The 57,671-nt window shown below is 49.6% G+C and carries 54 protein-coding genes and 1 pseudogene (1 of these 55 running past the window's edge); 22 read left to right on the top strand and 33 right to left on the bottom strand.

The features are described 5' to 3' along the window. On the top strand, positions 1-279 hold the 3' portion of the coding sequence (gene mutS / locus ACO0LN_RS14745; protein ID WP_422974997.1) for a DNA mismatch repair protein MutS. Its footprint begins 2,352 nt before the window's first position; only the last 279 of its 2,631 coding nucleotides appear in the window; its start codon lies off the left edge, out of view; the stop codon is at positions 277-279. Between the two features lie 82 nt (positions 280-361). Here the strand turns inward: mutS and ACO0LN_RS14740 are convergent, their stop codons facing one another. Then, the gene (locus ACO0LN_RS14740; protein WP_422974995.1) at positions 362-919 is read right to left on the bottom strand and encodes an FKBP-type peptidyl-prolyl cis-trans isomerase; all 558 of its coding nucleotides are present in this window, start codon (positions 917-919) and stop codon (positions 362-364) included. Positions 920-997: 78 nt separating this feature from the next. Here ACO0LN_RS14740 and ACO0LN_RS14735 point away from each other — a divergent pair, with 78 nt between their 5' ends. Further along, a complete protein-coding gene (locus ACO0LN_RS14735; protein WP_422974993.1) occupies positions 998-2,134 on the top strand; it encodes a JmjC domain-containing protein in 1,137 nt (378 codons plus the stop codon). Positions 2,135-2,578: 444 nt separating this feature from the next. On the opposite strand, the gene ACO0LN_RS14730 is transcribed toward ACO0LN_RS14735, so the two are convergent. The 3 genes from ACO0LN_RS14730 to ACO0LN_RS14720 all read right to left on the bottom strand — a co-directional run bounded on the left by ACO0LN_RS14730 (position 2,579) and on the right by ACO0LN_RS14720 (position 3,569). Continuing rightward, the gene (locus tag ACO0LN_RS14730) at positions 2,579-2,701 is read right to left on the bottom strand and encodes a hypothetical protein (RefSeq protein WP_422974991.1); all 123 of its coding nucleotides are present in this window, start codon (positions 2,699-2,701) and stop codon (positions 2,579-2,581) included. 181 nt (positions 2,702-2,882) lie between these two features. Further along, the gene (locus ACO0LN_RS14725; RefSeq protein WP_422949747.1) at positions 2,883-3,230 is read right to left on the bottom strand and encodes a c-type cytochrome; all 348 of its coding nucleotides are present in this window, start codon (positions 3,228-3,230) and stop codon (positions 2,883-2,885) included. Between the two features lie 15 nt (positions 3,231-3,245). Then, the gene (locus ACO0LN_RS14720; protein ID WP_162041229.1) at positions 3,246-3,569 is read right to left on the bottom strand and encodes a c-type cytochrome; all 324 of its coding nucleotides are present in this window, start codon (positions 3,567-3,569) and stop codon (positions 3,246-3,248) included. A 271-nt stretch (positions 3,570-3,840) separates the two neighbouring features. Between ACO0LN_RS14720 and ACO0LN_RS14715 the strand changes: the two genes are divergently transcribed. Continuing rightward, entirely contained in the window at positions 3,841-4,704 is an 864-nt protein-coding gene (locus ACO0LN_RS14715) for an AAA family ATPase (RefSeq protein WP_162058843.1), read from the top strand. Between the two features lie 70 nt (positions 4,705-4,774). Here the strand turns inward: ACO0LN_RS14715 and acs are convergent, their stop codons facing one another. Continuing rightward, the gene (acs, locus tag ACO0LN_RS14710) at positions 4,775-6,769 is read right to left on the bottom strand and encodes an acetate--CoA ligase (RefSeq protein ID WP_422974989.1); all 1,995 of its coding nucleotides are present in this window, start codon (positions 6,767-6,769) and stop codon (positions 4,775-4,777) included. 301 nt (positions 6,770-7,070) lie between these two features. Here acs and ACO0LN_RS14705 point away from each other — a divergent pair, with 301 nt between their 5' ends. The 7 genes from ACO0LN_RS14705 to ACO0LN_RS14675 all read left to right on the top strand — a co-directional run bounded on the left by ACO0LN_RS14705 (position 7,071) and on the right by ACO0LN_RS14675 (position 13,260). Next, positions 7,071-7,670: a YqhA family protein gene (locus ACO0LN_RS14705; protein ID WP_422974987.1), complete on the top strand. Its 600-nt coding sequence runs from the start codon at positions 7,071-7,073 to the stop codon at positions 7,668-7,670. A gap of 182 nt (positions 7,671-7,852) precedes the next feature. Further along, positions 7,853-9,376 (top strand): fumarate hydratase, encoded by a 1,524-nt coding sequence (locus ACO0LN_RS14700; protein WP_162041225.1) that lies wholly within the window; start codon positions 7,853-7,855, stop codon positions 9,374-9,376. A gap of 54 nt (positions 9,377-9,430) precedes the next feature. Beyond that, entirely contained in the window at positions 9,431-10,276 is an 846-nt protein-coding gene (murI, locus tag ACO0LN_RS14695; RefSeq protein ID WP_422974986.1) for a glutamate racemase, read from the top strand. A gap of 140 nt (positions 10,277-10,416) precedes the next feature. Next, positions 10,417-11,076 carry a MarR family winged helix-turn-helix transcriptional regulator gene (locus ACO0LN_RS14690; protein WP_422974984.1) on the top strand — a complete coding sequence of 220 codons (660 nt, stop codon included), beginning with the start codon at positions 10,417-10,419 and terminating at the stop codon, positions 11,074-11,076. A gap of 203 nt (positions 11,077-11,279) precedes the next feature. After that, positions 11,280-12,050 carry a hypothetical protein gene (locus ACO0LN_RS14685; protein WP_422974982.1) on the top strand — a complete coding sequence of 257 codons (771 nt, stop codon included), beginning with the start codon at positions 11,280-11,282 and terminating at the stop codon, positions 12,048-12,050. Positions 12,051-12,080: 30 nt separating this feature from the next. Next, positions 12,081-12,632 carry a carboxymuconolactone decarboxylase family protein gene (locus ACO0LN_RS14680; RefSeq protein ID WP_422974980.1) on the top strand — a complete coding sequence of 184 codons (552 nt, stop codon included), beginning with the start codon at positions 12,081-12,083 and terminating at the stop codon, positions 12,630-12,632. 136 nt (positions 12,633-12,768) lie between these two features. Beyond that, the gene (locus ACO0LN_RS14675) at positions 12,769-13,260 is read left to right on the top strand and encodes a peroxiredoxin family protein (RefSeq protein ID WP_422974978.1); all 492 of its coding nucleotides are present in this window, start codon (positions 12,769-12,771) and stop codon (positions 13,258-13,260) included. Positions 13,261-13,291: 31 nt separating this feature from the next. On the opposite strand, the gene ACO0LN_RS14670 is transcribed toward ACO0LN_RS14675, so the two are convergent. The 5 genes from ACO0LN_RS14670 to ACO0LN_RS14650 all read right to left on the bottom strand — a co-directional run bounded on the left by ACO0LN_RS14670 (position 13,292) and on the right by ACO0LN_RS14650 (position 19,554). Continuing rightward, positions 13,292-13,639, bottom strand: coding sequence for a hypothetical protein (locus ACO0LN_RS14670; protein WP_422974976.1), 348 nt, complete (start codon positions 13,637-13,639; stop codon positions 13,292-13,294). Positions 13,640-13,654: 15 nt separating this feature from the next. Beyond that, positions 13,655-14,170, bottom strand: coding sequence for a hypothetical protein (locus ACO0LN_RS14665; RefSeq protein ID WP_422974974.1), 516 nt, complete (start codon positions 14,168-14,170; stop codon positions 13,655-13,657). Positions 14,171-14,295: 125 nt separating this feature from the next. Further along, positions 14,296-14,772 carry a hypothetical protein gene (locus ACO0LN_RS14660; RefSeq protein ID WP_422974972.1) on the bottom strand — a complete coding sequence of 159 codons (477 nt, stop codon included), beginning with the start codon at positions 14,770-14,772 and terminating at the stop codon, positions 14,296-14,298. 59 nt (positions 14,773-14,831) lie between these two features. Beyond that, positions 14,832-16,025: an aromatic amino acid transaminase gene (locus tag ACO0LN_RS14655; protein WP_422974970.1), complete on the bottom strand. Its 1,194-nt coding sequence runs from the start codon at positions 16,023-16,025 to the stop codon at positions 14,832-14,834. 256 nt (positions 16,026-16,281) lie between these two features. Next, on the bottom strand, positions 16,282-19,554 hold the full coding sequence (locus ACO0LN_RS14650) for an amidohydrolase family protein (RefSeq protein ID WP_422974968.1): 3,273 nt from the start codon (positions 19,552-19,554) through the stop codon (positions 16,282-16,284). Positions 19,555-19,839: 285 nt separating this feature from the next. Between ACO0LN_RS14650 and ACO0LN_RS14645 the strand changes: the two genes are divergently transcribed. Beyond that, positions 19,840-23,736 carry an ATP-binding protein gene (locus tag ACO0LN_RS14645; RefSeq protein WP_422974966.1) on the top strand — a complete coding sequence of 1,299 codons (3,897 nt, stop codon included), beginning with the start codon at positions 19,840-19,842 and terminating at the stop codon, positions 23,734-23,736. 5 nt (positions 23,737-23,741) lie between these two features. On the opposite strand, the gene ACO0LN_RS14640 is transcribed toward ACO0LN_RS14645, so the two are convergent. Together ACO0LN_RS14640 and ACO0LN_RS14635 are read right to left on the bottom strand one after the other, a co-directional pair. Further along, a complete protein-coding gene (locus ACO0LN_RS14640) occupies positions 23,742-24,893 on the bottom strand; it encodes a CaiB/BaiF CoA transferase family protein (protein WP_422974964.1) in 1,152 nt (383 codons plus the stop codon). Positions 24,894-24,918: 25 nt separating this feature from the next. Beyond that, a complete protein-coding gene (locus ACO0LN_RS14635) occupies positions 24,919-26,061 on the bottom strand; it encodes an acyl-CoA dehydrogenase family protein (protein WP_422974962.1) in 1,143 nt (380 codons plus the stop codon). 142 nt (positions 26,062-26,203) lie between these two features. Here ACO0LN_RS14635 and ACO0LN_RS14630 point away from each other — a divergent pair, with 142 nt between their 5' ends. Further along, positions 26,204-26,866 carry a TetR/AcrR family transcriptional regulator gene (locus tag ACO0LN_RS14630; protein ID WP_422974960.1) on the top strand — a complete coding sequence of 221 codons (663 nt, stop codon included), beginning with the start codon at positions 26,204-26,206 and terminating at the stop codon, positions 26,864-26,866. Positions 26,867-26,873: 7 nt separating this feature from the next. Here the strand turns inward: ACO0LN_RS14630 and ACO0LN_RS14625 are convergent, their stop codons facing one another. The 14 genes from ACO0LN_RS14625 to ACO0LN_RS14560 all read right to left on the bottom strand — a co-directional run bounded on the left by ACO0LN_RS14625 (position 26,874) and on the right by ACO0LN_RS14560 (position 38,725). Continuing rightward, the gene (locus tag ACO0LN_RS14625; protein WP_422974958.1) at positions 26,874-27,860 is read right to left on the bottom strand and encodes a hypothetical protein; all 987 of its coding nucleotides are present in this window, start codon (positions 27,858-27,860) and stop codon (positions 26,874-26,876) included. Positions 27,861-27,865: 5 nt separating this feature from the next. Further along, positions 27,866-28,252 carry a hypothetical protein gene (locus ACO0LN_RS14620; RefSeq protein ID WP_422974956.1) on the bottom strand — a complete coding sequence of 129 codons (387 nt, stop codon included), beginning with the start codon at positions 28,250-28,252 and terminating at the stop codon, positions 27,866-27,868. 234 nt (positions 28,253-28,486) lie between these two features. Further along, a complete protein-coding gene (locus tag ACO0LN_RS14615) occupies positions 28,487-29,917 on the bottom strand; it encodes an aldehyde dehydrogenase family protein (protein ID WP_422974954.1) in 1,431 nt (476 codons plus the stop codon). A 25-nt stretch (positions 29,918-29,942) separates the two neighbouring features. After that, a complete protein-coding gene (locus ACO0LN_RS14610; protein WP_422974952.1) occupies positions 29,943-31,241 on the bottom strand; it encodes an FAD-dependent oxidoreductase in 1,299 nt (432 codons plus the stop codon). A 2-nt stretch (positions 31,242-31,243) separates the two neighbouring features. Continuing rightward, positions 31,244-31,528, bottom strand: a complete 285-nt coding sequence (locus ACO0LN_RS14605; RefSeq protein ID WP_186951245.1) for a 2Fe-2S iron-sulfur cluster-binding protein — start codon at positions 31,526-31,528, stop codon at positions 31,244-31,246. Beyond that, on the bottom strand, positions 31,521-32,648 hold the full coding sequence (locus ACO0LN_RS14600; RefSeq protein ID WP_422974949.1) for an NAD(P)/FAD-dependent oxidoreductase: 1,128 nt from the start codon (positions 32,646-32,648) through the stop codon (positions 31,521-31,523). The genes ACO0LN_RS14605 and ACO0LN_RS14600 overlap by 8 nt, the downstream gene beginning before the upstream one ends. 41 nt (positions 32,649-32,689) lie before the next feature. Beyond that, entirely contained in the window at positions 32,690-33,586 is an 897-nt protein-coding gene (locus tag ACO0LN_RS14595; RefSeq protein ID WP_422974947.1) for a dihydrodipicolinate synthase family protein, read from the bottom strand. A 311-nt stretch (positions 33,587-33,897) separates the two neighbouring features. After that, a complete protein-coding gene (locus tag ACO0LN_RS14590; protein WP_422974945.1) occupies positions 33,898-34,500 on the bottom strand; it encodes a HupE/UreJ family protein in 603 nt (200 codons plus the stop codon). Positions 34,501-34,543: 43 nt separating this feature from the next. Then, positions 34,544-35,185 (bottom strand): urease accessory protein UreG, encoded by a 642-nt coding sequence (gene ureG, locus ACO0LN_RS14585; protein WP_422974943.1) that lies wholly within the window; start codon positions 35,183-35,185, stop codon positions 34,544-34,546. Positions 35,186-35,208: 23 nt separating this feature from the next. After that, positions 35,209-35,889: an urease accessory protein UreF gene (locus ACO0LN_RS14580; protein WP_422974941.1), complete on the bottom strand. Its 681-nt coding sequence runs from the start codon at positions 35,887-35,889 to the stop codon at positions 35,209-35,211. 2 nt (positions 35,890-35,891) lie between these two features. Then, positions 35,892-36,410 (bottom strand): urease accessory protein UreE, encoded by a 519-nt coding sequence (gene ureE / locus ACO0LN_RS14575; RefSeq protein ID WP_422974939.1) that lies wholly within the window; start codon positions 36,408-36,410, stop codon positions 35,892-35,894. A 3-nt stretch (positions 36,411-36,413) separates the two neighbouring features. Next, complete coding sequence (gene ureC, locus ACO0LN_RS14570) at positions 36,414-38,111, bottom strand: urease subunit alpha (protein ID WP_422974937.1); 1,698 nt, start codon at positions 38,109-38,111, stop codon at positions 36,414-36,416. Further along, positions 38,108-38,413, bottom strand: coding sequence for an urease subunit beta (locus ACO0LN_RS14565; RefSeq protein ID WP_422974935.1), 306 nt, complete (start codon positions 38,411-38,413; stop codon positions 38,108-38,110). Before ACO0LN_RS14565 ends, ureC begins: the two co-directional genes overlap by 4 nt. A gap of 9 nt (positions 38,414-38,422) precedes the next feature. Continuing rightward, on the bottom strand, positions 38,423-38,725 hold the full coding sequence (locus tag ACO0LN_RS14560; protein WP_110253278.1) for an urease subunit gamma: 303 nt from the start codon (positions 38,723-38,725) through the stop codon (positions 38,423-38,425). 289 nt (positions 38,726-39,014) lie between these two features. Here ACO0LN_RS14560 and ACO0LN_RS14555 point away from each other — a divergent pair, with 289 nt between their 5' ends. The 6 genes from ACO0LN_RS14555 to ACO0LN_RS14530 all read left to right on the top strand — a co-directional run bounded on the left by ACO0LN_RS14555 (position 39,015) and on the right by ACO0LN_RS14530 (position 44,384). After that, positions 39,015-39,617, top strand: a complete 603-nt coding sequence (locus ACO0LN_RS14555; RefSeq protein ID WP_422974933.1) for an RNA polymerase sigma factor — start codon at positions 39,015-39,017, stop codon at positions 39,615-39,617. Beyond that, positions 39,614-40,120: a hypothetical protein gene (locus ACO0LN_RS14550; RefSeq protein ID WP_422975295.1), complete on the top strand. Its 507-nt coding sequence runs from the start codon at positions 39,614-39,616 to the stop codon at positions 40,118-40,120. Before ACO0LN_RS14555 ends, ACO0LN_RS14550 begins: the two co-directional genes overlap by 4 nt. 44 nt (positions 40,121-40,164) lie before the next feature. Then, positions 40,165-41,364, top strand: coding sequence for a hypothetical protein (locus ACO0LN_RS14545; RefSeq protein WP_422974931.1), 1,200 nt, complete (start codon positions 40,165-40,167; stop codon positions 41,362-41,364). A 106-nt stretch (positions 41,365-41,470) separates the two neighbouring features. After that, positions 41,471-41,839 (top strand): hypothetical protein, encoded by a 369-nt coding sequence (locus ACO0LN_RS14540; RefSeq protein WP_422974929.1) that lies wholly within the window; start codon positions 41,471-41,473, stop codon positions 41,837-41,839. Between the two features lie 338 nt (positions 41,840-42,177). Continuing rightward, a complete protein-coding gene (locus ACO0LN_RS14535) occupies positions 42,178-43,251 on the top strand; it encodes a threonine ammonia-lyase (protein WP_422974927.1) in 1,074 nt (357 codons plus the stop codon). 188 nt (positions 43,252-43,439) lie between these two features. After that, positions 43,440-44,384: a VTT domain-containing protein gene (locus tag ACO0LN_RS14530; protein ID WP_422974925.1), complete on the top strand. Its 945-nt coding sequence runs from the start codon at positions 43,440-43,442 to the stop codon at positions 44,382-44,384. A gap of 5 nt (positions 44,385-44,389) precedes the next feature. Here the strand turns inward: ACO0LN_RS14530 and ACO0LN_RS14525 are convergent, their stop codons facing one another. Beyond that, a complete protein-coding gene (locus tag ACO0LN_RS14525) occupies positions 44,390-45,286 on the bottom strand; it encodes a LysR family transcriptional regulator (RefSeq protein ID WP_422974923.1) in 897 nt (298 codons plus the stop codon). A gap of 97 nt (positions 45,287-45,383) precedes the next feature. Here ACO0LN_RS14525 and ACO0LN_RS14520 point away from each other — a divergent pair, with 97 nt between their 5' ends. Continuing rightward, complete coding sequence (locus tag ACO0LN_RS14520) at positions 45,384-46,448, top strand: NAD(P)H-binding protein (RefSeq protein ID WP_422974921.1); 1,065 nt, start codon at positions 45,384-45,386, stop codon at positions 46,446-46,448. Here ACO0LN_RS14520 and ACO0LN_RS14515 read toward each other — a convergent pair. From ACO0LN_RS14515 to urtA, 6 genes are all read right to left on the bottom strand, one after another. Next, on the bottom strand, positions 46,392-47,270 hold the full coding sequence (locus tag ACO0LN_RS14515; protein WP_422974919.1) for an urease accessory protein UreD: 879 nt from the start codon (positions 47,268-47,270) through the stop codon (positions 46,392-46,394). The genes ACO0LN_RS14520 and ACO0LN_RS14515 overlap by 57 nt on opposite strands. A gap of 28 nt (positions 47,271-47,298) precedes the next feature. Continuing rightward, positions 47,299-47,997, bottom strand: a complete 699-nt coding sequence (gene urtE / locus ACO0LN_RS14510; RefSeq protein ID WP_162058805.1) for an urea ABC transporter ATP-binding subunit UrtE — start codon at positions 47,995-47,997, stop codon at positions 47,299-47,301. Between the two features lie 22 nt (positions 47,998-48,019). Beyond that, the gene (urtD, locus tag ACO0LN_RS14505; RefSeq protein ID WP_422975283.1) at positions 48,020-48,862 is read right to left on the bottom strand and encodes an urea ABC transporter ATP-binding protein UrtD; all 843 of its coding nucleotides are present in this window, start codon (positions 48,860-48,862) and stop codon (positions 48,020-48,022) included. Positions 48,863-48,873: 11 nt separating this feature from the next. After that, positions 48,874-49,983, bottom strand: a complete 1,110-nt coding sequence (gene urtC / locus ACO0LN_RS14500) for an urea ABC transporter permease subunit UrtC (protein WP_422974917.1) — start codon at positions 49,981-49,983, stop codon at positions 48,874-48,876. A gap of 8 nt (positions 49,984-49,991) precedes the next feature. Further along, positions 49,992-51,590, bottom strand: coding sequence for an urea ABC transporter permease subunit UrtB (gene urtB / locus ACO0LN_RS14495; protein WP_422974915.1), 1,599 nt, complete (start codon positions 51,588-51,590; stop codon positions 49,992-49,994). 241 nt (positions 51,591-51,831) lie between these two features. Continuing rightward, entirely contained in the window at positions 51,832-53,085 is a 1,254-nt protein-coding gene (urtA, locus tag ACO0LN_RS14490) for an urea ABC transporter substrate-binding protein (protein ID WP_422974913.1), read from the bottom strand. Between the two features lie 858 nt (positions 53,086-53,943). Here urtA and ACO0LN_RS14485 point away from each other — a divergent pair. The 3 genes and pseudogenes from ACO0LN_RS14485 to ACO0LN_RS14475 all read left to right on the top strand — a co-directional run. Then, entirely contained in the window at positions 53,944-55,269 is a 1,326-nt protein-coding gene (locus ACO0LN_RS14485) for an ATP-binding protein (RefSeq protein ID WP_422974911.1), read from the top strand. A gap of 61 nt (positions 55,270-55,330) precedes the next feature. Next, on the top strand, positions 55,331-56,956 hold the full coding sequence (locus tag ACO0LN_RS14480; RefSeq protein ID WP_422974909.1) for an EAL domain-containing protein: 1,626 nt from the start codon (positions 55,331-55,333) through the stop codon (positions 56,954-56,956). A gap of 439 nt (positions 56,957-57,395) precedes the next feature. Continuing rightward, positions 57,396-57,545, top strand: a pseudogene (locus tag ACO0LN_RS14475) (two-component system response regulator); the annotation flags it as partial. Positions 57,546-57,671 lie beyond the last annotated feature (126 nt).

Here is a 57,671-nt window from a genome sequence, read left to right as displayed (position 1 = left end):
TATGGTTTGCAGGTGGCGCAACTGGCTGGCATACCTCAGCCAGTTATTCGCTCTGCGCGCAAGCATCTGGCTGATCTGGAAGCGCAATCACTGCAATCGACGCCACAGTTTGATTTATTCTCTTCAGCAGCCTCTGCGCCAGAAGCTGAAGTCGTGGAACAGGCTCCAATCAATACTGAATTGCTGGATACGCTTGACACCATGGACCCGGATAGAATGACGCCAAGGGAAGCATTGGCAGCCTTGTATGAATTAAAAAACCTGGCAAAGCAGGCCTGATTTAAACAAGTCTCCTCATTAAACAAGTCCCTTCAAATGAAAAATGCCGCTGAGATCAATCAGCGGCATTTTTTATTCCTGCTTAGTGCAAAGGGTGGCTGCGATATTCATCGCCAGTACCTTCGTCATCCTCATCATCTTCGTCGTGATGATGACCGTGGGCACCATGCACATGGCCGTGGGCGACTTCTTCATCAGAAGCGGCACGCACATCTTCTACCGTCAGACTAAAGCGCAAGGCGATGCCTGCCAGCGGGTGATTGCCATCAAGCACGACTTTATCGTCAGCAATATCCGTGACGGTAAAAATATGGGCATTGTCTTCATCGGCATCGTCATCCGATTCTTCTGGCATGCCTTCAAACTGCATGCCGACTTCCAGTGGCGATGGGAAGCGGTCACGCGATTCCACTTTCACCAGGGCAGCATCGTAATCACCAAACGCGTCTTCAGGGTTGAGCTGGATAATCGTGCTGAAGCCCTTTTCCTTGCCTTCCAGAGCTTCTTCTATCTTGGGAAACACATTATCGTACCCGCCATGCAGGTAAACCATAGGCTCCTGACCTTCTTCTATCAGATTGTCTTGTGCGTCTTTCAAGGTATAGACTGCAGTAACAACTGAATTTTTGCCTATCTTCATAGCAATTCCTTAAAAATTTATTTGCCTTGCGATTATACCTGTCTAGTCGAGTCCTTTGCCTCGGCCTATAATGCGGGCATGAAAAAAAATACCATTCCCCTGCCCCTGCTGGGCGGCATTACAGCAGAAGAATTTCTCAGCGAATACTGGCACAAGAAGCCCTTGCTTATACGCCAGGCTATCCCTGACTTCCAGCCACTGATCCCAAAAGATGATTTGTTTGACATGGCTGGCCGTGACGATATTGAATCCAGGCTTATCAGCTTTTTCAACAAACACTGGGAAATGAAGTCTGGCCCGCAAACCAGCATACCAGTCAAGGAAAAGAAAGACTGGACCCTACTTGTCCAAGGCGTTAATTTGCATGATGACAAGGCTGATGCGCTGCTCAGGCAATTCCGCTTCATCCCTGACAGCAGACTTGATGACCTGATGATCAGCTTTGCCGCTGACGGTGGTGGCGTTGGCCCGCATTTTGATTCTTATGATGTATTCCTGCTGCAGGCACATGGTCAGCGCAAATGGCGCATAGGTGCACAAAAAGACCTGACGCTGATTGATGGCATGCCCCTCAAGATTTTGCGCAATTTCAAGGCTGAGCAGGAATTCGTGCTGGAGCCGGGCGACATGTTGTATTTGCCGCCCAAATATGCACATGACGGCGTCGCCATCGGTGAGTGCATGACTTACTCCATAGGTTTCCGTGCGCCGTCTTACCAGGAACTGGGGGAGTCCTTCCTGCACTTCATGTCTGACTCGATAGACTTGCCAGGACGATATGCAGACCCTGACCTGAAAGTCAGCGCCAAACCGGCAGAAATCAGCAATGAAATGCTGGAACAGGTTGCTGAAGAAATTGCCAAGATTCAATTTACTGACGATGACGTACTCATTTTCCTGGGTGAACACCTGACCGAACCCAAACCCAGTGTTTTCTTCACCGGACCGGAAAAACCACTTGCACCTAAACGTTTCCATCAGTCTGCCCTGAAAAATGGTCTGAAGCTATCGCGCAAGTCGCTGATGTTATATAAAGGCAAACATGTGTTTATCAACGGAGAGTCGTTCGCCGTTGGCAAAGAAGACAAAATTTGTCTGAACAAATTAGCAAATCAAAGAGAGTTGGACGGCGCTGATCTGGCGAATATTTCCGCAGATGCGATAGAAACTTTTTGCCTTTGGTATGAAGACGGCTGGCTGGATCTACGTCAATGATTGCTGCAACGCGTCATTATTTTGAAATATGAAAGAAAATTTTCTTCCTAAAAGTAGTTTATTTTCATGGAAAACCTGAAATTTCCTACTAAAAATAGCGTCTTGTCTAGAAATAATGATTGATTTGAGTGCAAAAATGCATCTATGCCTATTCCATTAATGGAAAAATCATTATAATTCCGGGTTAGGAAACTTTCGTAGGGGCCGAATGTCGTTTTGGCGAGAAGCTCGCGAATTAACCTATAGAGCGATAATTACCGGTAATTATTCATCGCAAAGTTTTGATCTTCTTTTTTGATCTATTTATTGAAAGTACAAACATGAAAAAATCACTCTTGCTCGTTTCCCTGTTGGCATTGACTCTGGCTGCTTGCGGCGAGAAAAAAGCTCCTGAAGCATCCGCTCCAGCAGCTTCCGCATCTGCAACAGCACCAGCACCAGCATCTACTCCAGCAGAAGCCCCAGCAGCAACTCCAGCTCCTGCAGCAGCTTCTGACGCAGCTGCAGCATCTGGCGCAGCTCCTGCAGCATCTGCAGCAGCTTCCGCTCCAGCAGCAGCTTCTGCATCTGCTTCCAAGTAATTTTTAATTACTTAAGAAAAACCGGCTTTTAGCCGGTTTTTTTTCGTCTTGAAATAGGCAAACAGTCATAAGAAAGAAGCAGGCATCCTAAAGCGCAAAGATACAAAAAAAACCACGAATCATCGTGGCTTTTTTTGTATCAAGCAAAAAACTGCTTTTGCAAGAACTTATTTCTTCAACACCAGCTCGCTTGGCAAGCTATGCAGGTACGCGGCGATATTTTGTATATCCTGATTTGACAATGCCTTGGCCTGTGTAGCCATGGTTGGATTGGAGCGGCCATTTGCTGCATCACCTCCACGCTGATAAGCGTGCAAAGCCTGGGCAATGTAATCGGCGTGCTGACCAGCTAACTTAGGATAGCTGGGATCGATAGGCTTGGAATAATTATCGCCATGGCAAGAAGCGCAATTGAATTTTTTTGCTGCTTCTTTACCAGCTTCTATATTGCCGCCCGCATGAGCTGCGAAAGACAAGGTGGACAACAAAGTTGCCATCAACAGAGTTTTCTTCATGATCCTGTCCTATTCTTATTTTTGTTGAGAGTAATATGCCGCCAGATCTGCGATGTCCTGCTCTGTCAAACTGCCAGCAATACCGCGCATGGATGGATGCTTGCGATCACCTTTTTGGTAGGCCTTCAAAGCACTCTCTATGTATTTGGCGGATTGTCCGCCTATCATAGGCACCTGATACACTTCAGGGAAGCTCGCTTTGTAGCCAGGAATACCATGGCAACCAATACACATCGCGATTTTTTTATCAGCAGCATCTTTAGGATTGCCAACCGGATCTGCCGCAGTAGCAGCTTGAGCGAGGCTCGCCATAGCGAGGAGTGCAAACAATTTTTTCATATTAGCGATTATTAATTAGCAGGCAGATCAATAAATTCAGTGTTTTGATATAACTCAGCATTTTAGCTGATTACAATCAAATTTGCGTAAAAAACCTGGTACACGCGCCTCTCCAAAGGGCAAAAAAGCTGCACTTACGCAACTCCGAGTAAAAAAGTTATTGCCTTTCTGCGTTGCCTGCACAGAAAAAAGAACAGCCGTTCACAAGAGTACAAATTCTCGCTTATACTCTTTACACTCTCAAGCAACCCTACACGTCGAGTTTATATCCATGACACAAGCGCCAACTACTTTACGCTTTGACGGTGCCGACAATTATGTCGCTACTGATGATTTGAAACTGGCAGTCAATGCTGCCCTGAGTCTGCAACGCCCACTCTTGATCAAAGGTGAACCAGGCACAGGCAAGACCATGCTGGCAGAAGAAGTCGCTGCTGCCCTGAACATGCCCCTGATGCAGTGGCATATCAAATCCACTACCAAGGCGCAGCAGGGTTTGTATGAATACGATGCTGTTTCGCGCCTGCGTGATTCCCAACTCGGTGACGAACGCGTCAAGGACATCCACAACTACATCATCAAAGGCGTGCTGTGGCAGGCTTTTACTGCTGACGAGCCTGTAGTTTTGCTTATCGATGAAATCGATAAAGCCGACATAGAATTCCCTAATGACTTGTTACGTGAGTTGGACCGCATGGAGTTTTATGTCTATGAAACTCGCGAGATGGTGCGCGCCAAACATCGTCCGCTGGTCATCATTACGTCCAACAATGAAAAAGAGCTACCAGACGCCTTCTTGCGCCGCTGTTTCTTCCATTACATCAAATTCCCTGACAAGGAAACAATGCAAAAGATCGTTGATGTGCATTTCCCCAAATTGAAATCCGATTTACTGGCACAGGCACTGCAAACTTTTTACGAAATCCGTGACGTTGCTGGCCTCAAGAAAAAACCGTCCACTTCAGAATTCATAGACTGGTTAAAGCTTTTGCTGGCAGAAGATATACCGGCAGAAGCGATGCGCAGCAAGGACAACAAGGCCATCGTCCCTCCCTTGCATGGTGCCCTGCTGAAAAATGAGCAGGATGTGCATTTATTTGAACGCCTGGTGTATATGTCACGCACTAATCGATAAACAAGACGCAATGATAAAAATGGCGCTGCAGTGCAGCGCCATTTTTTTACGACTCAATTAATGCACTTGCTTATTGCGCTTGCTTCAGTTGCTCCAGAATAGCTGGATTTTCCAAAGTAGAAATATCCTGGGTAATTTCTTCACCCTTGGCCAATACACGCAGCAAGCGACGCATGATCTTGCCGGAACGTGTCTTGGGCAAATTATCACCAAAGCGGATTTCCTTGGGCTTGGCGATAGGGCCAATTTCTTTCGCCACCCAGTTGCGCAATTCGGTCGCAATTTGTTTGGCTTCATCACCCGTTGGACGTGTACGCTTCAATACCACGAAGGCACAAATCGCTTCGCCAGTAGTATCATCAGGCTTGCCAACTACGGCAGCTTCTGCGACCAGCGGATTCGCCACCAGGGCAGATTCAATTTCCATCGTGCCCATGCGGTGACCGGATACATTCAGTACATCATCAATGCGCCCAGTGATAGTGAAATAACCGGTATCTTTATTGCGTATCGCGCCGTCGCCGGCCAGATATACTTTGCCGCCGAATTCTTCAGGAAAGTAACTTTTCTTGAAGCGCTCAGGATCACCCCAGATCGTCCGTATCATTGACGGCCATGGACGTTTAACAACCAGGATACCACCCTGCCCGTTCGGCAAATCATGGCCAGTTTCATCAACAATGGCCGACATGATGCCTGGCAAAGGCAAGGTGCAGGAACCCGGCACCATAGGTGTCGCACCTGGCAATGGCGTCATCATATGACCGCCTGTTTCTGTCTGCCAGAAGGTATCGACAATCGGGCAATTGGTGCGGCCAATATTATTGTAGTACCACATCCAGGCCTCAGGATTGATAGGCTCACCAACAGAGCCCAGCAAGCGCAGGGAGGATAAATCATATTTATTGGGGTGGATATTGGCGTCAGCATCCGCAGCCTTGATCAGCGAACGTATCGCTGTTGGCGCAGTATAGAAAATGGTGGCCTTGTGTTTTTCTATCATGCTCCAGAAACGCCCGGCATTCGGGAAGGTAGGTACGCCTTCAAACACGATTTCAGTAGCGCCAGCCGCCAGTGGGCCATAGGTAATATAGGTGTGGCCAGTGACCCAGCCTATGTCGGCAGTACACCAGAACACATCCGACGGTTTGATATCAAACGTCCATTTCATCGTCAGGATAGCCCACAACAAATACCCCCCCGACGAATGTTGCACACCTTTTGGTTTGCCGGTAGAGCCTGATGTATAGAGTATGAACAGAGGATGTTCTGCACTGACCCATTCAGGTTCGCAAACTGCCGATTGCGTAGCCACCAGCTCATGCATCCACAAATCACGACCAGCCGCAACATTGACATTGCCACCCGTACGCTTATAGATGACAACGCTTTTTACTTTTTCGCAATCGCCCAAAGCCAGCGCTTCGTCCACAATCGCTTTCAACGGCAAATGCTTGCCGCCACGGACTTGTTCATCGGCAGTGATAACAGCAACCGCCCCCACATCCACAATACGTTCTTGCAGGGATTTTGCCGAGAAGCCACCAAACACCACAGAGTGTGTCGCACCAATGCGTGCGCAGGCCTGCATGGCAACCACGCCTTCAACGGACATGGGCATGTAGATCACAACACGGTCGCCCTTACTGATACCCAGAGACTTCAAGCCATTGGCAAACTGGCAGACTTTTGCATGCAAATCCTTGTACGTTACCTTGGTGACATCTCCACCATCCGCCTCAAAAATCAGCGCTACTTTATCGCCATTGCCTTTTTGCAGATTCACATCCAGACAGTTGTAAGACACGTTCAATAAACCATCTTCAAACCATTTGTACATGGGTGCGGTGGATTCGTCCAATACCGTACTGAAATCTTTGTGCCAGTGCAGGTTTTCGCGTGCCAGACGCGCCCAGAAACCTTCGTAATCCTGTTCAGCTTCTTCGCATAGTGCGTTATACGCTTCCATACTTGGGATAGCTGCATTGGCAACAAATGCGGCCGGTGGGTAAAAAACGCGGGATTCTGTTTTAGCTTCAGCTTGCGCAGCGTTGAGGTCAGACATTGTTATCTCCAGCTTGTTATCGTTAGATTAAAATCTTCACTACAGCTTCACCCCAAGCTGGCATTGCACCAGATTGTGGCAGTAATTATCACCTTTAAGCACAGGGCAAACCATAAACTTGGAGACTTACTCAAGCCTTACGCTTGCACTTTTGAAAAATGATACCACAAAGATACCATTACATCTCCACTACATACCTGATATTGACATAGCCATCTCTGCCGCGCTACACGAGCAGGCCCTGCACATGTAAAATACGGGCTTGCGTTAAAAACTGCCCTTTCCACCAACGATTGCCGACATGACCAAACCAGTTGCCTCAGCCAAACTATCTCCCCTTGCCAGCCTGATTTTCTTTAGCCGCTGGCTGCAGCTACCACTTTATCTCGGATTAATACTTGCGCAATGCGTTTATGTATTTCACTTCTGGGTAGAACTGGTGGATTTGATAGGTGCAGCAATGGGTAACGAATCCGCGCTGAAGCATATTCTGGACGCCGTTTCCACTGGTGGCACGAGACCAAGCAAACTCACAGAAACCACCATTATGCTGGTCGTGCTTGGCTTGATTGACGTCGTCATGATTTCCAACCTGCTCATCATGGTCATTATTGGCGGTTATGAGACTTTTGTATCTCGCCTGGGCCTGGATGGACATCCTGACCAGCCTGAATGGCTGTCTCATGTCAATGCATCAGTACTTAAAGTCAAACTGGCCATGGCGATTATTGGAATTTCATCCATCCATTTATTAAAGACTTTTATCAATGCAGGCAATTACGACGGTCAAGTCATACTTGCCCAGACTGGCATACATATGGTGTTTTTGTTGTCTGCCCTGGCAATTGCGCATTGCGATCGCATCATGACGGATACCGCACTGGCGGCCGATAAACATTGATAGTTGCCTATTGATAGTTACCTATTGAGAGTCGCAGACTAGCAACTACAATTAACAACAAGAGCTGCTTGGCAATGAATGATTCCGTCATGCAGCACACACAAGTTTGAGTAATTTACTTTTAATTATCAGCTGTAATATCTGTAATACCAGTTTTCTTTCACCTAGCCCAGAGCCAAATCATGACAGTCATCAAGCAAGACGATCTGATCGAATCAGTAGCCGCCGCGCTGCAATACATCAGTTACTATCATCCAGCCGACTATATCGCCCATCTGGCGCGCGCTTATGAAGCAGAGCAAAGCCCAGCAGCAAAAGATGCGATTGCCCAAATTCTGACCAACTCGCGCATGTGCGCAGAAGGCCGACGCCCGATTTGCCAGGACACAGGTATCGTCAATGTATTCCTGAAGATAGGCATGAGCGTACGCTTTGAAGGCTTCAGCGGTTCCATCATTGATGCAGTCAATGAAGGTGTGCGTCGTGGTTATAACGACCCAGACAATAAACTGCGCGCCTCTATCGTCGCTGACCCGCACTTTGAACGCAAAAACACCAAGGACAACACACCTGCTGTAGTGCACATGGAGCTGGTTCCTGGCGACACAGTCGATGTCAAAGTCGCAGCAAAAGGCGGTGGTTCTGAAAATAAAACCAAGTTCGTCATGCTGAACCCTTCTGATTCCCTGATTGACTGGGTCATGAAAACAGTACCGACCATGGGTGCAGGCTGGTGTCCGCCAGGCATGCTGGGCATAGGTATAGGCGGTACTGCAGAAAAAGCCATGCTGATGGCGAAAGAATCCTTGATGGATGACATCGACATGTATGAGCTCAAGCAACGCGGCCCGCAAAACAAAACTGAAGAATTGCGTATAGAACTGTGCGACAAAATCAATGCACTGGGCATAGGTGCACAAGGCCTGGGTGGCTTGACGACAGTGCTCGACGTCAAGATCAATATGTACCCTACCCATGCTGCATCCAAGCCCGTTGCGATGATCCCTAATTGCGCGGCGACCCGTCATGCGCATTTTGTGCTTGATGGTTCTGGCCCCAGCTATATAGAACCACCAAAACTGTCTGACTGGCCAGATGTAAGCTGGGCACCTGACACAGAAAAATCCAAACGCGTCGATCTGAACACCCTGACCAAGGAAGAAGTCGCTTCCTGGAAACCAGGCCAGACCTTGCTCCTGAACGGCAAAATGCTGACTGGCCGCGATGCAGCCCACAAGCGCATTCAGGACATGCTGGCCAAGGGCGAGTCATTGCCTGTCGATTTCACCAACCGCGTGATTTACTACGTAGGCCCGGTTGATCCCGTACGTGATGAAGCAGTTGGCCCGGCTGGCCCGACTACCGCTACCCGTATGGATAAATTTACCGACATGATGCTGGAAAAAACCGGCCTGATCTCGATGATAGGCAAGGCAGAACGCGGCCCGGTCGCCATAGAATCCATACGCAAACACCAGTCAGCCTACCTGATGGCTGTCGGAGGTGCAGCTTACCTGGTTTCCAAGGCCATCAAATCAGCGACCGTAGTTGGTTTTGCTGACCTGGGCATGGAAGCGATCTATGAATTTGATGTCGTCGATATGCCAGTCACGGTTGCGGTTGATTCCAGCGGTACATCTGTACACAATACCGGCCCTAAAGAATGGCAAGCGAAGATAGGCATTATTCCTGTCAGTGCATCCTGATCGCATGCTGATTATTGTTGAATATTACTGGCTGAAACAGGAATAAATACCCCGATGACATCAGAGGAATTTGCACGCTCTGCTCCGATTGGGGTATTTGATTCTGGCCTTGGTGGCTTGTCAGTATTGCAGCACATACGCCAGACCCTGCCACATGAAGCATTGCTCTATGCGGCAGATTCAGGTTTTGCACCTTATGGTGACAAGACCAGTGCAGAGATTCTGGAGCGTAGCATCGCCGTTACAGATTTTTTGCTGAGCAAGAAAATCAAGGCTCTGGTAGTTGCCTGCAATACAGCTACTGCCGCCGCCATCAAGCACCTGCGCTTGCATTACCCTGACCTCATTATTGTTGGCATGGAACCTGGCTTGAAACCAGCAAGCCTGCTCAGCAAGACAAAAAAAGTCGGCGTGCTGGCCACCCTTTCCACAATTCAAAGCGAAAAATATCAGCACTTGAGCACAAAGTTAAGTGCAGAGACTGGCGTGGAATTCATTCCGCAAGCCTGCGTAGGCCTGGTCGATCAAATAGAAAAAGCCGAAGCAAATGCAGATCAAACCCGGCTTTTGCTGAAAAAATATCTGAACCCTTTGCTTGATGCAAAAGTCGATACACTGGTCCTGGGTTGCACCCATTATCCTTTTGTAGCAAGGCTCATACAGGAACTCACGTCTGCGTATATTCCTGACGGTGAACCCATCACACTCATTGATACTGGAAAAGCCGTTGCATCCCAAATACAGCGTTTGCTAACTGAACGTGATCTGATAAATACCAGCAGCGATATTCCCCGCATTAATGCTTACACCAACGACAGTCCAGAAAAGCTGAAACACGCTTGCACCCAATGGATTAACATAGCAGAAGATCAGTTAAGTGTTTCCACCTTCAGTACCTGATTTCAGCACCGGATGCATTCGGCTTCAACTGCACTGATAAAACCCAATCATAGAAGCAGGCAAATCCATAATAAGTCAAAGCACAAACAATTTAATTAGGACTCCTTTACATATTTATTTTATTGCGCCATAATGCCCTCATGAAAAAGCCAGCCAACCATCATTGGGACGAAACGCCAGCAACCAGTGAACGCATACTGGATGCGATTGCCAGAATTGCCGGTGTATTGCGCTCCGGCACCTGGCAGTTCGCCACATCTGAAGGTTTGAACCCTACTCAAGTCGATATCATAGACATGTTGGCCGCGCGCAAAGATGCTGTCAGGCTGTCATGGATAGCCGAGCAATTGGGCGTCAGCACGGCCAGTGCCAGCGACTCGGTGAGTTCATTGACTGCCAAAGGCTTGGTAGAAAAAGCCCGTGCACCAGACGATGGTCGCGCCATTGCCTTGAGACTCACTGCTGATGGTCATGCCCTGGTCAAAAAAATAGCTGGTGCAACCGGTTTTGCCAGCGAAGCCATAGCGCAATTGTCACCTGCGGCACAGGAGCAAACTTTTACCAGCCTGCTGAACCTGATAGGCAAATTGCAGCAAGCCGAACATTTTCCCGACATCCGCGCCTGTGTCACTTGTGCACACTTCATGCCGGACAGACACGACGATGTGCTCGCACCCCACCATTGTGCCCTGGTGGATGCCCCTTTACGCAAAGAGCAATTGCGCCTGGACTGCCCTGAACATCAACAAACGGCAAGCAACACCATTCGCAGTAACTGGAAAAAAATAGAAATGAAATAAAAACCGAAATAAATAAGAATGGAATAGCTGAAGATGAGTTAGCCAAGGCAGATCGCCTATTTTTTTAACTCATTTAATTAGGAGTCCTATCAATAATATTTGATGCTGTGGTTCTTGCATCGGATTTGAGTAGTACGCGCATAAAAATTAGCCTGCAATGCGCGCAATAAACAGAACCGTCACATGACATTTGAAAGATAAACATGGAACACAGATACAAAAAACTCTGCCTCAGTCTTGGTTTTGGTCTCAGCCTGGCCGTGACAAATTCAACGCACTGGGCTGCTGCTCATGATCACGCACATCAGGGTGGTATACAAACTGAAGCCAGCAGCAAGATCAAACCTGATTTTGATATTTTCCATACCAAGATCACGACTGAAGGCAAAGTGGCAATTTTTCATATTGCTGTCTCAGGCAAAGCTGGTAAAACCAGGCCCGCCAAATCAGGCAAGCTCGCGGGCAGCTCTGTTTTCTCTTATGTTTGGCCAACCACTCTGGACCCATCCGTAGTAGGTTTCGAGCCTAAAAATGGCATCCTGGCTTTTGCAGTAACTTCGCACCCAGACTTTGATGACACCCCGTTGTTTGATGAAAACGGCGATGGCAATCCCAACAATGATGGCAATGTCTGGCACTCACACTGGGTAGTCTTGCAGCCCGACCAGGCTTGCGGCAAAGATGCGCTGAAAGTTGTTGATATTCCCGAGGGTAGCAAACCCCGCCTGCCCAAAACCTGGCCTGGCTTGCCAATACTTATAGACAGCCCTGGCTGGAGCCCCACATTCAAAGGCAAGACACTGGAAGTTCGCGTGCCCTTCGATGATATTGCCAGCATTCAATCTACTGGTTTTGATGGGGTCACTGCTGCCCTGCGCGTCAATGCCAGTGTCCACGCACCGCTACTTTGCGTGACCAATGTTTTCAAAGTCGCCTCAGGCAATCTCAGCCTGCCAGGTAAATTCAATCAATAAGTCGAAACCACAAACCAACAAGGAATCACCATGTCCCACGTCCAACTCATTAATCTCAAAGAAACTTCTGGTACTCGTCATGTCATTTTGAATGACGTCAATACTGCCTTTGGCGCCACACCAAATATGTTCCGCGCTGTCGCCAACTCTACTGCAGCCCTTAATAGCATGTGGTCTGCGTTTGCGGCCCTGGGCAATGGTGTTATTCCAGCAAAACTGGGAGAGCAAATTGCAGTTGCCATAGCAAACCAGAATCAGTGCGAATACTGCCTGGCAGCACATACCGTATTGGGACAAAAAGCAGGTGCCAGTGCCGCAGAAATGGCGGCAGCCCAGTCAGGCAATTCACATGACGCGAAAACCGACGCCGTACTGAAATTTGCACTGAAGGTAGTCAGCAAGCGAGCCCAAATCAATAAAGACGATGTGGAAGCTTTACGGTCACATGGTTATAACGATGAACATATCGTTGAAATTATGGCGCACGTCGCTCTCAATCTGTACACCAACTATATCAATGTGGCACTGGACGTCCCGGTTGATTTTCCCAAAATCAAGCTGAACGCAGCCAGCAAAAATTAATCAGTTTTTAAAGGTGCGGATAACTCCGCACCTTGCTCAGATAAATTCAAATAAAATGGAAAGAATAAAAATGTCTATGATCAATAGCATAGCACCTGAACTTATCACATCGGATTGGCTTAACACTGATACCGCAATGAGCTTACAATCCCTGCGCGGCAAAGTCGTATCCCTGCATAGTTTTCAAATGCTATGCCCTGCCTGTGTCACGCATGGTTTACCACAGGCAAGTGCAATAAGAAATGTATTTTCGCAGCAAGAACTTGCGGTGATAGGATTGCACACGGTGTTTGAGCATCACCATGCGATGGGTAAAGACGCCTTAAAAGCTTTTATCCATGAATATCGTTTGCGCTTCCCGATTGCCGTCGACATGCCAGATCCTGTCAGTGGAATACCTTTGAGCATGCAGAAATATGGCTTGCGCGGCACACCAAGTATCTTGCTCATAGACCGGCAGGGACGCATCAGATTTCATCACTTTGGCCACATTGATGATCTCAAATTAGGCAGCATGCTGGGTCAGTTGGTGGCAGAGACAGATGCTACAGTAGAGCTTGTCAGCGCGAATGAAAGCAAACCCAAGCATGCCGTGGGATGCAATGAAAATTCTTGCAGTTTGTCTTAGAAAAATCGGCTTAGGAATGTGCCAAGAAACTTCAAGAATTCATGACCGGTACAGGCAATACCAGATTGGTCGCCTTGGAAATTGCAGACCAGAGTACGCCTACGACTGCATTCCAGACTTTTTCTATGGTGATCATCAGCAAACCCCGCAAGGTTTTAGCGAAGCTTAAGGCCATGTCCTCCAGGCCATCCAGGAAAAACTGCTGGGTTTCTGGCGTAATCTGCTTGGTCAATATGCCAGTACTGACCAGTCCTGCCTGTTGTGCTATGGCTTTTACCTGCTGCTGCGTGAATCCGCGCAAGGTCGTCACGTCAGCCTGCAAGACACCAGAAGCTGCGGCTTGCATATCAGCCACGAGTTGATCAATATCAAGTGCCATATTTATGCCCCCAGATTAACGCTGCAAGAAATTTTCATACGTAATTGCCTGATCGAGATAGATCACGGCCTGCCCCTTGAAAGCCTGTGCTTCATAAGCGGTCACGCCTTGCAAACGATCAACATCACGCATTTTACTCAGGGTTTCCGATACTTTTTTGATGGCATAGGCGCTAGGCGGTGTGCTGTCATCACCAGACATGGCTGGGCTGCCACGTTTATCAAGTAATTGATTAATGGTATCGGTCACCTTGTTTTTTGGCATGGGCCGGGCACCGGCCTGCAAACTCAGTGCATCCAGCCGTCCAATCAGTGAATTGTAATTATCAACGCGGGAGGGGAAGCTGTTTTTATCGCTGCCGTTAGACACGCTGGCGAGTAAAATCATGGTGTCAGTATTGACGGCGGCCAAGCCATCAACCACTGTTTTGTCATAAGCTGGTGCAAGTTGGGTTGCGCACCCTGAGAGCGCAATACAAAGCCCCAGCAGGTATACACGCATCCGCCACAATAATTGCACTGCTGGCTTCATGACTACTCCACATGGAATGAAAATGACAGAGATGCCATATTAACATTGGGAGTTGAATTTATCATCGCAAGAATTATCTTTTTTGATAATTTTTTTGATGATCTTTCTATTTCAAGATAGAAAGATCAGGACTTGAAAGAGTTGGCGATGAGCCTGGTTGCCTCATCATATTTCTCTTTGTTACTGACAGCGTAATTCCATTGGAAGAAAGTGCACCAGTTACCGGTCGTCAGCAATTTATCGTAATAAATCTGCTTGCCCTTGGTGCCAGAGACAACGGCAAAACCTTTTCCTTTGGCGCGATAAGAAATGACCCTGCCTTCTTTTACTTTTTCTGTTTCTGCTTTCTTAAGGAATTCTGCCGGAGTCGTATCCCATTCTTCTATGCAGGCTCTGGCATAAACGCGCAGCTCAGCTTCTCCATCTTTTGATAAAAACAACTGACCATCGCCATTGGCAGCTTCTCCTTGAGGAATAAGGTAATCTGGATAATCTATCGAAAAACCATATCGACCATTCACATAGGTTTTATAAACCAGTTCAGCAGAAGAAGCATTTGCGGTCAAAAACACCAGCAAAGATAACAGGTAACTATTTTTCATATAAAGCCACAACGATGAAAGTCCCTGCCCGCAAGATGTGCGGACAGGGACAATGACAATCAGCCTAAAACAGCCGCGATTGCATTCGCAGTCGCTTCAACATTACCAGTATTCAAACCGGCAATACACATACGGCCAGAACGGACCAGATAAACGCCGAACTCTTCTTTCAGGCGATCACACTGCTCAGCCGTCAAACCTGTGTAGCTGAACATGCCGCGCTGGGTCAGGAAATAACTAAAATCACGGCCTGGCAATTTTGCACTCAGTACATCATGCAATTTACGGCGCATGAGCTGGATACGATCGCGCATGGCGACGACTTCTGCTTCCCACATAGGGCGCAATTCAGGATCGCTCAGTACGCGGGCTACCAGTTGACCACCATGCAGAGGTGGATTGGAGTAATTGCGGCGTATCGTTGCCTTCATCTGGCCCAGTACATTCACTGCCTGTGCCGCATCCGGGCAAACTACACTCAGGGCACCGCAACGCTCGCCATACAGGCTCATGCTCTTGGAGAAGGAATTCGCAACGAAGAAGCTCAAGCCCTGGTCAGCCAGCAAGCGCACGGCATAGGCATCTTCGACGATACCGTCGCCATAACCCTGGTAAGCCAGGTCAAGGAAAGCGATCAGTTCACGCTCTTTCAATACCGGCACCAGTTGTTGCCACTGCTCTTGCGTCAGATCTACACCTGTAGGGTTGTGGCAGCAGGCATGCAGTAGGACGATGCTTTTCTTTTCTGCGGCTTTCAAGGCTTCTATCATGGCATCAAAACGCAAGCCACCAGTTGCAGCATCATAATAAGGATAGGTTTTGACAGTCAAACCACAACCTTCGAATACGGCCTTGTGATTATCCCAGGTAGGATCGCTGACCAGCATGGTCGATGTTGGGAAATAACGTTTGATGAAATCACCGCCCACCTTCAGACCACCGCTGGAACCCACCGCCTGGATAGTTACAACACGGCCAGCTTTGACTGCAGCACTATCTGCGCCAAACAAAAGTTCCTGCACAGCCGTGCGGAAATTTGCTGCGCCTTCCATCGGCAGATAAGGACGGGCACCAGCATCTGCCACGACCTTGTGTTCTGCTGCACGTACGGATGGCAGCATGGGAATCTTGCCAGCATCGTCAAAATAAATACCGATAGACAAATTGATCTTGTTGGTGCGAGGGTCTTTACCAAAGGCCTCGTTCAAAGACAAGATAGGATCGCCAGGATAGGCTTCGACGTGCTGAAACATGATAGAACTCCAGATGGTTGGACATAGAATCAAAGCTGCAAAGCCGGCAACTTAATATCATTAAAGCAATATAAAATGCACCAGACTAATGCGTCAAGCCGCTATTGTGACACATGCCACCAGCAACTTAGGATACAGGCCGCTTTAATCGTTATAAGAAACTGTATATCTTGACTGTGAGAAGATGTAAAAAATGCAGCTATTTTTCAATAGCTGCATTTTTCATTCCTGATGCAGTTAGTGGTTTTTATCAATATCAGTGGCCGTGCGCATGCTCATCGGCCTCTATTGGCATTTCACCGCCGCTCTTGCCTTCAAAAAAGAAAGGCTTACGCACTTTTTTGGTCTTACCCACTTCATTCAAGGTAGCAGATTCATACAAACGTCCATTCAGCATGACATGACTGAGTTTGTCTGATTGCTGTATGTCTTTGAGGACATCACCATCAATAATCATCAGGTCAGCCAGTTTGCCGACTTCCAGAGAGCCTATGTCCTTATCCATGCCCAGATAACGTGCGCCATTGATGGTACCACTGCGTATCGCTTCCATCGGGGTCATGCCACCTTTGACCAGAGTCCATAATTCCCAATGTGCGGCCAGGCCTTCACGCTGACCATGTGCACCCAGATTGACTGGGACGCCAGCGCGTTGCAAGGCGGTTGCAGTCTGGGCCACCTTGATGACATTGAAGTCTTCTTCCGGCGCAGTTTCGCGTCTGACGCTACGTGGTTCCAGCACTGAACGCGGTACATATTTACTCAGCAGAGGATGTTTCCAGACATCGGTGTGGGCATACCAGTAGTGCTCGCCATCGAGGCCACCGTAGGCGACTCCCAGCGTTGGGGTATAGCCTACCTGTGTCTGCGACCACAGTTGCTTGACATCGTCATACACTTTTTCAACTGGCAAGGCATGTTCAACACCAGTGTGGCCATCGACTACCATGCTAATATTGGTCTGGAACAACGAACCACCTTCCGGCACGACCATCATTTGCGTCTGGCGTGCAGCTTCCAGAACTTGCTGGCGTTGCTCACGTCTTGGCTGGTTGTAGCTCTTGACTGAAATCGCGCCTGCTGCCTTGAGGCGTTTCAAATGCGTCAAAGCATCATCAAGATTATTGACGATGGCGGCAAAATTACCCTTGGCACCGTAGAGGATAGTGCCAGTAGAGTAAATACGTGGCCCCAGTACTTGTCCGGCTCTTTGCAATTCACTTTGCGTGAAGATTTCTCCAGTATCGTTCGATGGATCATGGATGGTCGTTACACCAAAAGCCAGCGAAGCATAATTCACCCAGCTTTGCTGCGGGATAATGCCACTCTCACCCATGCTGCCATGCCAATGCACATCGACCAGGCCCGGCAAAATGGTTTTGCCCTTGGCATCGATCTGAGTTGCACCAGCAGGTATGGTCACATCAGCAGATTTACCGACACTGACGATGCGGTTATCCTTGACGACAATACGGCCATTTTCGATGACCTCCTCGCCTTTCATGGTGACGATTCTGGCGCCGGATATGACTGTGTAACCACTCGGTTTGTCAGCAGCCTGGCGGAAGCCTATTTTTTGCCCCTGTTCTAACGGTTTAGGCAATTCAGCAGGTGCGCCTGGCACGAAAGCAAAAGCATCTTTCAATTCACGGCTGAATAATTCATCGCCGAGTGAGAAATTGATACGCTTGCTGTCGCCAGACCAGTGCAGGTATTGACCGGCATTCACATCTAGTTGTTTGACTGGCAGCGCATCCATTTTCTGTCCTATGGTGACTGCCTTGCCAGCCAGCGGCAACGGCGTTACATAAGCATGGTAACGCTCACCAAAAGCCAGCCATTCACCATCTGGCGAAATCGCAAATTCACCGGCAAATTCACTTTTTGCGACTGGCTGTTCAGGTTTGCCATCCAGAGGTACGCGTACCAGTGAAGTAGTCCAATCGACTTCACCAGTATATTGTGTACGGGTGACATACACTGCCTGCCCATCTTTACCAAATTGCGGTGAACCACCCTCCTCCGTCAACAGGCGAGGTTCGGATTTACCGTCTGTATTCGCCAGGAACACGCCAGTTTCCATGCCATGCCAGGGCGTAGTCAGGTAGCCACCCTTGGCTTTGACGTAGGCGACTTGCTTGCCATCAGGTGAAAAACGCGCCTGCAGATATTTACCCGGGGCCTTGGTCACTATGGTTTCCTTGCCGCTGGCAAGCTCCACCGTTCTGACTGCACCGAGCTTTTCATCATTCCAGCTACTAAATACGACCGACTTTCCATCGCGTGAAAAGCTGGGGAAGAATTCAAAATGTGTACTTTGCGTAGTCAAACGACGCGGCGTGCCATTTGGCAAGTCTTTGACATAGATATGCCCCAGCGCCGAGTAAACAACTTTATCCCCCTGCGGCGCGACATTCACCCAACGCAATTGATGCACATCGAACTGATCAGGCGCAACTTCTTGTGGGAAGCGCAAGGCACTGCGCACTTCCCGGGTATCTTTCACATGAAAAGGAATTTCGACTGCCTTGTGGCTGAATGGGTCTAGACGCCAGAGTTTGCCCTTGGCCCAGACCACAATCTCCTTGCTGCCAGGCATCCAGGCAAAGGCTGGATATACGCCTTGTATAGCCCAGGCTTCTTGCATATCACGTTCCAGCTCTGGCCAGGCTGCTGTTTCTTCGCCTGTCTGCAAATTTTTCAGGAACAAGGCAGACTGGTTACGGATGCGACGCACAAAGGCCAGGTATTTGCCGTCTGGAGAAGGTACGGGGCGCACTGCTCCGCCAGGGCCACTGACGAGCGCTTTGACCTTGCCATCTTGCAGGTCACGACGGAAAATTTGATAAATCTGGCCGTTGGAATTTTTATTGTATTCAAAGGACGTGCCTGGTGTTGTGTCTTGCGAATAGTAGACGTAGCGGCCATCAGGTGAGAATGCCGGTTCACCCAGGTCTTTTTGCCAGTTGGGCTTTTCATTCAATTGCACGCCCGTGCCACCACTTTGATGATACAGCCAGATTTCACCAGAACCCAGTGAACGGGTACCGGTATAGTGCTTGCGTGCGGCGATATACTGACCATTCGGATGCCAGACTGGATTATTCAAGAGGCGGAAGTCTTCCTTGCTGACTGCATGCGCATTGCTGCCATCGACATTCATGACCCAGACATTGTCGCCACCACCCGCATCAGACATATAGGCGATCTGTTTGCCATCTGGTGAAAAGCGCGCCTGCATTTCCCAGGCGATAGAGTGTGTCAGAGCCTTGGCTTCACCACCGGCAATGGGTAGCGTATATAAGTCGCCGAGCAAATCAAACACCAGTTGTTTGCCGTCAGGGCTGACATCCACGCTCATCCAGGTGCCGGTGCGCGTATCAATATTGACTGTCTTGCTTTCGCCGGGAGGATGATTGACGTCCCATTTCTTTTTTTCTGCATCTGGCTTGGTGGCCGGCTCAGCGGCCAGCGAAGGCAAGCACAGCATGACAGCCCAGGCCAGCGGCAGCAGTTTTGACACACTCATAAATTTTCCCTTTGGTTTATTATTTAATTTGCCAGATTTCAGACTTAGCTTGGATTTCTCTGCATCTTTCGCATTCATCAATATCAATGTGACTGCGATAATATATCAATAGAATATCAAGCTAGTGGAATCAGATACATAGACTGCTGAAAAGTTCCTGTTTTGTAGCTGACTAAACAGCGTCTCTGTTTAGTCCCTGTCGAGTTTGCAACAAAGAGCGCTTCTTAATCCGTCAAGCAGCTTGTCATAAGGTATTATTTGATCAATTCTATATCGCCTGCGACCATGAATCTATTTGCCACTGAAGAGGAAGTGACCCAGCTTGCCAACGGGCTGGCTTCAGCGCAAGGTTTGGAAAAATTGATCAGTCAACTGACCTTAGCCTGGTATCTGCGGCAAAGGGATAGTCAAAGCGCCAGCGAGTTGGTGATCGCAGTCAAAGCCGACCTTGCAGATGCAAATATCCCCGAAAAACTCAAAAATCAATTTCATGCACGGCTTTGCCTGATTGAAGCTGAAATCGCAGCATTATTTTGTGACCTGACCGTTGCCGAGCAATTGCTGGCACAAGCCATCACCATATTCAATGAACTCGGCGATACCGTCGGGCTGGGTGATGCCAGCCTCACCAGCGCGAGCCTCGCGTTGGAACAAGGTGACGCAGGCAGAGAGGCCCGTTCATGCGCGGCAGCAAAGACCTGGTATCTCAAGGCAAATGACACGCTCAGGGTAGCAATTGCTGAATCCTGGGCAATCTATGAACTGGCATTTTATGATCCGTTGGCAGCCTCGCGCCGCTATGCCGATTTTGACGAACAATACCTGCACCGCGATCATCCTGCAGTTGCAGCCCATATGGCAGCAGCCTATGGAGTGATTCATGGCCGTCGTGAACCAGCCAGGGCATCGGTTTATTATCTGCAGTCCAGCGAACTGGCCCGGCAGACTGGCATGGTCAGGTTGGCGATCGTTTCTGCCGGTAACTCTGGTGAATCCATGCAGACTGTCGGTGATCTGGAAGGCGCGGCTGGCGTCTTTGACTGGGCTGTGGAACGTGCCCGTAAAACAGAATGGCCTGCATTGATAGGCAATGCCATGGCGCATTTGGGTAGTTTGCTAAGGCAATTGGGCCAGTATGAACGTAGTCAGAAAATACTGGAAGAGGCCTTGAATAGCTTCTCAAAAACGCCCGGGGGAATTAACAAGGCCATAGCCCATGCGGAATTAGCAGAATGTCTGCTAATTCAGGGCGAAACCAATAGAGCCCTGGCCTGTTTTAACGAAGCAATCCTGCTATTCCGGGCAGCTCAATCCATGGACGATTTGCCGCAAGCCTTGATACGCTATGCCAGGGCATTGTCAGCCTCAAACCAGGCAGATGCTGCGTTAGCCACCATCGCTGAGGCAAAATCCTTCATAGTCCAGCACCAGTTCACCGCACTGGGGGTCACTCTTAATCAGACCCTCGCTGAAATACATGCCCGTCACGTTATTACTAGCCCAGAAAAAATGGATGCGCCAAATGCCATCATCCACTATCTTGAAGAATCTTTGCGAGCAGGTGAATTGACAGAGGGCTGGCATGCCAGCACAGAATTACTAATGGCCTTGAGCGATGCCTGGGCTGATGCAGGAGATAGCAACAAAGCTTTACTTTATGCAAGGTTGGCCATAGCAGCAGAGCAGCGGGAAAGCAAAAAGCAGGCAAATAACCGTACCGCCATGGCACAGGTCAGACATGAAACTGAATTGATCAGGGCAGAAGCAGAACAACAAAGATTGATTGCTGTTTCTGAAGCCCGTCGCGCTGCCACCTTGCAAGAAGCGGGAACCACGCTAGAGCGACTGGGTAGAATAGGTCAGGAAATCACATCCAACCTTGATCCGGAAGCAGTATTTGAAGCCATACATTATCATCTGAAAGATTTGCTGGACGCGACAACCTTCATCATCTACATGTTGTCAGCAGATGGGCAGACGCTGACACAGGCATTTGGCATAGAAGAAAATATGCCCCACCCTTACCATGAAGTTGCTTTGACAGATACGCGCGCGTCGAGTGCGCGCTGTGTGCGTGAAAGACGGGAAGTCAAGCTCGAACTGCTGCCAGAAAATGACTTCCCCGTTGTGCCAAATACACTGGGAACATTGAGCCTGCTATTTGCACCACTGAGCATAGGTGAACGTATACTGGGTGTGATGAGCATACAAACACCGCGTGAATATGCCTATGGTGAAAGAGAATGCCTGATCTTTCGTAGCCTTTGCTCTTACGGTGCGATTGCGCTGGATAATGCCAATGCCTATCGCGAGTTACGTCAGACTCAGCAACAACTCGAAGAGGCAAGCGTCACAGAAAGACAGGCACGCAAAAAAGCTGAAGATGCCACCAAATTGAAAAGTGAGTTCCTGGCCAATATGAGCCATGAAATCCGGACGCCGATGAATGCCGTCATAGGCCTGGCGCATCTTGCCCTGCAAACCAGGCTGACACCCAAACAATATGACTATGTCAGCAAGATCCATCATGCTGGCGAATCGCTGCTGGGCATCATCAATGACATACTGGATTTTTCCAAGATAGAAGCGGGAATGCTGGATGTGGAAAAAATTCCATTTTCCATCAAGGATGTGCTCAATAGTGTATCGACCCTGACCAGCCAGAAAGCCATAGAAAAACAGATCGCCTACATTGTGAGAATTGCTGAAGAAGTGCCTTCACGTTTGCGCGGCGACCCGCTGAGGCTGAGCCAGATACTGACCAACCTGGTCAATAATGCTGTCAAATTCACCCCCAGCGGCGGTGAAATTGAACTCAGTGTCGAAAGATCGCCCACGTCTTCTGCAACAACTGATCTGACATTTTCAGTACGAGATACCGGCATAGGTATGTCCACCGAGCAGCAACAAAATCTGTTCCAGCCGTTTACCCAGGCAGACGGCTCGACTACCCGCAAATACGGGGGAACGGGCCTGGGCTTATCCATCTCACGTCGTCTGGTGGAATTAATGGGCGGGCAGATTGCTGTTTACAGTCAGGAGAATCAGGGATCGACATTTGCCTTCACCTTGCCGCTGGAAATAGACTTCAGCCTGCATGGTGAATCAGACTCGCATGCAGAATCACGTGTGACTCATAGCGCCAATATTGCGACACAAAATCATGCGGGCCGTCGTGTCTTGCTGGCGGAAGACAATCCCGTCAATCAACAAATTGCCATCGAATTGCTGAGCATGGTAGGCATTACCGCTGATGTTGCCGACAATGGTGAAGAGGCCGTACGCCTCATCATGGCAAATGAATCTGGGTATTACGCCATGATATTCATGGATTTACAAATGCCTATCATGGATGGTCATGAAGCTGCTGCAAAAATCAGATTAGATGCCCGTCTGGATGACACGCCCATCATCGCCCTGACTGCGCATGCAGTCGGTGACATTCGCGAGCGCTGCATGCGTGAAGGCATGCAGGATTATCTGACCAAGCCTATACAACCAGATGCTTTGTTCAGCATAGTCTCGCACTGGATGGATACCGAACATGAACTACCGGTACCCGGCAGCCTCATCACCAGCACCGTGTTTGATGATGAAGATGCGGAATTCCCGCAATTCAATGAACTCGATACCAGCCTGGGCCTCCATTACATGGGCGGGCGTCACGAGTTTTACATTAATATGCTGCACAGGTTTGAGCAAAGCCAGGCTGATACTCTGCATGATTTAAACAGACTCATACAAATTGGCGAGTACGGTAATGCAGAAAGACTCAGCCATACGCTCAAAGGCCTGGCAGGCAGTATAGGTGCGACGAAACTGCAAAAAATAGCGGCAGAACTAGAATACAAACTCAGCAAGGAAGAAGACAGAGAATTTATCCTGAGTACCCTAGGGCCACTTACCCAGTCGCTCAATGCCGTGCTGGATGAATTAAAAATAGTATTACCAGGAATTTTGCCTCAGCATGAAGAAGTCATCGTCGATGAAGCCGAGGCAAAAAATATCGTATCTGATCTGCGCGTCCTGCTCGCCGCATCAGACGCTGATGCACAAAGCCTGTTTGAAGAAAATGAAACTGCCATTGCCAGCCAGTTCAATCAGGATGTCATGATACAACTCAGGCACTTCATGCATCAGTTTGAATTTGAAGCTGCAGCAAAACTCATAGAGCAACAATAGCAGTCTCAAATTACCTGGTTTTCTTTTAAAGCAGCGATACGCTCTTCACTCACCCCCCAATCATGCAAAATCTCTGCGCTATGCTGGCCCCGCGCTGCTGGCGGCCTGCTGATTTCTGGTGAGGTCCGGCTGAAACGCGGCGCAGGTGCCGGTTGCACTATGCCTTCCACATCAGTGAAATTTCCCCTGGCCTGATTGTGCGGATGTTCAGGCGCTTCTGCCATATCCAGAACAGGGGCGAAACAGATGTCAGTCCCCTCCATCAAATCACACCACTGCTGGCGAGTTTTGGTCTTGAACAGCGCTGTACATTTTTCTTTCAGCTCTGGCCATTTCTGGCTATCCATTTGCGCAGTGAATGCAGGGTCAGTGATACCTGCTCTCTCCAGCAACAAAGCATAAAACTGCTGTTCTATTGCGCCTATGGAGATGAATTTGCCGTCGGCGCAGGCATAGGTATCATAAAAATGCGCACCACCATCGAGCATATTCGCTCCACGCTGGTCTGACCATGCGCCAAAGGCACGGAAGCCATAAATCATCGCGCCCAACAAGGCTGAACCATCGACCATGGCCGCATCCACCACCTGGCCCTTGCCAGAGCTGCGTGCTTCCAGAGCCGCACAGAGCACGCCAAAAGCCAGCATCATGGCACCGCCACCAAAATCGCCAACCAGGTTCAAAGGTGGTGCTGGTGGCGTATCTGCCCGCCCCATGGCATGCAACATCCCACTGAGGGCGATGTAATTCAGGTCATGGCCCGCCGCCTGTGCCAGGGGCCCATCCTGGCCCCAGCCAGTAATACGGCCATATACGAGACTTGGGTTGCGTTGCTGGCAGACGCCGGGCCCCAAGCCCAGTCTTTCCATAACGCCAGGGCGGAAGCCCTCCAGCAGGATATCAGCACTCGCTACGAGCTCCAGCAAGACGGCTTTCGCTTCTGCCTGTTTCAAATCCAGAGCCAACGAGCGGCGCCCTCTGGCCATGACATCATATTTGGTGCCCAGCATGGGAAAAGGATTATTCGCACCCGGAGCCAGCTTGCGGTCTATGCGTATGACTTCTGCCCCCATGTCAGCCAGCATCATGGCGGCAAAAGGGCATGGGCCCAGGCCCACCATTTCTATGACACGTATCCCCTGCAAAGGTCCAGCCATGTTTCGCTCTCCGCTTTTTTCTGGTTTATAAATTACGAGAAATGATTTCTTTCATGATTTCATTGGCGCCGCCATAGATGCGCTGTACCCGTGCATCGACGTACATTTGCGCTATTGGGTATTCCAGCATATAACCATAACCGCCAAATAACTGCAGGCACTGGTCTATGACCTTGCACTGCAAATCAGATATCCAGTATTTGGCCATTGATGCGAGCTCGGTATCCATGCGCCCTTCCATCATATCGACTATACAGCGGTCGATGAAGGTACGGGCTATCGTTGCCTCGGTCTTGATCTCCGCCAGTACAAAGCGGGTATTTTGCATTTCTATCAGGGCCTGACCAAAGGCCTTGCGTTCACGAGTATGCGTGATAGTCAGATCCAGTGCGCGCTCTATCGCAGCGACGCCGGATACGCCCAGTATCGTACGCTCATAAGGCAGTTCAGTCATCAACTGGGTAAAACCCTTGCCTTCGACCCCACCGAGTACCCTGTCCAGCGGCACGCGCACATTATCAAAGAACAGCTCGCAAGTATCCTGGCCCTTTTGCCCTATCTTTTCCAGTATGCGCCCAACCCGGTAACCTGGGCAGTCTTTGGTTTCCACCATGATCAGTGACACGCCCTTGGCACCAGCTTCAGGATCGGTCTTGGTGACGACCACTACCAGGTCGGCCATATAACCATTGGAGATAAAAGTTTTGGAACCGTTGATGACATAGCTGTCACCATCGCGTCTGGCGGTGGTCCGTATGCCTTTGAGGTCAGACCCGGCACCTGGCTCAGACATGGCGATGGCAGCGATCATTTCACCTGAGGCCAGTTTGGGCAGATACTTTAGTTTCTGCTCTTCTGTCCCCTGGTTCAAGATATAGTGCGCAACGATGGCATGTACATGGATACCAAAGGCCATGTCACCCGCATAAGTCAATTCTTCAAACACAATGGACTGGTGGGCAAAACTGCCACCCGAGCCACCATATTCTTCTGGTATATCAGCCAGCAAGATGCCCATTGCACCGCCCTTGTGCCAGACATCACGATCTACATGTTGCTGTTTTTTCCAATGCTCCTGATGCGGGGTCACTTCGGCAGCGACAAAGCGCCGTACCGCATCGCGAAAAGTCTCCAGTTCAGGTGTCATCCAGCGTGGTTTGATTTGCATACTGTGTCTCCTATGTAATGAACTCAGGCTTTTGTGCCTGATTTTTATTGGCCAGATTGATGGCAGCTTTATTTAAGGTTACCATCAAGAGCTATCAGAAAAGCACGCCATCCCATTTTTTAGAAGACTATCCCCAATAGCAATGCCTAAAGAAATTACCACAGACACGACAGGGCGAGCATTGCCAGGTACACAAACTGCAAAGAAACGCGGTCGCCCGGTGCTGGATGACTCAGAAAGTATACGCCAGGATTTGATCAGGAAATCAGCACAGCTGTTCAGGAAAAAGGGTTATGACAACACTACCGTACGCGATATCGCTGCGGCGGTGGGGATACAGTCCGGCAGCTGGTTTTATCACTTCAAAACCAAGCAGGACATCCTGGTCGCCGTGATGGAACAAGGCATGCAAAAATCACTGGAAGAAATAGAAAAGCTGGCTTTGGCAGCTTTGCCGCCGCGGCTGGCGTTTCAGCATTTGGTCAAGGTCCATCTGAATACCTTACTGGCTCCGGAGCATGATTTTATTGCAGTACTGCTGTATGAATGGCGCGCACTCGACAAACCGGCACGCGTACGTATCATTGCTCTTAAGGACAGGTATGAAGCCGCGTGGGAAAACGTCATCCTGGACCTGCATGCGTCAGGGGATTGGGCCATGCCCACGCGCATAGACAAGTTGCTGATGTTTGGCACGCTGAACTGGACAGCGCAATGGTATAGACGCGGTTCTGGCATCAGCATAGATGAACTGGCAGAGCAGGCTCTGCAATTCATCTTACGTACCAAATCTGTCCAAAGCTAAATAGAATTTACTCTTCCAGCGCTATTTCCAGTTTACGGGTATCGATAATCAGCTTTTTGCCCAGAAAGAGCTTATTCCCAACCATACCAGCTGAACCCAGGCCGCTGATTGCAAGCTCTTGCAAGAAACCGACATCCTCAATGTAACTGATTTCTTTCACCGGTAACCTGATACCTCCTACCGTTACCTCGGCGCTGGTTTCCACCGTATGTGCAGTCAATATCTTGTCCCATGGACGAATAGCAAAAGCCGCTGGCCTGGCATCCTTTTTCGCCAATCGCTGGAACGTTTTTTCATTACTAATCCACGACAAAGCGCCGGAACTGCTGTCATACATCACTGTTTTCTCTTCGCCATCAAAAGTAACAGGCATGACTATCCTGCGGCCAGAGAAACTGAAGGGCTGGAATTTACTATTAGCAGAATGCAAGCCCTGACGTTCACGGGCGAATTGCACTATGTCTTTCTTGAAATCCAGCACCACCACTCTGCCATCAATCAAATCTGCGCCTATGGTGCCGATTACTTCTATGTTTCCCTTGCTCCAGTCAATGTCTGTTCCCTCATGCTGCATGATGGAAATGTTTTTTGCCAGCACCTGCATATCACCGAGTTTAAAATTAATGGCGGCAAGCTTGTCGCCAGAATTCACGAATTGATATTTTTCGGCAATCGCCTTCCATTTATTGGAATAAAAAACAGTTGAAGCATGACCAAGATCAAGCTGCATGTAAAATATTTTTTCTTCACTGCTGCCAAAATGCACGGGCAATAGCAAGGCTGCATGATCCAGTGGCGGCAACGGTGCAGTACGCGGCATCGAGTCCCACACTATGGCTACCTCACCACCATCACCTGACAACTCTACTTGCGCAGGCGTCAGCCTGTTGCCAGTTGCACACGCTGAGAGGAACAGGGCCAGGCCCAAAAGCAAAAAGGAAGTGAGACACTTCCTGTATATGCCCGGTTTGAAAGGAATAACAAAGTCTGGCATTTACTTTAAACAGTTTTACGGCGTGAAAACAGGGCAACCAGGCCGACCAAAAGCAAAACAGGGAAAAGCAAGGGCAACATTGCCAATGCCAGCGAACCCAGTACTACAGCGAAAATCACACATAACAATATTGCCACGCCTGCCAGTACCATGCCCGTCAGGCCAAGGGCAAACACCACCGCCACTACAGCAATGCCGCAACCGAACAAGACACCAAAGAAGTCAAAGAATCCACCGACGCCATCAATGCCGTCGCCATCAATCTGCACATCAACGCCATGAGAAGACGACATGATCATCATGGCAAAAACCAGGATGGACAGGAGTACGATGGCGATGCCTTTATTTGAGGTGATGCGTGAGGCGATGCGTGATGTGTTAGTAGATGTCATGATGGGCTCCCTTTAGCTCAAGTGTGAATTTGATGATTTCTTGTGTTCTGTGATTCGATGTAAGCATCTTATAAAAGAACAACTGGCGCTTCCATGGGCTTGCGACAGAATGCGCAAATCACGGTTTGAACGGTGATAGAGAGGGAGGAATGGGGTAAAAACGGACAAAATAGGCGCTAAAAGAAAAAAGCAGCCTTTAGCTGCTTTTTTTCCTGCTATAGAGCGACTACAAGATCAGCTACCGGTATAACTGGTCTTCATCGTAGTAAAGAATTCCACAGCAGCACTCCCCTGTTCACGGGCGCCATAGCTGGATGCCTTGCTGCCACCAAATGGAACATGATAATCAACCCCCGCCGTAGGCAGGTTGACCATGACCATGCCTGCGCGCGCGTGACGCTTGAAGTGAGTCGCGTATTTCAATGAGGTCGTGCAAATCCCGGCTGTCAGGCCAAATTCAGTATCATTTGCCAATTGCAGTGCGTGCTCATAATTTTTTGCGGGAATGACGGACGCTACCGGGCCAAAAATCTCTTCCCTCGCATGCTGCATGGCAGGATCGCAATCAACAAACAGGGCCGGGTTCAGGAAATAACCATCGGTATCACGAGACAGGCGCTCACCACCAAAGGCCAGTTTCGCGCCTTCATCTTTGGCTATCTGTATATAGCGTAAATCCTGGTCTAGTTGAGACTTATCGACTACCGGGCCTATATCTATTCCTGCCTGCAAGGCATGCCCTACTTTCAGGCTCTTCAATTTATCGATCATCGCGGCCACAAATGCCGGGTAGATTTTCTCTTCAACAATCAGGCGCGAAGATGCCGTGCAACGCTGACCAGTAGAAAAGTAAGAGCCCTGGATTGCTGCATTAACAGCTACATCCAGGTCAGCATCTGCCAATATCACCAGCGGGTTCTTGCCCCCCATTTCCAGTTGCACCTTGGCACGTCGCGCGGCGCAAGTCGCCAGCACCCTGCTGCCAGTACCAACGGAGCCGGTAAAGCTAATGGCATCCACCCTGCTGTCTTTGCTCAAGGCTTCACCAACAATACGACCAGGGCCGGACAAGAGATTGAATACGCCTGCTGGCAAACCAGAACGGCTGATGATTTCTGCCATGGCCCATGAGCAGCCTGGCACCAGCTCTGCCGGTTTCAGGATCACGGTGTTGCCATAAGCCAGCGCCGGTGCAACTTTCCAGGCAGGAATAGCGATGGGGAAATTCCAGGGCGCGATAATGCCGACGACACCTACCGGTTCGCGGGTGACATCGACATCTACACCCGGGCGTACTGACGCCAGTTTGTCGCCCCGTATACGTAAGGCTTCCTGGGCAAAGAATTTGAAGATGGCTGCTGCACGTCCTACTTCACCTATCGCTTCTGGCAGGGTCTTGCCTTCTTCCCGCGCCAGCAAACTGCCGAGTTCGGCTTTGCGTTCATTGATTTCTGTGCCTATCTTATCAAGCGCATCTGCCCTTTGCTGCACACCTGAGTTACGCCAGCCTTCTGCAGCATCACGCGCAGCGGCAATTGCCAGCTCTACCTGTTCATTACCTGCACTGGCGTATTCGCCAACTACCTCACTTAAATCAGAGGGACTGTGAGTTACAGTCACGTTTGCACCATCATGCCAGCTACCGTTGATATACAGTTGTTTCATTTTTATTCTTCCTTGTTTTTCAATCTTATTGTTCAACTTCAACATTACCCGCTGCACCACTCAGAGCAGCGAGAGTCGATGTTTTTGTCGGGAAAACCGGTTGTCTCAAGCCCGGTGCATCCCAGCCAAAAATGAATTGGCAGGCTGCACCGCAAATACGCCCCTGGCATGCGCCCATACCTGCTCTGGTCATCAGCTTTGCGGTGCGCCAATCATCATGTTCGCGCAATTGCCTTGCACTGACATCCTCACAGCGACACACCAGCGTATCTGACTTGCATAACTTGCGCAGGCTGTCGTCTGTTGCAAAACTCTGCTTGAGCAAATCAGCAAATTGCCTGGCATGGGCACGGCGCGCAATATCATCTTGATCAGCAGACTGTCCTATCGCAGCCAAACCGGCAATGCGCCCTTCCGCCAAAGCCTTGTCAACACCGCCTATACCACAAGCCTCACCCGCCACCCAGACATCGGCACGGGAACTGGCCTGGTTGGCATCGACAACGACGCGGCCATCTCTGATCTGGCATCCCAACAGGGTGCCGATTTCCAGATTGGGTAACAAACCAAATCCACAAGCCAACAAATCACAGCTCAAGTCAATTTTATTGTCGCCATGCTGTAGGCTGATACCGAGCAGGCGTTGTTCGCCATGTGCCTTGACCACTCTAGCGTCATGGCGGTAATGCACAAACTTAAGCTGCCAGAACAATTTCAGTGCCTGCAAGAGCTTGCCGCGGTGCGACTTCAACAAGGCCCAGAAAAATTGACGTAAATTTTTGCTCCTTTTTGTTTCTATGATACTGACGACCTGACCGCCAGCACGTATGACTGTCTCCGCTACTGCCAGCAGCAAGGGCCCGCTACCTGCAATAGCAACGCGCTTGCCTTCTACTGGCATACCGCCCTTGATCAAGGCTTGCAAACCACCAGCACCAGTGACACCTGGCAAAGTCCAGCCGGGGAAAGGCAAGAGCAACTCACGGGCACCGCTACAGATAATCAACTTATTCCAGCTTAACTTTTGTGCGCCATCTGCTGTCTCCAGCAAAAACTCCTTGTCAGAAATAGCAGCAACAATGCGTACCCCATACACCATGCGTACATTCAGGCAATTTGCCAGTGCCTGCCACAAATCATGCGCCCGCCTGTCGCGCCACGCGCCTGGCCCACCGCGCCAGATTTGCCCGCCAGGTGCGGGGTTTTCATCGATCACAGTGACGGTGAATGACAATTCAGCTGCGGCCAGTGCCGCTGCCAGGCCCGCAGGACCGGCACCTATGATAAGAATGTCAGTCGAAAACGGTGAAATCGCCGACACCATCGTCACACTCCCAGACCAGTGGTTTCGGTATTAATCACCATGCCTGAGCGACAGTATTCCTGGCAAGCCAGTTTATGCGGGTGACCATTAATGCGCACCCTACATTCCTGGCATACGCCCATGCCACAAACGGCAAAACGCGGCTGGCCAGAAACCGACTGGCGTGTCTGCATATTGTTATACCGCATCAGTGCCGCAGCCACACTCATCTCTGTTGTTGCCTCAAACGGAGAGCCGTTAATCCAGATTTTTGCGATTATTTCTTTGCCCGGGTAGTGTTCACGCATATTTCAACTCCTGCACAGGAAAAAAACGTTCAGGTGAATAATGCTGATAATCTATTTCTCCTGCCCGCCCGGCAATCTGGTCAGCCAGCATTTTTGCTGTCGCCATGGCTGTCGTCACACCCAGCCCTTCATGCCCCGCTGCCAGCCACACACCAACCAACCCCGGATGAGGCCCAATAATAGGATGACCGTCGGGCGATGCCGGACGCATGCCCGCCCAGGCGCGTATGATTTGCATATCGGCCAGGCAAGGTAATAGCGTCATGGCTGACTGCAAGACTGCTCCCAGCGCCTTGGGGTCAAGACTGTTATCTGTCTGTCCATCCTGCCTGCAAGAACCGATCAGCCATTGTCCGTTACTACGTGGCTGCACATTGGCAGCCACGGCCAGTGCATCGGCAGAAACTGCGACCTGTCCATAATTCATGCTAACAATCTGATGTGAAAGACGACCGGGATAGCGATCAGTAATCGCCAGATGGCCTTTGCGGCCAAAGACCGCAATTTCAGGCAAGAGCTTGGCTACTTCGAGGCCAGCAGCAACGATGATGATATCTGCAGTCAGCTTGCTGCCATCAGCAAAAATCAGCTGGTTTGCTGCTAGCTGTGCAACACGTTTACCCAAAGTCAGATTACCACCACGCTTGACCAAAAGCTGAGCCATGAAATGCGCCAGTTTGGGCGGATATACCACACTGTCGCCAAACACCCTGACACCGCCAGCAAGGCCGGGGCGCAAAGCAGGCTCCAGTTTTTGCACCTGTTCACCAGTCAGCGCTTCAGCGCGCCATAGCCTTGCATTCAAGCCTAGTGCCCTGTGATGCGCTTCCACCAGTTGATCTTCGTTCTCTGCCACCCACAAGGTGCCGCACTGGCTGACTTCTCCTATACCAGGAAATTCAGTAAAGAAGTCTTTCCACATGCGTAAAGACAGCAGACACAAGTCCAGCTCCTGCTCACTTTCATCCAGAGCAACCAGATGTCCCATACCCACTGCCGTCACGCCGCAGCCGGGAGAAGCCGCATCAATCAAACTGACCTGATAGCCCTCTTCCTGCATTTTCAAGGCGCAGGTGGTGCCGACTATGCCGGCACCAATGACACACACTGTTGTCTTCATAGGCATGATTCCTGCGCCATCACATTCACTAAAACAAACGATCAGTTAAACGTTGGCAAAACCGGACGATTGGCGAGGGAAGCACTGACCACTTGCTCTACACGGGTACGTAAAGCACCTTCCAGCGGCAGACGCGGCGCGCGCACGCGATCATTGGAATCGATCGCCAATGCTTCTACCAGTTTGATGTTCTGCACCAGATAAGTTGAGACATCCAGGTCCAACAAAGGACGGAACCAGCGGTAGATATCCAGGGCTTCGTTATAACGGCCAGCCTTGATGAGGCGGTAAATAGCCACAGTCTCATGCGGGAAAGCCACCACCAGACCAGCTACCCAGCCTGTTGCACCTGCAGTCAAGGCTTCAAAAGCCAGGTTATCTACGCCAGTGAACAAGTCATAACGGCTACCCAGGCGATTAATGATTTCTGTAGTGCGACGAATATCATCAGAAGATTCTTTTACTGCGACAAAACGTGCATCGTCAGCCAATTCTTCCAGCATGTCTGTCGTCACATCAACACGATAAGCCAGACGGTTGGAATAAATCATGACAGGCAAATCACCGGCAGCGGCGATGCTGCGCAGGGTTGCTACAGTCTCACGATGATTGGTGTGATAGATGGTGCTGGGCACAACCATCAAGCCATCAGCGCCAGCTTTGGCGGCTTTTTCAGCCAAAGCACAGGCGTCCCGTGTTGCTGCCTCGGCGACGGTCAGGATGGCTGGCTTGTTGCCTGTCACTTCTTTCGTCAATTTCAGCACATCGATACGTTCGGCATGGGATAACAAAGGGCCTTCACCCAGAGAACCGCAAGCGATCAGGCCATCGCAACCGGCATCCATCAAATAACGGAAGCAACGCTCCATTTCCTTGAAGTCCAGCGTATCGTCCTGGTTGAATTTTGTCGTAACTGCGGGAATGACGCCTTGCCACATGATATTTGCCTTGTCTCCGGATAAAACCGGTCAATTTTTGAAAATCAATCAAAGAACCTGATGCTGACAAATCGCGAAGAAATCGATCACAGTAAATATAAGCCTTTTGCAAACTTATTTCACGCGCTGTCAGATTGAACATGACAAAGTGTAAGCCTGCAAAGAGGCCCAGTCTTGATGTTTGTATGCATTTTGAAAGACGAAATCGGCACAGTCGATTATTACTATGCGACAAGGGTAAGCAAGGAGAAATAGACTCCCCTTGCCTGGCAGATGAAAATTAATTAACTAATAATGCGTATCGACGCGAATCAAGCAAGGGAAGAAAGGAAAAAAGCACCTGCCAAAGTGATCATCACTCCTGCGTAGCGTGTCAATGCGCTGGCCAGCAATTTTTGAGCAGCATTGCTGGCAAACCAGCCAGCAGCATGAATCAGTGCTGTCGCCAGCACGAAACCGGCACCATACAATACTGCGGATTCATTTAATGGTATTTCCTGCCCATGTGCATAGCCATGCGCCATGGCAAAAATGGACACCAGTGCCACTCCTGAACTAACTGGCAATTTGACCGCAAAACTGATCAACAAACCAAGGATAAGCACTGAGGCGGCGATACCATGCTCCACGCCTGGCAAGCCTATTCCGGGAACGGCCAGTGTCCCGCCAACAACCATCATCAAGGGAAAAATGGCCGGTATAAGCCAGGCACGCGCATGTTTTTGTTGCGCCGCCCAGATACCTATTGCCAACATGGCCAGCAAATGGTCAAGCCCGGTGAATGGATGGAGAAAACCATCCTGTATGGCATTCATGGAATGCAGCACACTGTCATGCGCCAATGCTGGTAATGAAATCATGACACTGCCCAGTGCCGCGAGCGCGCACAGGCCGCGCGATTTATTAAGTTTCATATTGATCTCCGGATTCTAGATTGAAAATTAGTTTTTGACTTCATTATTTGACCTCATCCAGCATGCCTTGCTGGCGAATGAAACTGACTACTGCTTCCAGCCCGTCACCAGTACGCAGATTAGTAAATACAAAGGGGCGTTCGCCACGCATACGCTTGGCGTCTTGCGCCATAATGTCGAGATTGGCCCCCACATGCGGAGCCAAGTCGGTTTTATTGATGATCAGCAGATCAGAGCGTGTAATGCCAGGCCCACCTTTGCGCGGGATTTTCTCGCCACCGGCCACATCAATGACGTAGATGGTCAGGTCAGACAATTCCGGGCTAAAGGTCGCCGCCAGATTATCACCGCCAGATTCCACCAGGATCAAATCAAGATCAGGAAAGTCTGCGCTCATGCGAGCTATCGCTTCCAGGTTGATGGAGGCATCTTCGCGTATGGCTGTGTGCGGACAGCCACCGGTTTCCACTCCCATCAAGCGTTCTGCGGGCAAGGCATCGGCACGCAAAAGGATTTCCATGTCTTCCTTGGTGTAGATGTCGTTGGTGATGACGGCCATTTCATAATGATCACGCATGCTTTTGCACAGCATTTCACAGAGTGCCGTTTTACCGGAGCCGACCGGGCCGCCTATGCCTACGCGTAAGGGATTTGGTTCTGGCGAGCTTAAATTTTGGGTGTTCATCTTTTCGTTTCCTGTTTTAATTTTTATGATCTGTACAGACGGCTGTACTGCACCTCATGCTGCATGGACAGCAAAGACAAGCCTGGTGCCCAGTTCGATAACTGGTCATCTTCCAGTTCTTGCGCCAGCCTCGCTGCTTTTTCCAGTTCGGGGCGTAACGACAGCAGTAAGCGTTGTCCTGAAACCTGGCCCAAGGGGATGGACTTCACTCCCACCAGCACCTGGTTTTCTGCCCATGAAAACAACATGCCAAGCAATACCGATTCTGGCGGCACCTGCAATGCAACTGCTGCGGCTGCCATGGCCGTGGGCAAAGGTAATTCATGCTGTGCCAGCAATATCGCCAGTAGCTCAGCATCTGCAATCTTCAAGTCATTCACCAGCTTGCCCAGCGAATAACCCATCTGTATGCTCTCTGCCCGAAATTCTGCCGTGTCTCTGGCGGCAATGAACAAGCTGGTCCAGTGCGATACGGCAGCCAAGTCCCTGCTCTCGAAAGCCTGCAACAAGCGCCACAGTACTGGAGCTTCAAAACGCGCCACCACTTCGTGCAGGCAATTGATGATCCATTCCCTGGCTGTCGCTTCGTTGCGCACCAGGCCCTTTTCTATCGCCGCTTCCATCCCTTGCGAATAGCTATAGGCACCAATAGGCAAGGACGGGCTGGCAAGTTGCAGGAGATGGAGTAAAGCTGCAGACTGCATGCTCAAGCCTTGCTGTCAGAAGGACGATGTATGCGTTGCCGCAAAGGTATCGGTGCCAGCGGATTATGCGGATGGCCGTCATCGCCTGCATGATGATGTCCGCCGCCATAAGCGCCGGATTCCGGCTCAAAACTGGCCTGCTCTTCAGTGACGACTGCGCCCAGCCCTTGCAGCATTTCCTTCAGCACAGGGTCTTTGCGTATACGTAAAAAACCGTCGCCCACCTGCGCCTGGGTATGCCGGTTACCCAGATGAAAGGCGCAGCGCAATAAATTGAAGGCAGTATCACATTCCACCTTGTACGTAGGTTCAGCAGCAGCAATGACTTCAATCACGCGGCCATCATTACCCAACATCAGGTCACCATGGCGCATGACTGTACCGCGCACGGTGAACACGGCCACATCTTCACCGCTGGCAAGGGTGGCACGCAAACGGCTTTTTTCACGCAACTCATACGGCAACACCAGTTGCCCGGCGATGCTGTCGGCAGTGTCTATCTTTGTTTGTAATGTCAGCATTGTTTAAAATAAGAAATAACGTTGGGCCATGGGCAGGATTTTTGCCGGTTCACATACCAGCAGTTCACCATTGGCACGGACTTCATAGGTTTCGGAATCGACTTCCATTTTTGGCGTCAGGCTATTGTGTATCATGTCCTTTTTGCGAATCTGACGGGTGTTCTTGACAGCGATCAGGGTTTTGTTCAGCTTCAGTTGCTCTGCCAGCCCAGCATCCAGCCCCGCCTGCGAAACAAAGGTGAACGATTTTTTCAGCCCACCACCAAAAGCACCAAACATCATGCGGTAATGCACAGGCTGTGGCGTAGGTATCGATGCATTCGGATCCCCCATCTGGGCTGCGGCGATCATGCCACCCTTGATGATCATGGATGGTTTAACGCCGAAAAATGCAGGCTTCCACAAGACGATGTCAGCAATTTTGCCCACTTCCAGCGAACCAACTGCATGCGCAATGCCATGGGTTAGCGCGGGGTTGATCGTGTATTTGGCGATATAGCGTTTGATGCGGAAGTTATCATGACGCGCATTGTCTTCCGCCAGCGAGCCACGCTGTTGTTTCATTTTATCTGCCGTTTGCCAGGTACGCATGATGACTTCACCAACACGACCCATGGCCTGGGAATCGGAAGACATCATGGAGATGGCGCCGATATCATGCAGGATATCTTCCGCCGCTATGGTTTCGCGCCGTATGCGTGATTCGGCAAAGGCGATGTCTTCGGCAATAGCCGGGTCCAGGTGATGACAGACCATAAGCATGTCGAGATGCTCGTCCAGGGTATTGACGGTATAGGGCCGGGTAGGATTGGTGGATGATGGCAGTACATTCGCCTCGCCAACTGCCGCAATAATATCCGGCGCATGGCCACCGCCCGCACCTTCGGTATGGAAGGTATGGATAGTCCTGTCCTTGAATGCTGCCAGGGTGTGCTCCAGGAAGCCACCTTCATTCAGCGTATCGCTATGAATAGCCACCTGCACATCCATAGCATCTGCCACGGTCAGGCAATTATCAATGGCTTGCGGTGTTGTACCCCAATCTTCATGCAGTTTCAGGCCTATGGCACCGGCCCTTACCTGCTCTTCCAGCGGTAAAGGCAAGCTGACATTGCCCTTGCCCATAAAACCCAGGTTCATGGGAAACGCATCTGCCGCCATCAGCATGGAATGCAAATGCCACGGTCCAGGCGTACAGGTGGTTGCTGCCGTGCCAGTGGCAGGGCCAGTACCGCCACCCAGCATGGTGGTGACGCCACTCATCAATGCTTCTTCAATCTGCTGCGGGCAAATGAAGTGGATATGCGAATCGATGCCACCAGCGGTTACGATCTTGCCTTCACCGGCAATGATCTCGGTCGCGCCACCAATGGCCATGTCCACGCCAGACTGTATATCGGGATTGCCCGCTTTGCCTATGCAGGCAATCAAGCCATTTTTTATGCCTATGTCTGCCTTGACGATACCCCAGTGATCAATAATGACTGCATTGGTGATGACGGTATCCATGACTTCAGCATGAGGTCTTTGCGACTGGCCCATGCCATCACGTATCACCTTGCCACCACCAAATTTCACTTCTTCACCATAAATGGCAAAGTCTTTCTCGATTTCTATGAATAGATTGGTATCTGCCAGTCGGATGCGGTCACCCGTAGTTGGCCCAAACATTTCAGCATAGGCATGACGTGAAATTTTCATAGCGCCCCCATGACTTTACCGCTAAAGCCATAGACTTTCCGGTCACCCGCCAGGGCCACCAGTTCTATGCTGCGTTGCTGCCCCGGCTCAAAACGGATAGCGGTGCCAGCAGCAATGTTGAGCCGCATACCATACGCCTGTTGGCGGTCAAATTGCAAGGACGGATTAGTTTCATAAAAATGAAAATGTGAGCCCACCTGTATCGGCCTGTCACCGCTATTGGCTACAGTAATGCTTACCACTGCACGACCGACGTTCAGTTCTATGTCCCCATCCTCTATCAGGGTTTCGCCTGGTATCATTATCTTCTCCTAAGGAATGGGGTGATGGACGGTAACCAGCTTGCTGCCATCCGGGAAAGTCGCTTCGACCTGGATATCAGGAATCATTTCCGGCACGCCTTCCATGACGTCGGCACGGCTGAGTATTTGCGTTCCCTCAGACATCAGTTCTGCCACCGTGCGGCCATCACGTGCGCCCTCCATAATGGCGGCAGTGATCAGGGCAACTGCTTCCGGGTAATTCAGCTTCAGGCCGCGTGCCTTTCGTCTTTCTGCCAGCAAGGCGGCGGTAAATATCAGCAACTTATCTTTTTCTCTGGGTGTCAGATCCATATCTTCTTTCGCTTATTGTCTGTGCTATCACCAAACTTATTATTTATCGTCATTTGCAAAATAACAAGCAAGTCCAATAAGGCGACAGGCCAGTCCTCTAAAAACATTATAAAAAGCAACACAGCAAGTTTCGAACCAAGGCTAAATAGGCTGGATTGAAAAAATGCGCACCAAACAAAGGCGCGCACTCACCAAGTTAGTGCATTTCACATAAATGCAGATAGCGCGAAAATAATTGGAACTTTCAAAGCCTCTCAAAGTAATACCTGAAAACAACTTACAAATAAACGTGGATAACCAAGAGACAGATTCCAGCTTGCTGACACAAATGCGCGACGGTGATATTGCTGCATTTCAACGCCTGTACCAGCGCCATCAGGGGCCTATCTATCGCTACGCCCTGATGCGATGTGGCCAAAGTGCACTGGCAGCGGACGTGGTGCAGGATGTTTTCATGAGTTTGCTGAGCAAGTCTTACCGTTATGACGCAGGCCTGGGCAGTTTGCAGAATTTTCTGTTTGGCGTAGCAAGGAATTTATTGCTGAAACAGGACAAAACAGAACGCCGCCACCAGCCATTACCAGGTTATAGCGAAGAAGATGGAGAAGAAGTCTTGATAAGTGAAACGACAGAACTGGCGGATGTCATCTTCCATCAGCAAATGACTGAACATGTACGGCAGGCAGTCGCGGTATTGCGCCCTCATTATCGTGACGTGATTATTTTGTATGAATTGCAGGAACTATCATACGCAGAGATAGCCGTGATTTGCGATATAGACATAGGGACAGTGCGTTCACGCCTGTCAAGGGCGCGGGCCGCGATATTGCAATACAGCGAAAGGCTGGGCTGGCGACCCGACGCAATGGCAAATACCGGAACACAAAGATGAAAGACCTTATGAATACCCCACAGGATGCCAGCAATGCAAATGCCGTGCTGGACCAGCAGTTCAGCCTTTTGCACAAAGATTTGCAGGGGCTGAATACGCCAACGGCGATTGAGCAGACTTTATTACAAGCTTTCGCCAAGCAACAGGCCAAAGATAAAAAAAAGGCACGCAGCAGACGCTTGCGCCCGTGGCTGGCAGGTTTGCTGACTTTGTGTGGCAGCCTTGGCCTGCTCATGATGACGGTCATTTTTCCGGCATCTCAGCATTCATTGACGCCTGACAGCGTGGCAATGGCGGGGACAGAATTGCCCCCCTTTGTTGCCTTGGTACCGCTGGAGCGCCTGAATAATGAAACACCCAGCATGCTGGAAGCAGAAGTCCCAGCTGCCTGGCTCAGCAGCCTGGGCGTGCAAGTCTCACCAGAAATAGCCGGTGACCTGGTACAGGCGCAAATTCTGGTCGCTGCCGATGGCGAACCATTGGCCATGCGGCTACTGAAGTAAGCAAGAAAAAACATCAAAAAATAACTCCGAGAAAAGGACGCATCATGAAAACCAAACTGCCACTCTTCATATTGTTAAGCTCTGCCTGGGCAATGGCACATGCCAATACCGACATTGACACTGCAAACCTTGGCGAAGAAAAACCTTTGCGTCGCCACGTGGAAATCATACAAGTGCCTGCAGTACCACCGCTGCCGCCCATGCCGCCTATGCCACCTATGCCACCTATGCTGGCACTGGCAGATATACCCGACTCAAAAAATATCAACAAAATCGTATCAGACGCCATGAGCCAGGCATTTGTCAGCATGCAAGGCATGCATAGTATCCGGCCAATTAAAAATGCGCCTTACAGCGCAGAAATCATCACAGAGAAAACCCAGACCCTGGCCGATGGCAACCAGATCAGCAACAAAACCAGCAGCTTGAACTACAGAGATGCTGCGGGCCGCACTCGTCAGGAAATGCGCGACAGCAAGGGTAATGCCCAGCACATCGTCATCGTTGACCCAGTTGAGAATGTCCGCTACATCCTCATGCCGGAAAAAAAGACTGCGACCAAAATGTATATGGGCAAAGACCTGGATGAAAAAATGGCCAGCGCCAGAGAAAAAGTCGATGCAGCCAAAGAGAAACTGGAGAAGCTGAAACAGGAAGGCAAGACCGTCAGCGTCGAGACCACACGTAACGGCGACGAAGTCATCGTCAAAAGAATAGAACGCAAAACCAGTGGCGATCAAGCAGAAGGTGGTAAAGACGTGCGCGAAGAAGTCCAGGTCAGAGTCATCCGTGCAGGCAACGCCAGCGACATGCCAGCCCTGCATACCAGCCTGAGTACTACATCAGGCAACTTCACCAGTCTCATGTCCCTGGGGCCTATGTCCACCGCCTTCGTGGATAATCGCTGGACATCAAAAGGCAATACCAAAGACCTGGGCAGCCGCGAGATTGACGGTGTGAAGGCAGATGGCAAAATGCGGTCCTATCAAATCCCGGCAGGTGAGATCGGCAACAAGAACCCAATTACCGTAAGCTCAGAAAGCTGGTATGCACCGGAGCTGCAAATGACCGTCTATGCTAAGCAGACAGACCCACGTACAGGCGAATGGAGTTACCGGCTCAATAATCTGAAACGCTCAGAACCTGCGGCAACATTATTTGCGGTACCCGAGGGTTATACTGTGAAAGAAATACCTGCGGCACCAAAAATCGTCGTTGAGAGGCGTGAGGAAAAGAAACCTTGAATTGAATAATTGGTTTTCCATGTGATCTGACGATGACCGTAGTTATATCTTGGCATCGTCAAATCACATTTGCTTATGGCAAATAAAATCAACATACAGAAAAAATATGGGAATAGAGTTAATTATCGAAAGACGTGGCAGATTGACAGCACCGATCTCCATCGAAGAATGGTTGCAGTTCGTTGCAACACAAGCAGACCTTAGATTCCGAACTGAGGCGCACATCGCAGTCAATCCAGTAGACGCATCAAAAGTAAATGTTTTTGCTGGCGGTGGAGAAGTTGAAATTCTGGTCAAGGACAGATGGCTTCCTTTTTTTCGACACAATAGGGGAAAGTTACGTACAAAGTATCAAGAAAGTTTCGAAGATCCATTGAATGAAATTCGCATTAAAATCATTTTCGTCGCCAAGGCCATGAACTCAGTTATCAGAACTGACGCTGATGATGAAATTTTAAATTGGGAGTCTCTATGAATCGTCTTCTTGCAAATCTTCGCAGGATGCATTTGTAAAAATACCCTCTTGCCATCCCCAGCAAGATCGGTTACAGTTTTCCCATGCAAGCAATTACCCGTCCTCTGCTGAACACGAACTCATGCGCCATTGATGCCGCATCTGTTGTCGTTTGCACGCTTGCGTTGTCTGCCCCCTCCATCTGCGACATTTCCATTATTCGAATTATCCGGGGTCGTTAAGCTACGGCATATGCCGGTGCCTGGCGGCCCTTCAGCTCATCCTGTTCTGATGGATCGGGCATAGTCACGCTCGCGCCCTCTCTGATTTTTTCTGCTGATTCTTATCCTGGAGTTTATATGTCTCATGTCGCTACAGACAGGCCTTCGCACGCCCCTTCATCTTTGCTATCCACCTTATTGAGTGCAGGTTTCCCCTATCCTTCTCTGGCAGATATCCGCAAGACTGCGGCCAAATTATCGCAACAGGTTTTGCATACTCCAGTCTGGCACTGGCAAACCGGGTCTGCCCTGGATAAGCTGGAGCCTGATACTGAAATCTGGCTGAAGCTGGAGTTGTTCCAAAAAACCGGCACCTTCAAATTGCGTGGTGCCTTGAATTGTATTTCTGCGCTTGATGAAGCGGCCCGACAACGTGGCGTGGTCGCCGTCAGCGCAGGCAATCATGCGATGGCGGTTGCCTATGCAGCCAAGCTGGCGGGCGTGTCTTGCAAAGTGGTGTTGCCACGTCATGCCAGCCCTACACGCATCAAGGCCTGCCGACAGGATGGCGCGGAAGTGATACTGGAAGCAGACATGCATAAGGCATTCGCACTGGGGAAGCGCATCGTTGAAGAAGAACAGCGCAGCATGATCCATCCTTATGACGGCCCATTGACCGCTCTAGGTACAGCAACCGTAGGTTTGGAGTTGATGCAGCAAGTGGTGCAACTGGATGCAGTGATCGTGCCTATCGGTGGTGGTGGTCTGTGTGGCGGCATTGCTTCTGCCGTCAAACAACTGGCACCACATTGTGCCGTGTATGGCGTTGAGCCTTATGGCGCAGATGCCATGTACCGCAGCTTCCAGTCTGGTCAGCCAGAGAAGTTAAAGGAGGTCGATAGCATAGCCGACAGCCTGTGCGCGCCCTACGCGATGGATTACAGTTTCAGGGTATGTCAGCGTTTTGTGGATGAGGTGGTCAGGGTCAGTGATGATGAAATCTGTACTGCGATGTCGGATTTATATCATGATGTCAAGCTCGTGGCCGAACCTGCTGCAGCGGTTGCCACGGCAGGCTTGTTTGGCCCCTTGCGCCAAAGACTTGCTGGCAAACGGGTAGCTGTGATCGTTTGTGGCTCCAATGTCGATCCTGCCAGATATGCTGAATTACTTGCAAGGGCAGTATCGTCAGCGCATGGGCTGGCCGCCTGATCTGAAAATCTGGACTACAGTTGGAAAGTAACTGCTCAGTTTGCAACAGGCATCACACGCATGATATGCAAAGCACTGCAATGCCCTACAATAGGGGTTCAATCGGGCATAAACATAGACGGATTTTACTTTTGCCGTTCCATGCCTGTTCACTGCATGATTACTCATGATTACTAACGGAATTGCATATGCAACAAGGCTGGCTGGCAGATTTTTTTCGTCAAAACGATAGTTTGATGGTGTTTGTCAACGTCTTGCTGCAGCAACTGGGCTTGCCTGTGCCAGCAGTGCCGACCATGATGTTCAATGCCAGCCAGGCCACACAGTCCGGGCAATTGCTGGTTTTGTTGATGGCAGCGGTAGGTGCTTCGCTGATTGCAGACCTGATCTGGTACCAGGCAGGCAAGAAGTTTGGCTATAGCGTACTGAAGTTTTTATGCAAGATGTCGATCAACCCCGGGTCTTGCGTAAACCAGACGGAAGCACGCTTTCATCGCTGGGGGGTGTGGTCGCTGGTGGTGGGCAAATTCATCCCTGGCTTTTCTACCGTGGCACCGCCGGTAGCTGGTGCTTTGGGTATGCCGCGAACATCATTCATGCTGGCTTCTGCCGCAGGTGCAGCTTTATGGGCGGGACTGGCCCTGTTGGCGGGCTTTGCCTTGCAGGCGCAAATTGAAGCAGGCCTGGTATTTTTGTCAGCGCAGGGCATACGTATTGCTGTTATTTTCGTTGCCCTGGTATTGAGCTGGCTGGCCTGGAAATTCTGGCAAAAGAAACGCTTTGAAAAGCTCGCGTCCATTCCCCATTTCAGTGCAACTGAGATGTCAGACACACTGAGGACCAGCGTCCTGCCCCATATTATCGACTTGCGCAGCCCGGCACTGATTGCAGAAACAGGTACCATACCCCATGCCATGGTCAGCGAGGTGAAGCAAGTTGGCAATGCGGCCCAACATTGGCCGCAGCATGAAATGATCATCACGATATGCGCCTGCCCTGGCGATGCAGGTGCCGTGCATGCCGCTCACACCCTCAGGCAATTGGGGTTTAAAGATGTCCGGCCTTTTGCGGGCGGTTTTGATGCTTGGCAGGAATTATCCACCGTACACCCACACTTGTTGATCAAAACTTGAGCACTTCACACCTGTTGTAGCAAGGCTTGTAGTTCTTTAACCAGATGATCAAAGGTAGTCCGGTATCGCTGGCTGGACCGCAAATCTTCATGCATGACTACCCAGACAGGCAAATCGATTTGGAGTTCATCAGCCAATACACGCTGCAGATAGGAATGCTGCTGAGCGAGCCCGACCTGACAAATTCCTATTCCATAGCCTTTACGTATGGCAGCAAACTGCACCAGATCACTATCTGCACGTAAGGCAAAGTCAGCACCTTGCAACTGCGGGTAACGTTTTTGCAGAGCACGGATATAGGGAAATTCGCGGTCAAAACCGATCACGCTATGCTGTTTCAACGCCGACATGTCGGATGGTACGCCGTGGCGTGACAGATAATCGACATGGGCGAAGAATCCCAGCGTTACATTGCCCGTGCGGCGCGCGATTAATGCATCTTGCAAAGGCTCAGTCATGCGAATGGCAATGTCCGCATCGCGTTTAAGCAAATCCTGGGTATGGTTGGATATCTGTAGTTCTATACTCAAATCTGGATAGTCTTGCCGTAAACCTGCCAGCATGCCCGGCAATATCTCTACTCCCATGACTTCTGATGCAGTAACACGTACGGTACCTCTTACCTCATTCGCTTCTGCCGACACGCTGCGCAGCAAGGCGCTTTCGGTCGCCCGCAAGCTTTCTGCATAAGGTTTCATTGCCAACGCAGCAATTGTGGGTGACAGGCCCGACTGATTGCGCACAAACAAACTCGTACCCAAGGCCTGTTCCAGTGCCTCGATATGCCGCCCTACTGTAGGCTGCGTCAAACCCAGCGCACGGGCAGCGCCTGATAACGAACCTTCTTCCAGCACTGCCAGCGCAGTGCGGTAGTAGTCCCAGTGAATATTTTTGTCATCCATACAGAAATGTATATCACCTATGCAGTTTTAGAGAATTGTATATAGCCTGGCAAAGATACACAATGGCTACATCAACCAAACATTAAGGAGCAACAAAATGAATCAGCAAACATTCAGCAATAAAGTAAATGCACAAATCCATAAGCAAGCCCTGGTATTGGGCGCAACTGGCGGCGTAGGTGGTGAAGTGGCACGCTTGCTGATGCAACGCGGCTGGCAGGTCACTACCATGCATCGCAATCCTGATCAGGTGAAAGATAAAACAGCAGCCCATATCTGGATGAAAGGTGATGTCATGGTGCAAGACGATGTGGTGCAAGCTGCTGCCGGAAAATCTGTCATCGTCCACGCAGTCAACCCACCTGGTTACCGCGACTGGGAAAAACTCGTGCTGCCCATGATAGACAACACGATCGCAGCAGCCCAGGCCAGTGGCGCACGCATCCTGCTGCCAGGTACTGTATATAATTTTGGTCCGGATGCCTTCCCGCTGATTGCAGAAAATGCGTCACAGTTCCCTATCACCAAGAAAGGCAAAATCCGGGTAGAGATGGAACACCGTCTGCGTCTGGCTGCCAGCAAAGGCGTCAAATCTCTCATCGTCAGGGCTGGTGATTTCTTTGGTCCCAAGGCAGCCAACAACTGGTTTTCACAAGGGCTGGTAACGCCAGGCCAGCCAGTGAGCGTAGTGCGCTACCCTGGCAGTGCTGGCGTTGGCCATCAATGGGCTTACTTACCGGATGTAGCAGAAACCATGGTGCGTCTGCTGGAACGTGAAAATGAACTGGGTAATTTTGCCCGCTTCCATATGGAAGGCCATTGGGATCATGATGGTAAGCAAATGGTTGCCGCAATTGGTCGCGTGACTGCACAGCCTGCATTGAAGGCTAGCTGGTTCCCATGGCCTGTGTTCACTCTGCTGTCACCTTTTAAGCAAACTTTGAAGGAAATGCTGGAAATGCGTTACCTGTGGCGCACTGAAGTCAAAATGTCGAACCAGGCTTTGGTAGACTTTTTGGGTGAAGAACCACGTACACCTCTGGATGTAGCTGTTCGTTCCAGCCTGGCAGGCCTGGGCTGCATCAAACGTAACGCAGGTTACGAATCAGGTGTTCCAGATGCGCGGAATTTTGGCATCACGCCCAATCACGACAGGGCGTAAATGCTGCCACACCAGCTGCATCCAAAACCGGGCAACTTCACTGGAGTTGCCCAGGTAGCGCGCGACAATGACAGACTTCATTTGCGTGACGCCACACAAGGCGTCCGCTTCACGCTCAGACAAAAAGGCCGATGTTTGTTCGCGCAAAGCATGCAATTGTTCACCGGACAGCAAGGCACCAGAAGCCAGCACCATCGCCGACACTGATTTACCATTCAAACCCAGGTGACTTTGCATGACAGGGCTGCCACCTTGCAAACTGCCCTGTTCATACCAGATCATTTTCTCTTCACGATAGATGCTGCAATGCTGTTTGATCCGGCCACTGTTATAGGTTTCGCCAGAGGCAGTGCGGCCAAAGCAAAAAATATCAGCCGCAATCAATCTAGCATCTGCGTCAAGGTGTATGGTCTGGTGCAAATCGACACAGGCATCGTCAAAAAAAATGGTTTCTTGCGGCAGCCATTCAAGCCTGGCACCTGCATCGAGTTTGAGATTGATATGTTGTGCTGATACATATCCATTACTGCGATACCATTTCGCCGCACCTGGTGTCGTCACCAGTGCATGCGTGTCAGCCGCCAGCTTCACATCTACATTTAACTGGTCGCCACCGACTACTCCACCTGGGGGATGAATGATGATGGCATGGCAAACATCATCCCCTTCAGGATACAAAGGCTTTTGTACACGAAGGGGGCCATTGTGTTTGCGTTCCGTCAGGCGCGTGACATCGCCATCCTTGCTAAAGCCCAGTTGCAGGCTGGCTTGCCAGTGTGATTTTGTAGCGATTGGGGGTAATGCCGGACTGCAGACATCCATATTCAGCTAGCGATAGGTAAAGACTGCACTATACCGCCAGATGCCGCTTGACGTCATCCCCATCCATCAATTCCTGGCCGCCATAGGCCACCACCTCACCACGCGACAGCACGACAAAATGATCTGCCAGTTCGCGGGCAAAATCGAAATACTGTTCGCACAGCAAGATACCTATGTCGCCACGTTCACGCAGTAAACGAATGACACGACCTATATCCTTGATGATGGAAGGCTGGATGCCTTCAGTAGGTTCATCCAGGATGATGAGCTTGGGTTCTGCCAGCAAGGCACGGGCAATGGCGAGTTGTTGCTGCTGGCCGCCAGATAAATCACCGCCACGCCTGTGCAGCATTTCTTTCAATACCGGGAAAAGCTGATATACCTCATCCTTGATTTTGCCAGCCTTGCGTGCAGGCAGGCTGGCCATGCCCATGAGCAGGTTTTCTTCTACGGTAAGACGGGCAAAAATCTCACGCCCTTGTGGCACATAAGCTATCCCTGCCCTGGCTCTGTCATGTGGCGAAAGTTTGTTGATGTCGCGGCCCTCAAAGCTGACCGTACCTTCGGTAACTGGCAAAACACCCATCAGGCATTTCAGCAAGCTGGTCTTGCCGACGCCATTACGGCCCAGCAAAGCCATGCACTCACCTTTTTTGAGTGACAGTGAAATACCACGCAAGGTGTGGCTGGATCCATAATGCTGATGTAGTTGTTTGACTTCAAGCATGCTTGGCTTTCATTAGCGTCCTTTAGCGTCCCAGATAGACTTCAATCACGCGTTCATCTGCCTGTACCTGCGCCATTGTACCCTCGGCAAGTACAGATCCCTCATGCAATACCGTGACTTTGCCCTGTTGCGCAATTTCGGTGACAAAACCCATGTCATGCTCGACCACCATGAGGGAATGCTTGCCGCGTAATTCATTGAGCAATTCAGCAGTGCGTGCAGTCTCGGCATCCGACATGCCAGCCACTGGTTCATCAAGCAAGATCAGTTGTGGTTCCTGTATCAGCAGCATGCCTATCTCCAGCCACTGTTTTTGGCCATGCGATAACAAGCCAGCCTGCCTTTGCTCTTGCCCCTCCAGGCGTATCAATTGCAAGATGGCGGCTATCTTGTCTTTTTGTTCGCTATTCAGGCGGGCAAACAGGGTAGTCTTGACGCGCTTGTCCATTTTCATGGCCAGCTCAAGATTTTCAAAAACGCTGTGCTGCTCAAAGACGGTCGGTCGTTGGAACTTGCGGCCTATGCCGGCATGGGCGATTTCGACTTCGCTCATGCGCGTCAGGTCCATGGTCTGCCCGAAGAATGCGGTGCCGGATGTGGGCCGTGTTTTACCGGTGATCACATCCATCATGGTAGTTTTACCCGCGCCATTGGGGCCGATAATGCAACGCAGTTCCCCCACCGATATATCCAGGTTCAGATTATTAATGGCCTTGAAACCGTCAAAAGAAACGACGATGTCTTCCAGGTAAAGGATAGCGCCGTGGGTGGTATCCACTCCTTCCTGTTTGATACGGCCATAAGACACACCCTGGTCACCGGTAGCACCCTCGTACTGTTGACCTGGCCTTAAGACGCCACTCATCATATAAGAGGTCATGCTGGCTCCCGCTGTTTTTTGAATTTACTCACCAGACCCAGGACACCCTGTTGCATGAACAAAGTAACGAGGATGAACAGCAAACCCAGGGCATACAGCCACAAATCCGGGAAAGCAGCGGTAAACCAGCTCTTCAGCCCATTCACGGTAAAGGCACCAATAATAGGCCCGAGCAAAGTACCGCGCCCGCCTACTGCGGCCCAGATCACCATTTCTATGGAATTGGCTGGCGACATTTCAGAGGGGTTGATGATGCCCACCTGTGGCACATACAGGGCACCGGCAATACCGCAAATTATGGCGGACAAGGTCCAGACAAACAGCTTGAACCACAAGGGGTTGTAGCCGATGAACATCAGCCGCGATTCAGAATCCCGCACGGCCTGTAGTACGCGCCCCAACTTGGAAGTGACTATCCAGCGGCACAGGAACAAAGCCGACAACAAAATCAGCAAGGTAATCAGGTACAGCGCAGCCTTGGTGCCAGGTGCGGTGATGGTAAAACCCAGAATGCGCTTGAAGTCAGTAAAGCCATTATTACCGCCAAAACCCGTGTTATTACGAAAGAACAGCAACATGAAGGCAAATGTCATGGCCTGGGTGATGATGGAGAAATACACACCTTTGATCCGTGAGCGAAAGGCAAAGAAACCAAAGATAAAGGCCAGCACACCAGGCACCAGTATCACCAGCGCCATGCAATACCAGAAGCTATCTGTCATGGACCAATACCAGGGATAGGTTTTCCAGTCCAGGAAAACCATGAAGTCTGGCAGATTACTTTGATAGACACCGTCACGGCCAATCGCACGCATCAGATACATGCCATGTGCATAGGCGCCCAGCGCAAAAAATACGCCATGCCCCAGAGACAAAATCCCGGTATAACCCCATACCAGATCAAGTGCCAGCGCAGCCAGGGCATAGCACATGAACTTGCCAACCAGGGCTATCGTATAGCTGGAAATATGCAATACGTGGCCAGTTGGAAAACTCAGATTGAGGATAGGTAGCAGCACGGCAATCACTGCGCACACCAGTATGCCTGTCCATGCCGGTTTGGAAAACAGCCCCTTTGCTGTTGGAAACGCTGTAGTTGTAGTCATAGTCGCACTCATTCCACACTCCTGCCTTTGAGCGCAAACAAGCCTTGCGGTCTGCGTTGTATGAAAATGATGATAAATACCAGGATGACGATCTTGGCCATGACAGCACCAGCCACCGGCTCCAGGAATTTATTCACTTCGCCCAGGCCAAAAGCCGCAATCACAGTGCCAGCCAACTGCCCTACCCCGCCCAACACCACGACCATGAAGGAATCGACGATATAGTTTTGCCCCAGGTCAGGGCCAACATTACCTAACTGCGACAAGGCCACGCCACCCAGACCTGCAATGCCCGAACCAAGACCAAAAGTCAGCATGTCTATCTTGCCGGTTGCGACACCTACGCAATCAGCCATGCGGCGATTCTGTGTCACGGCACGCACGAACAGACCCAGGCGTGTCTTGTTCAGGATCAGCCAGACTGCCAGCACGACAAACAGCGCAAAGAAAATAATGATGATGCGGTTATAAGACAGCACCAATGAACCCAGCACCGTGATACCGCCCGACATCCACGAAGGATTGGCAACTTCGACATTTTGCGCACCAAAAATCGAACGCACCGCCTGCATCAGTATCAGGCTGATACCCCAGGTGCATAACAAGGTTTCCAGCGGGCGGCCATATAACCAGCGTATGACCGTTCTTTCCAGCAAAATACCAACGGCGGCAGAAACCAGGAAAGCTGCAGGCAGAGCCAGCAACAAATAAGCATCGACAGCACCGGGCATGAATTTGCGGAACAGCATCTGGCAAACATAGGTAGTGTAAGCACCTATCATCAGCAATTCACCATGTGCCATATTGATGATGCCCATCAAGCCAAAGGTGATTGCCAGGCCCAGGGCAGCCAGCAACAGCACGCTACCCAGCGAGACGCCATAAAACAGATTGCCAACAAATTCCATGCGTGCCAGGCGTCCATCGATAGCATTCAAGGTATTGGCGGCTTCTGCCCGTATGCTGGCGTCGGCTTCGTTGTAACTACCATCGGGATTTTGTGTCAGCATCTTTTGCAGCACAGGTTTTAAATTGGGGTTGGGACTATCCAGCAAAGCCTTGATGGCAGCCTTACGCACTACTGGGTCACTGGCCTGCAAATTGGCGGTGGCAATCAGCATTTGCAGACGGGATTTGATTTCGCTATCGTTTTCTTTCAGATAGGCTTTGTTCAGTATGGGCAATTGCTCTGGCGTTGCTTCTTTTTCCAGCGCAGTTGCAGCGACAAGGCGGGTATTTTTGTCCGGTGAAAATAATTTCAAGCCTGACAGTGCGCTATCCAGCGCAGCACGCAGGCGGTTATTGATGGTGATTGCCTCTGCATCATCCGGCAGCTTTTGCATTTTCCCTGTGCTAAGGTCTTTTGCCTGTTCACCATCGACCAGGTAGACAGCAACGCCCCTGGCAAACAATTGCTCATTTTTGAGCGCAGTCAATACTTCCACAGCCTCTTCATTACCCATGGCTGCGATGGAATTGACAGCAGTAATACGCACATCAGGATCATCACCTGCCAGCGCCTGCAAGAGCTTGCCATCGATAGCCGCATGCGCTGTCAGACTAAACACGAACAAGACTATGCTCGCGCAGATTTTACGAAATATCATAGGCAACCAGGTCAGGGATGGAAAATCCGTAACAGCACCCAGGGCCATCGATATGTGAAGTCCTGAGTGCCTGCATCACTCCTTAAAACCTGCTTACGATCTTACTGCGCGAGCGTGATCGGGGCTCATGTGCTGCTCAAAATGCTCATGTACCAGAGTACATTCCGCTTTTTGCGCTGCTCTTCACCCCGCTGACGCTCGCTACAGATCGTAAACAGGTTTCTAAATATCACTCCTTGAATTACAGTTTCTGCTTGCCTTCATTGCCTGGGATATAAGGGCTCCATGGTTGCGCACGGATAGGTGTTTTGGTTTTGTAGACAACGCTGAACTGACCATCCGCCTTGATCTCGCCTATCATGACTGGCTTGTGCAGGTGATGATTGGTTTTATCCATCGTCAATTCAAAACCGGATGGTGCTTTAAAAGTCTGTCCGCCCATGGCAGCAATGACTTTATCGGTATCCGTGGACTTAGCTTTTTCAACTGCCTGTTTCCACATATACATGCCTACATAAGTCGCTTCCATAGGGTCATTAGTGACAACTGTCGCGGCATTAGGCAGTTTTTTGGCGGCCGCATAGTCTTTCCATTTTTTGATGAATTCGGTATTCACCGGGTTTTTTACAGACTGGAAGTAATTCCAGGCGGCCAGATGACCCACCAATGGCTTGGTATCTACACCGCGCAATTCTTCTTCACCGACTGAGAATGCGACGACAGGTACATCCGTAGCCTTCAAGCCAGCGTTACCGAGTTCTTTATAGAATGGGACATTGGAGTCACCATTGATGGTGGAGATAACTGCTGTCTTACCACCCGCAGCAAATTTCTTGATATTGGCAACGATGGTCTGATAATCAGAGTGGCCGAATGGGGTATACACTTCATCGATGTCAGTATCCTTGACTCCCTTACTATGCAAGAAGGCGCGCAGGATTTTGTTGGTGGTGCGTGGATACACATAGTCAGTACCCAGCAAGACAAAACGCTTGGCACCACCTCCCTCTTTCGACATCAGGTATTCAGTCGCAGGAATGGCTTGCTGGTTAGGTGCGGCACCTGTGTAGAAAACGTTTTTCTCAAGCTCTTCACCTTCATACTGCACCGGGTAAAACAGTAGGCTATTGAGTTCCTTGAAAACGGGCAGGACGGATTTACGTGATACCGAAGTCCAGCAACCAAACACGACGGATACTTTGTCTTGCGATACCAGTTGGCGGGCCTTCTCAGCAAACAGCGGCCAGTTGGAGGCTGGATCAACGATCACCGCTTCCAGCTTTTTACCCATGACACCGCCCTTGGCATTGATTTCATCTATCGTCATCAGGGCCACATCTTTGAGAGATGTCTCCGAGATTGCCATAGTGCCAGACAGGGAATGCAGAATGCCGACCTTGATAGTATCGGCGGCTTGCGCCTGTGTAAGCCAGCCAGAAGCGGCCAGGGTCATTGCGGCGACAGCAGTTGCTTTCAAAACAGTACGACGTGACATGTTTTCTCCTGATAGTGGTGAGGTCATGGAACAAATAAAGCAAGTTTCTCACCACTGTTAGCAGATAACGTGCCAACCACCGAATTACACTAGTTATTGGCTGATAGGCCATTGAGTTGTTCAAAGATATTTAGTAAATTTAGCTCAAAAACATTTGAAAAATTTCATTCAGAATTCCGTCCAGAAAAGACATAAATGCAATACTCACACGCAATGTAGGAAAAGCAAAATTGGGACTATCCCTCACCCAAATACCTAGTATCGACAACTAAAACTATGCAAGCAAGATTGCATTTTAGCCACGACGTTAGATGTCAACTGATATTCGCGCCGAAGCATAAGCAACTCACTCATTCATTGGAAATAGCAGTGCTTCATTCTTGATTCGACATTTTCAATGGGCGCATATGTTGATCGATCACAATATTTAAGTGCGCAAACTATTTCCGCTCATTAGAAATGCGCGGCAAACTTCATTTTTAAGTGCACAAACGCACCCAAACCGTGCAAAAGCATAACTTTTCTGCATTTTTGTGTAGCCTTAATGATTGTTAACAAAATTTATTTCCGCACGGAAAATTCGACACAGACTTCTACAAATCTGGAACCTGGGATTCGAGAAGAAAAAATAAACTTATAAGCGTTTGATTTTATTGAATATTTTCTTGATCGCTAGGACTTATCGCCATTATGGCGTTTTATACCACTCTGATAAACATTGTTTTTTAGAACGCACAATTACTTTTTTCAGTGCAACATACGCAACTCCAAACTTCGCATTTATCAAACGATTGTTCTACTATTTAGACGCAGGGAAATAGAAATTGATTCCATTAACATTCTTCAGGTGTGGTAATCATGATCAATCAATTTGATGAATTCAGCGCTTCGCCGTCGGCCGAGGCGAGCGACAAGGTTCCCGAGACAGTCAAAGGTGTTTCTGATGTTGCCAGATTGCAATATTTGATCGATAACACGCCTGCCATTATCTACAGTAGTGTTCCTACTGGAGATTTTAAAATGACTTTCGTCAGTAACAACGCACTCAATGTTCTCGGCTATCACCCTGAAGAAATGCTAGCCGATCCAAATTTCTGGTTCAATCACATTCATCCAGCAGATGTACCCCAAATCTTCTCAAGTATTGCAAAACTATTTACTGAAGGTGAGCGCGTTTACGAATACCGTTTCATGAGTCGTGCTGGACAATATGTTTGGATGCATGACATGCTCAGGTTAATTCGCGATGAGGATGGCAATCCGGTGGAAGTAATCGGATCTTTAACCGACATCACAAAACGCAAAGAGATGGAAGAAACCTTGTTCAAAAAAGGGCAAGAGCAACAATTGCTCATCAAAAAATTGCAAGAAGCGCACGAGCAATTGTTGCAATCAGAAAAAATGGCCTCCGTTGGCCAGCTCGCGGCCGGAATAGCACACGAGATCAATAACCCAATAGGATTTATCAATTCGAATATTGGGAGCCTGCATAACTACGTAGAGAAATTGCTTGAAGTTATTGGTGGGTATGAAGACTTAATCCCCCAATCTTTAAGCGAGAGCCAGGCCCACAGCAAGATGAACGAAATCAGAGAAAGAGCTGATCTTGATTTTTTAAAAGACGATATACAAGATCTTGTACAAGAATCGATGGATGGACTCAAGCGTGTCAAGGATATTGTTCAGTCATTAAAAGATTTCTCCCACGTTGGCGAAACAGATTGGCAGGAGGCAGACATTCATCATGGCATAGACAGTACCTTGAATATAGTCAAGAACGAAATCAAATATAAAGCGAATGTCGTCAAAGAGTACGGACAATTACCACCTGTAAAGTGCATCATTTCACAGGTCAATCAGGTCATTATGAATTTACTGGTTAACGCCTCTCATGCGATTAAAGAGAAAGGGATTATCAAGGTCAGTACAGGTTGCGAAAAAGACCTGATATGGATAAAAGTACTCGATACTGGAAGCGGTATATCACCCGAAAATCTTAATCGCATATTTGAACCATTTTTTACTACCAAGCCAATAGGAAGTGGTACTGGCTTGGGCCTTTCACTCTCATACGGAATCATAAAAAAACATGGGGGTAAGATTGATGTCAATAGTGTTCCCGGAAAAGGCACATGCTTCACGGTGTGGCTCCCTTTGCGTCAGGAAAATAATATGACGCATTAACCGCTTCAATGCCTGACGCAGTGCTATAAGGCAGCGTAAGCACAGAGTGAGATCAAATCAAATGGATACGGCAACAGTCACCCAGATTGATATCGCGAACGAACTGCAATTAGCTATCAACACGAATCAATTACAACTGCACTATCAGCCAAAGGCTGATTTGCAAACCGGCTTACTTGTAGGAATGGAAGCGTTACTTCGCTGGAATCATGCCAAATGGGGTGCAGTTTCTCCTTCCTTATTCATCCCTGTGGCGGAAAAGAATGAACTTATCATTCAACTGGGTGACTGGGTAATTAGACAAGCATGTCTGGACATTATTAGCTGGTCCAAAGCCAATCTCGTTTCACCATGCGTAGCAATCAATATCTCCCCTATACAGTTGCAGGACCCTGACTTTATTGGTCGAATGTCCTCTATTTTGCAAACCATGCAGGTAAGACCTGAACAAATTTCGATCGAGATTACAGAAGGAATACTGATTGATCACGACTCTGGCATGAAACAGCTACTAGATAATTTTAAACTGCAAGGCTATAGACTTTCACTCGATGACTTTGGCACAGGATATTCGGCACTCAGCTATCTGAAACATTTTCCATTTGACTTTGTAAAGATAGATCAATCCTTCGTTCGCGATTTGCCAGATAACTCTGACGACATTTCAATTTCCAAAGCCATCATCGCAATGGCGCATAGTATGGGATTAAAAGTAATAGCGGAAGGCGTTGAGACCGAGGCCCAATGTAAGTTTCTGAGTGAAAATATGTGCGACCAGATACAAGGCTACTTTTTTTCTCCACCTCTCTCCTTTACGCAGATGACAGCCTTACTGAACAATTGTCCCGCACTGGAGAAACATTTATTGCGCATTGCAAGGCCAGATCGCACCTTACTGCTTGTCGACGATGAGCCAAATATACTGAGCTCGTTGAAGCGACTTTTACGCCGTGATGGATATCAAATACTGACGGCGGGAAGCGGAAGCGAAGGACTAGAAATTCTGAAAAATATTGCTGTCGACGTTATTATCTCTGATCAGCGCATGCCCTCGATGACCGGTGTCGAGTTTTTGCGTAATGCGAAAGAACTCTATCCCAATACTATCCGCATGGTTTTATCTGGGTATACCGAATTGCAATACATCACGGATGCCATTAATGAGGGTGCCATCTACAAATTTTTAACGAAGCCTTGGGATGACGAATTAATACGCGCCCATATTGCAGAAGCTTTTCAGTACAAAGAAATGGCTGATGAAAATCAGTCTCTTAATCTGCAAATAAAGACAAAGAATCAGGAACTGATTGCCGCCAATCGTCGGTTATCTGAGATTGTCAGGCAAAAACAAAGGCAGATCACAATAAATGAAATGAGCTTAAGCATTGTTCGTGAGGTGTTGCAATATGTGCCATTCCCAATTATTGCAGTAGATGATGAAAATATGGTGGTCTTCCTCAACAATACTGCCGAAGAGGTTCTCCCTGAATCAAAAATTGAATTAGGCTGCCAAATTGAACACCTGATTCCAGGAGTGGACAGCGGAATCAAGGAGCACACAGAAGGCTTGTGGTTCCCTGTTTATGTATACCAAAAATCATTTAAGGCCCAATGGAAGAATATGGGGAGGAGAAGTCAACCAAGTGGGAAGATCGTCATGTTAATTGACGACAGGAAATGTCATTGACTCCCAAAAGAAGAGATCAATTACCAAGACTCTGCCCCCAACGATTGAGAATAGGCAACGACGGTTACGTAACTTTGAAGCACATATAACATATTGGCAGAGTTAGAGGCTGTTGCAATAGAAGAAAAAATTCTCCTTTTTGAGAGATGTTGCGTCTACGGATTCACACTATTCAGGAAAAATACCACATCATGTCAAACATTAGAATTGATGAAGTCGAGATTCCTAAAGTAGATAAAAATTGCATTTTTTATCCGTTTTCTGCTCTTAAAACGAAAGATAGAGATGCCAGGGGGGGGCGTTCACTTTCCTCTGGGATACTTCAAAAGCAGGCTGAGGAATTCATTTTCAAACGCAAAACTGGATCATTTCAACTAGGCCGAACCCCGCACCTCTTCAGGTATGTCAACAGTAAAGTCATAGTGCAAGGAGGCATACAATGAGCGATGGCATATGCTCTGACGCACCATCGGTTCTTCTCTTTGTCGATGATGAGCCAAATATTCTTTCTGCACTACGTCGCTTGTTCAGACCCTACCCTTATAAAATACTATTGGCCAATAGCGGTCAAGAAGCCTTAGACCTACTGTAAGCGCCCGGCCGTCACACCTTGACCTAGCACATTAGTGATGCTGGAAATTATGGAGCTGGTTGCCAGTGATGAGGAAGTAATTCGTTGATGCGGCTGAATGGCTGTAACGGTAGTCTTTCCAGT

It is taken from the genome of Undibacterium sp. TC9W, from assembly GCF_049339865.1.
Classification (GTDB): domain Bacteria; phylum Pseudomonadota; class Gammaproteobacteria; order Burkholderiales; family Burkholderiaceae_D; genus Undibacterium.
This window is presented reverse-complemented; position numbering and strand designations above follow the sequence as displayed.

Bases quoted from the DNA above. Each gene is read 5' to 3' on its own strand.
- ACO0LN_RS14740 (WP_422974995.1), bottom strand. From the start codon at position 919: ATGAAGATAGGCAAAAATTCAGTTGTTACTGCAGTCTATACCTTGAAA.
- ACO0LN_RS14735 (WP_422974993.1), top strand. From the start codon at position 998: ATGAAAAAAAATACCATTCCCCTGCCCCTGCTGGGCGGCATTACAGCA.
- ACO0LN_RS14730 (WP_422974991.1), bottom strand. From the start codon at position 2,701: ATGCAGAAGCTGCTGCTGGAGCGGAAGCTGCTGCAGATGCTGCAGGAG.
- ACO0LN_RS14725 (WP_422949747.1), bottom strand. From the start codon at position 3,230: ATGAAGAAAACTCTGTTGATGGCAACTTTGTTGTCCACCTTGTCTTTC.
- ACO0LN_RS14720 (WP_162041229.1), bottom strand. From the start codon at position 3,569: ATGAAAAAATTGTTTGCACTCCTCGCTATGGCGAGCCTCGCTCAAGCT.
- ACO0LN_RS14715 (WP_162058843.1), top strand. From the start codon at position 3,841: ATGACACAAGCGCCAACTACTTTACGCTTTGACGGTGCCGACAATTAT.
- acs (WP_422974989.1), bottom strand. From the start codon at position 6,769: ATGTCTGACCTCAACGCTGCGCAAGCTGAAGCTAAAACAGAATCCCGC.
- ACO0LN_RS14705 (WP_422974987.1), top strand. From the start codon at position 7,071: ATGACCAAACCAGTTGCCTCAGCCAAACTATCTCCCCTTGCCAGCCTG.
- ACO0LN_RS14700 (WP_162041225.1), top strand. From the start codon at position 7,853: ATGACAGTCATCAAGCAAGACGATCTGATCGAATCAGTAGCCGCCGCG.
- murI (WP_422974986.1), top strand. From the start codon at position 9,431: ATGACATCAGAGGAATTTGCACGCTCTGCTCCGATTGGGGTATTTGAT.
- ACO0LN_RS14690 (WP_422974984.1), top strand. From the start codon at position 10,417: ATGAAAAAGCCAGCCAACCATCATTGGGACGAAACGCCAGCAACCAGT.
- ACO0LN_RS14685 (WP_422974982.1), top strand. From the start codon at position 11,280: ATGGAACACAGATACAAAAAACTCTGCCTCAGTCTTGGTTTTGGTCTC.
- ACO0LN_RS14680 (WP_422974980.1), top strand. From the start codon at position 12,081: ATGTCCCACGTCCAACTCATTAATCTCAAAGAAACTTCTGGTACTCGT.
- ACO0LN_RS14675 (WP_422974978.1), top strand. From the start codon at position 12,769: ATGAGCTTACAATCCCTGCGCGGCAAAGTCGTATCCCTGCATAGTTTT.
- ACO0LN_RS14670 (WP_422974976.1), bottom strand. From the start codon at position 13,639: ATGGCACTTGATATTGATCAACTCGTGGCTGATATGCAAGCCGCAGCT.
- ACO0LN_RS14665 (WP_422974974.1), bottom strand. From the start codon at position 14,170: ATGAAGCCAGCAGTGCAATTATTGTGGCGGATGCGTGTATACCTGCTG.
- ACO0LN_RS14660 (WP_422974972.1), bottom strand. From the start codon at position 14,772: ATGAAAAATAGTTACCTGTTATCTTTGCTGGTGTTTTTGACCGCAAAT.
- ACO0LN_RS14655 (WP_422974970.1), bottom strand. From the start codon at position 16,025: ATGTTTCAGCACGTCGAAGCCTATCCTGGCGATCCTATCTTGTCTTTG.
- ACO0LN_RS14650 (WP_422974968.1), bottom strand. From the start codon at position 19,554: ATGAGTGTGTCAAAACTGCTGCCGCTGGCCTGGGCTGTCATGCTGTGC.
- ACO0LN_RS14645 (WP_422974966.1), top strand. From the start codon at position 19,840: ATGAATCTATTTGCCACTGAAGAGGAAGTGACCCAGCTTGCCAACGGG.
- ACO0LN_RS14640 (WP_422974964.1), bottom strand. From the start codon at position 24,893: ATGGCTGGACCTTTGCAGGGGATACGTGTCATAGAAATGGTGGGCCTG.
- ACO0LN_RS14635 (WP_422974962.1), bottom strand. From the start codon at position 26,061: ATGCAAATCAAACCACGCTGGATGACACCTGAACTGGAGACTTTTCGC.
- ACO0LN_RS14630 (WP_422974960.1), top strand. From the start codon at position 26,204: ATGCCTAAAGAAATTACCACAGACACGACAGGGCGAGCATTGCCAGGT.
- ACO0LN_RS14625 (WP_422974958.1), bottom strand. From the start codon at position 27,860: ATGCCAGACTTTGTTATTCCTTTCAAACCGGGCATATACAGGAAGTGT.
- ACO0LN_RS14620 (WP_422974956.1), bottom strand. From the start codon at position 28,252: ATGACATCTACTAACACATCACGCATCGCCTCACGCATCACCTCAAAT.
- ACO0LN_RS14615 (WP_422974954.1), bottom strand. From the start codon at position 29,917: ATGAAACAACTGTATATCAACGGTAGCTGGCATGATGGTGCAAACGTG.
- ACO0LN_RS14610 (WP_422974952.1), bottom strand. From the start codon at position 31,241: ATGGTGTCGGCGATTTCACCGTTTTCGACTGACATTCTTATCATAGGT.
- ACO0LN_RS14605 (WP_186951245.1), bottom strand. From the start codon at position 31,528: ATGCGTGAACACTACCCGGGCAAAGAAATAATCGCAAAAATCTGGATT.
- ACO0LN_RS14600 (WP_422974949.1), bottom strand. From the start codon at position 32,648: ATGAAGACAACAGTGTGTGTCATTGGTGCCGGCATAGTCGGCACCACC.
- ACO0LN_RS14595 (WP_422974947.1), bottom strand. From the start codon at position 33,586: ATGTGGCAAGGCGTCATTCCCGCAGTTACGACAAAATTCAACCAGGAC.
- ACO0LN_RS14590 (WP_422974945.1), bottom strand. From the start codon at position 34,500: ATGAAACTTAATAAATCGCGCGGCCTGTGCGCGCTCGCGGCACTGGGC.
- ureG (WP_422974943.1), bottom strand. From the start codon at position 35,185: ATGAACACCCAAAATTTAAGCTCGCCAGAACCAAATCCCTTACGCGTA.
- ACO0LN_RS14580 (WP_422974941.1), bottom strand. From the start codon at position 35,889: ATGCAGTCTGCAGCTTTACTCCATCTCCTGCAACTTGCCAGCCCGTCC.
- ureE (WP_422974939.1), bottom strand. From the start codon at position 36,410: ATGCTGACATTACAAACAAAGATAGACACTGCCGACAGCATCGCCGGG.
- ureC (WP_422974937.1), bottom strand. From the start codon at position 38,111: ATGAAAATTTCACGTCATGCCTATGCTGAAATGTTTGGGCCAACTACG.
- ACO0LN_RS14565 (WP_422974935.1), bottom strand. From the start codon at position 38,413: ATGATACCAGGCGAAACCCTGATAGAGGATGGGGACATAGAACTGAAC.
- ACO0LN_RS14560 (WP_110253278.1), bottom strand. From the start codon at position 38,725: ATGGATCTGACACCCAGAGAAAAAGATAAGTTGCTGATATTTACCGCC.
- ACO0LN_RS14550 (WP_422975295.1), top strand. From the start codon at position 39,614: ATGAAAGACCTTATGAATACCCCACAGGATGCCAGCAATGCAAATGCC.
- ACO0LN_RS14545 (WP_422974931.1), top strand. From the start codon at position 40,165: ATGAAAACCAAACTGCCACTCTTCATATTGTTAAGCTCTGCCTGGGCA.
- ACO0LN_RS14540 (WP_422974929.1), top strand. From the start codon at position 41,471: ATGGGAATAGAGTTAATTATCGAAAGACGTGGCAGATTGACAGCACCG.
- ACO0LN_RS14535 (WP_422974927.1), top strand. From the start codon at position 42,178: ATGTCTCATGTCGCTACAGACAGGCCTTCGCACGCCCCTTCATCTTTG.
- ACO0LN_RS14530 (WP_422974925.1), top strand. From the start codon at position 43,440: ATGCAACAAGGCTGGCTGGCAGATTTTTTTCGTCAAAACGATAGTTTG.
- ACO0LN_RS14525 (WP_422974923.1), bottom strand. From the start codon at position 45,286: ATGGATGACAAAAATATTCACTGGGACTACTACCGCACTGCGCTGGCA.
- ACO0LN_RS14520 (WP_422974921.1), top strand. From the start codon at position 45,384: ATGAATCAGCAAACATTCAGCAATAAAGTAAATGCACAAATCCATAAG.
- ACO0LN_RS14515 (WP_422974919.1), bottom strand. From the start codon at position 47,270: ATGGATGTCTGCAGTCCGGCATTACCCCCAATCGCTACAAAATCACAC.
- urtE (WP_162058805.1), bottom strand. From the start codon at position 47,997: ATGCTTGAAGTCAAACAACTACATCAGCATTATGGATCCAGCCACACC.
- urtD (WP_422975283.1), bottom strand. From the start codon at position 48,862: ATGAGTGGCGTCTTAAGGCCAGGTCAACAGTACGAGGGTGCTACCGGT.
- urtC (WP_422974917.1), bottom strand. From the start codon at position 49,983: ATGACTACAACTACAGCGTTTCCAACAGCAAAGGGGCTGTTTTCCAAA.
- urtB (WP_422974915.1), bottom strand. From the start codon at position 51,590: ATGATATTTCGTAAAATCTGCGCGAGCATAGTCTTGTTCGTGTTTAGT.
- urtA (WP_422974913.1), bottom strand. From the start codon at position 53,085: ATGTCACGTCGTACTGTTTTGAAAGCAACTGCTGTCGCCGCAATGACC.
- ACO0LN_RS14485 (WP_422974911.1), top strand. From the start codon at position 53,944: ATGATCAATCAATTTGATGAATTCAGCGCTTCGCCGTCGGCCGAGGCG.
- ACO0LN_RS14480 (WP_422974909.1), top strand. From the start codon at position 55,331: ATGGATACGGCAACAGTCACCCAGATTGATATCGCGAACGAACTGCAA.